This is a genomic window from Streptomyces sp. NPDC016309, from assembly GCF_043077235.1.
GTDB lineage: Bacteria > Actinomycetota > Actinomycetes > Streptomycetales > Streptomycetaceae > Streptomyces.
In genome coordinates this window covers 415,503-472,517 of the sequence record NZ_JBIBSG010000003.1, presented here as the reverse complement: position 1 = coordinate 472,517, position 57,015 = coordinate 415,503, and the positions used below count along the sequence as shown (strand labels likewise).

Genomic DNA, 57,015 nt, shown 5'->3' with positions numbered 1-57,015 from the left:
ATGCGGTTCGTCCCGCGCAGCGTGATGGTCGGCTTCGTCAACGCGCTCGCGATCCTCGTCTTCATGGCCCAGGTTCCCGAGATGCGCGATGTCCCGTGGGCCGTGTATCCGCTGATCATCGGCGGGCTGGCGCTGATGGTGTTCCTCCCGAAGATCACCACCGTGATCCCCGCCCCGCTGGTGTCGATCGCCATCCTGACCGCCATCACCGTGGCGGCCGGGATCGCCGTGCCCACCGTGGGCGACAAGGGCGCGCTGCCGTCCTCCCTTCCCGTGCCGGGCCTGCCGGATGTGCCGTTCACCCTCGACACGCTGACGACGATCGCTCCGTACGCCTTCGCCATGGCGCTGGTCGGCCTGATGGAGTCGCTGATGACCGCCAAGCTGGTCGACGACATCACCGACACCCCCTCGAACAAGACCCGTGAGTCCATCGGCCAGGGCGTCGCCAACATCGTCACCGGATTCTTCGGCGGCATGGGCGGCTGCGCCATGATCGGCCAGACGATGATCAACGTGAAGGTCTCCGGCGCCCGCACCCGCCTGTCCACCTTCCTCGCCGGCGCGTTCCTGATGGTGCTGTGCATCGCCTTCGGCCCGGTCGTCTCCGACATCCCCATGGCCGCCCTGGTCGCGGTGATGGTCATGGTGTCGTTCGCGACCTTCGACTGGCACTCCATCGCGCCCAGGACGCTCCAGCGGATGCCCGCGGGCGAGATCGGCGTCATGGTGATCACCGTCGCCGCGGTCGTCGCCACCCACAACCTCGCCATCGGCGTCGTCGTCGGCTCCGTCACCGCCATGGTCATCTTCGCCAAGCGCGTCGCCCACCTCGCGGAGGTCACCCGGCTCGTCGCCCCGAACGGCACGAGCGTCCTGTACACGGTGACCGGCGAGCTGTTCTTCGCCTCCTCCAACGACCTCGTCGGCCGGTTCCACTACGCCGCCGACCCCGACAAGGTCATCGTCGACCTCTCCGCCGCCCACATCTGGGACGCCTCCTCCGTCGCCGCCCTGGACGCGATCGAGACCAAGTACGAGCAGCGCGGCAAGACCGTCGAGATCACCGGCCTCAACGACACCAGCGCCGGCCTTCACCGCAAGCTCTCCGGCGAACTCGCCGGCAGCCACTGACACAGTCCCGAACGGCGAGAGGACCCCGGCACCCGGCCGGGGTCCTCTCGCCGTTCGCACTGCATGCCCGTACGCCGTAGCTGCTCCCGGAACGAGCTGCGACGGTCATCTCGCGGCTCCATGGGTTCCGCGGTGATCCGGTGCGTTCGCCGGGCATCGACGAGGGACGAGCACAGCACACTCAGTCCGAACATCAGCACACCCAGGGGCAGATGCAGGGACGGAACGTGAGCGACACCGAGCACGACCTGAGCCGAGGCGAGGGCCAGGAAGCCCGAAGCGTGCCAGACGGACCGCAACGAGCCGCCGCCCGGCTTCCACGCGAGCACCGCCGCGAGCACAGCTGGCCGGACTCCACCGAGCGCCCGGATGCACGGTTGACCCAGAAGGGATCCTGAAGCGATCGATAAGCGTGAGTTATCGAATCCTGCTGATCTTCGATGTTGATGGGCACGGCCGGGAGCTGGAAGATCGAAAGCGCGCCGGGACCGCTGCTCGGTGACCCGTGAGCGGTGCGGTGCCCGTATCGCTGACAACGTTCCGCGTGGCGGGCCGCCTGCGGCCGCCGGAGCGTGCCGACGGCAGACAAGCCGTTCTCCCGAAGCGTCAGCACGCCCACATACCCACGAAGAAGACCGAGTCGACCGGCGGGCCCGGCATGCCCACGCAACCGTCCCCGGGCGCCTCGTTCTCGGACAGGAGTACCGCCCATGCACGTCTCAACCGACACCACGAGCCGCGTCTGGTTCATCACCGGCGCCAGCCGGGGCCTCGGCCGTGCCTTCACCGAAGCGGCACTGACGGCCGGCGACCGCGTCGCGGTCGCCGCGCGCACCATGGCCCCGCTGGAGGAGCTCGCGGCCGCCCACCCCGGGCGGGTGCTGCCCCTCGGGGTGGACGTGACCGACCGCGCCGCGGTGTTCGCGGCCGTCGCCGAGGCGGTCGGCCACTTCGGCCGGCTCGACATCGTCGTCAACAACGCCGGCATGCTGTCGATCGGCATGGTCGAGGAGTTCACCGAGGCCGAGGCCCGGGCCCAGATGGACATCAACTTCTTCGGCACGCTCTGGGTCAGCCAGGCCGTGATGCCCGCCCTGCGCAAGCAGGGCTCCGGGCACCTGGTGCAGGTCTCCAGCATCGCCGCCCTGGGCGGCTTTCCCAGCACCGGCCTCTACAGCGCCAGCAAGTTCGCCCTGGAAGGGCTCAGCGAAGCCCTCGCCGCGGAGGCAGCCGGCTTCGGGGTCAAGATGAGCATCGTCCAGCCGGGCGGCTATTGGACGGACCTTTACACCGCCATGCGCAGCACGAGCCCCTTGGAGGCATACGCGCCGCTGCGGGAGGAGTTGGCCAAGCAGTTCGCCGAAGGCTCGGTCGACAGCGACCCGAAGCTCGCCGCAACCGCGCTGCTCAAGCTGGTCGACAGTGACGAGCCACCACTGCGTCTCCTCCTGGGGGGCATGATCTACGACCTCGCGTTCGACATCACCCGCACCCGCATGGACACCTGGGCGGCGTGGGAGCACGTCAGTCGCGCGGCGGAACACGCGATCCCCGCTCCCGCCATCGCGGTCGAGGAAGAGGGGACTGGCGCTCCACAGGAAACACGGTGACCCGACGGCCCTGAGGCCCCGGCCGGGCCAAGCCCAGCGGGCCACCGAGGGCGTCACTCGCCGGCCTGATCGCCGACGGCCGCGTGAGGCAAGCGAAAGCGCCGGCCCCGAAGGGCCCGCCATGATGCCGCCCCGACGCCTGGAGTGGCCGGAATTCACGGAAACACATCGACTTGAGGAGAGGGTATGAAGGCGAACGACCGCCGAGTGCCCGGCGAGCGGAACCTGATCGCCGGGATGCTGGTGGACGCGGTGGGTACCGGCATGTACGTGCCATTCAGCCTGGTGTTCTTCCAGCGCATCACCGGGCTGCCACTGCCGACGATCGGCACCGTCCTGACCGTAGCGGGGCTGCTGGCGATGGGCGCCATGCCGGTCGGCGGCTGGGCCGTCGACCGGTTCGGTGCCCGACGGGTGCGACTGGCTCTCTACCTGATCCGCGGCCTCGGCTTCCTGGCCTTCCCGCTCGGCACCACCCTGCCGGTCTTCGCCCTGGTCGCCACCCTCGCCGCGGCCGGCGCCCAAGCGTTCCCCGCGACCCAGCAGGCCCTGATCGGCGAGCTCGCCCAGGGGGAACACCGGGACCGGCTGATGGCGCTCGGACGGAGTGTGAACAACGCCGGCCTCGGCGCCGGCGGCCTGCTCGCCGCCGGACTGGTCCAACTGGGCGGTGACCGTGGCTTCCTGGCGGTCGCCTGGCTGAATGCGGCCACCTTCTTCGTCGCGGCACTGTTCGCACTGTGGATCAGAACACCCCGACCGGTCCGCGCCGCGACCGGCCGGCAGCGGTCCGGCTACCGCGCAGTGCTGCGCGACCGCCCGTACGCCGGCCTCACCCTGGCCAACTTCCTCATCGCCTTGGGGTATTCGGCGCTCAGCGTGCTGCTGCCGGTGTACGCCGTGAGCCAGTTCGACCTGCCCGCCTCGGTGGCGGGACCGTTGTTCGCGGTGAACACCGCGCTCTGCGCCTTCGCCGGCGTGCCGGTCGGCACGCTCGGCCGGCGCTTCGCCCGACGCACCCGGGTGGCCGCGGTCGGCGCCCTGATCTTCGCCGCCGCGTTCCTCGGCTACGCCCTGCTGGTCGGCGCGCCCCGCCAGGGCGTGATGGCGGGCATGGTCGGGCTTCTGGTCCTGTACACGATCGGCGAACTGGTACACAGCCCGAGCGCGGGCGCACTCTCCGTGAGCGCCGCTCCCGCTGAGGCACGCGGCCGCTACCTGGCCACCTACCAACTGTCCTGGGCGTTGTCCCAGACCCTGGCGCCGTCACTGTTCACCGGGCTGCTGACGGTCGACGGCAGGCTGCCCTGGCTCGTGCTGGCGGCGAGTTCGACGGCGGGGGCCATCATGCTGATCGCCCTGGAGCGGCGTCTGCCGGCCGAGGCGGTGTACACCACGACGGTCGCAGCCGTGCCGCCCACGCGCGGTGAGGCCGCCGAGCCGGAGAGACTCGGATCGATAACTCGATGACCACGTCCTGCGCTCCGTGCGGGGTCCGGTAGCGCCCCCATCACTGCTCCTGTGCGCGGAAGTTCGGTGATCGTATACTTCTGCGGTTCGACGGCCTCGGGTTGTCGGCGAAGAAGGACACGGGGGCGTCATGGAGCTGCGGGACATCGAGATTTTCCTGGTGCTGGCCGAGGAGTTGCACTTCGGCCGGAGCGCCGAGCGGCTCCTGGTCTCCCAGGCACGGGTCAGCCAGGCCATCAGAAAACAGGAACGGCGCATCGGCGCCGCGCTGTTCGAGCGCACCAGCCGTACCGTGCGCCTGACCAGCGTCGGACGCCAACTGCGCGACGACCTGCAGCCGGTCTATGCGGGCCTGCACGAGTCCCTGGAACGCGCCCGGCTGGCGGCCCGCGGTGTCACCGGCCGGATCCGCGTCGGCATGCTGCCGTTCAACATCGTCGACATGCACCACTACTGGAAGACCTTCCGCTCGCGGTATCCCCAATGGGAGCTGGAGATTCGCCAACTGCCGTACGTGGATCCGTTCGGCCGGCTCCGTGACGACGACATGGACGTCCTCGTCACCTGGCTGCCCGTGGAGGAGCCGGACCTCACCGTCGGACCGGTCCTGTGTGAGAACTCCCGGATCCTCGCCGTGGCCGCCGACCATGAGCTCGCACAGCGAACGTCGGTGCGGCTGGAGATGTTCGCCGACTTCCAGCACGCCGTCGCCCCCGTCATGCCGGACTACTGGGAGGACAGCTACCTGCCCTTCCACACGTTCCAGGGCCGGCCGATCGAGCGTGGGCGCCCGGTGACCAACGCGGAGGAGCTGATCAACCAGGTCGGCATGGGCGAGATCATCCACTGCTTTCCCAGTCATGTCACGCGGCACTGGGGCATGCCGAACGTCCGCTGGATACCCGTCACGGACCTGTCGGCCTTGTCCTACGCCCTGGTCTGGCGGACCGAGGCGGAGAACGAGCTGATCAGCGCTCTCGCCGACACGGTTCGCGAACTCGGCGCCGTGAAGTGCTGACGCGCCGCCACGTCGCGGAGTCAACTGATCGCCGCATGCAGGGCGAAGCGGCCACGGTACCGCGTCTCCGCCAGGACCGAGGACATCCGCCCGTCGCGTCGTGCCACGAGCGCTCCTCCAAGGCGATAACCGTCAAGTTATCGATCGGCCCACGAAACCTGCGTTGATCCGGACAGGGCTCTCACGGGAGGCTTGTGACATCCGGGCACGCGTCGAGGGCCCAGGTCCCCCGGCCATCGCTCGCAGAACCGCCCTTTCCCTGATGCCCCGCTCCGTCAGGCGTGGCTTTCGCTGCTTTGTTCCTGGAGGAACCAGTCATGGCACCACTGCCTGACACGGGCTCACCCGGCCACCGGTCCCAGGAGTCAGACAGACGTGCAAGACAGGTTCGACATGACCGTGACGTACGCGATGCACAACGCATTACGCAGGGAGTTGCACTGCCTTGCCCGAGCCACCATCCGCACCCGTCCCGATCCCCGGAACGTCCTGCGCACCACCGCGGGCTGGGAGCTGTTCCGGCGGGCATTGCATGCCCACCACGGCGCCGAGAACGACGCGCTGTGGCCCTCTCTGCGCCAGGCCCTGAACGGCCACCCCTTCTCCCTGGCGCGGCTGGAGGTCATCGAGGCCGAGCGCGCCGCGCTCGCTCTGCTCCTCGAGGCGATCGACCGGACGCTGGCCGGCCCCGATACGGGGCTCGGCCTCTTCCTCGACCTCACCGGCTCGCTGGTCACCGGTCTGCGCGGACACCTCCGCCACGAGGAGGAATCCATGCTCCCGCTGGTGCAGACCACCCTGAGCAGGGAGCAGTGGGAGCACTTCGGGCGCGTTCACGCCCAGCGGATCGGATCCGACGCGGCACGGCTCCTGCCATGGCTCCTGGACGGCGTCGCCGAGCGGACCGCGGCCGCCATTCTGATGCGGCTCCTGCCCGAGTCCGCGCACCACACGTACGCCCACCGGTGGCGGCCCGCCTACGCCGTGCTCGACCGGTGGGGTACCCGGGACGCTCTGCACATCACCCGGTCCTGAAGCCCGTACATCGTCAGCCGCGCTCACCTTGAGGGTGCGGCGCCTGAAAGAGAGGGAGAGTCACCGATGACCGACGCGGTCCTGGCAGGTGCCTCCGACCGGGGGCCCGTCGGTCTCAGCGGCCGGGACCACGAACGAGAAGTCCTCGACAGGCTCGTGACGGGAGCCCGGGAGAGCCGGGGCGGGGCCGTGGTGCTCCTCGGTGAGGCGGGGTCGGGCAAGACAGCGCTGCTCGACTGGTGTGCCTCGGCGGCGGCAGGGGGAGCCCGCCTGCTGCGGTGCACCGGTGTCCAGTCGGAGGCGGCGCTGCCGTACGCCGGTCTGCAGGTGCTCCTCCGGGGAGACCTGGACCGGGTCAGGAGCCTGCCGGAGCGTCAGTCGCGGGCGCTGCGCGGGGCGATCGCGCTGGACGACGCGCCCGCCGGGGACCGCTTCCTGATCGGAGCCGCGACGCTGGGCCTGCTCGACGAACTGGCCGAGGAACGGCCGATCGTGGTCCTGGTCGACGACGCGCATTGGCTGGACCTGGAGACCATGGACGCGCTGCTGTTCGCGGCCCGCCGGCTCGGCATGGGGCGGGTGGCCATGGTGTTCGCCGCGCGTGATGATTCGGCGGCCTTCGACGGTGCGCCGGGCTTGCCGATGCTGCACCTCGGGCCGCTGACCGACGAGGAGGGGTCGGCGCTGCTGGCCGGCCGGGCGCCCGATCTGCATGCTGCCGTGAGCAGCCGGATCCTCGGGCTCGGGCAGGGTAATCCGCTCGCCCTGGTCGAGCTCGTGGGGGCTCTGACGGCGGCCCAGCGGGACGGGAGCGAGCCGCTGGACGCGCGGGAAATCGCCGTGTTGCCCGTGTCGTGGCGAGTGCGGCGGATCTTCGACGAGCGGATCCGGGCGCTGCCCGAGCCGACCCGTCTGCTGCTGACGGTCGCCGCGGCGGACGACACCGGTGACGTGGCGTTGGTGGTGGCGGCGGGAGAACTGGTGGGCGTGACCGCCGGGGACCTCGGGCCGGCGGAGGCGGCGGACCTGGTGAGGGTGTCCGGGCGTCGGCTGGTGTTCCGGCATCCGCTGGTGCGGGCCGCCGCGTACCAGGGGGCCGTGCTGGTCGAGCGGACGGCCGCGCACCGAGCGCTCGCCGAAGCGGCGCCGGCCACCGGGGACGTGGGCCGCCGGGCCTGGCACCTGGCCGCGGCAACCGTCGGCTACGACGAGGTGGTCGCCGCCGAACTGGAGCGCAGCGCCGAGCTGTTCCGCTCGCGTGGTGGCCGGGCCGCGGTCGCCGCTGCCTATCGGCGCGCCGCTCGGTTGACCGAGGACAAGGAGTCCCGGTCGCTGCGGCTGGCCGCCGCGTCGGCCGCCGCTGCCGAGGCCGGACAGGTGGAGCTCGCCAGGGCGCTCGCCGACGAGGCGGAGCCGGTGAGCAGTCTGCCGGCGGTCGCCCGGCTGGCCAGTGTCCGGGCGGCGCTCGAACACGGGCAGGGCCGCGCGGAGTCGGCGCGGCTGCTGCTCGTCGAAGCGACGGCCGAGGTGACGGCGCACCATCCGGCGATGGGGGCGTGGCTGCTGTTCGAGTCGGCCGCGATGGCCTGGGACGCACCGGACCCGGTGGCGGCGGCCCGGGACACCCGGGCTCGGGTAGCCGGTCTGGACTTCGGCGAGCATCCCGTGCACCGGGGCGCGGCTGGGGTGCTCGACACGATGGCGGGTGATCCGGCGGGCGGAGCGGGGGCGATACGGGAGTTCGCCGCATACGTCACGCGGACCCGGCAGGAGCGCAGCCTGACCGACCAGGTGCGACTCCACGGCTGGGACATGCTCCTCGGCGACTACCCCAAGGTGCACGACGAGGCCGTGGCCCTGGAGTGGGAGTGCCGTGCGGAGGGTGCCGTCGGTGTGCTGGCGCGGGTGCTGCTGCGGCTGGCGCGGCTGCGGCTGTTCCTGGGCCGGCACCGGGACGCGTACGCGACGGCGGTCGAGGGCCTGGAGATCGCTTGCGACACCGGTCAGCGTCATCTCGCCACGATGCTCAGCGGCGTCCTGGCGGTGTTGGCCGCGCTCGACGGGGAGGAGCCGGGCGGCACGGAGGGAGCAGGAGGGACCGACGGTCCGGGCGGCGGGGACCGGCAGGGTTCCGCCCGGCGGGCGGGGCGTGACCTGTGCCCCGGGGTCGCGCCGATCCCGACCTGGCTGACCAGGGCGCAGGGCATGCTCGACCTCGGGCTCGGCCGCTACGACCGGGCGCTGCAACGCTTCGCCGCCCTGACCGTGGGCCCGCACCGGAACCTCATGGTCTCCGTGCACAGCCTGCCCGACCAGGTGGAGGCCGCCGTGCGGATCGAGCGGGCCGCCATCGCGGTGCCGGCCGCCGAGCGTTTCGCGCGCTGGGCCGGGGCCACCGGAACCGCGTGGGCGGGGGCGGTGGAGCTGCGCTGCCGTGCCCTGCTCACCGCCGACGACGCTGGGGCGGAGGAGTTCTACCAGCGGGCGCTCGCCGCCCACGAGGGGGACGGCCGCCCGTTCGAGGAGGCGCGCACTCGGCTGCTGTACGGGGAGTGGCTGCGCCGGGCGAAACGCCGGGCCGACGCCCGGGAGGCGCTGACCGTGGCGCTGGAGTCGTTCGAGCGGATGCCGGCGGGCGCGTGGGCGGACCGGGCCCGCACGGAGCTGCGGGCCGCCGGTGCCGCTCCGGCCGCACCGGCGGCGGGCGCGGATGTCGTGGGCCGGCTGACCGAGCAGGAACTGCGGGTCGCCCGGCTCGCGGCGACGGGCCTGAGCAACCGGGACATCGGCGCCCGCCTGTTCCTCAGCCCCCGCACGGTCGGCTACCACCTGTCCAACGCCTACCCGAAGCTCGGTGTGACATCGCGGTCCGCCCTGGGAGCGCTCGACCTGGGCTGAGGTCCCGCAGCCCGCCGCCCCCGTCGACCCGGTCACCCCGTCCACCCGCACAAACGAACGCTGGTACGACACCCGGTCGTTCGACGGATCCGGGCGTCGGGCGCGGTTCCTACGGTTCTCCTGTTCGAGAAACGTCCCCATGGGAGGGTTCATGAAGGTTCTGGTACTCGGTGCCACCGGTTACATCGGCTCCGCCGTGGTGTCGCGCCTGACACGGGAGGGCCACGACGTAGTGCCCCTGGTCAAGGACGCGGCCGCGCTGGAGCCGGACATGCCGGTGCGGGTCGGCGATCTGGCCGACCCGGCGTCGCTGCGCGCGGCTGTGACGGACGACCTGGACGCGGTGGTGAACCTGGCCACGCCGACCGGTGATGAGGCGGTGGACACCGCCGCCCTGGAGGCGCTGCTCGCGCCGCTGCGCGGCACGGGCCGGGCATTCGTCTACACCAGCGGCGTATGGGTGCTCGGCTCCACCGGGGACGCCCCGCTGACCGAGGACGCCGAAACCGACCCGATCGCGATCGTCGGCTACCGGCCGCGGATCGAGCAGCGGGTGCTGGCCGCCGCCGGGGACGACGTCCGGGCCCTGGTGATACGGCCGGGCATCGTGTACGGCAGGGACGGTGGCATCCCCGCCCTGATGACCGGCTGGGCCCGGGAGCACGGCACGGGTCGCTACGTGGGTCCGGTCGCGACCCGCTGGCCGATGGTGCACGTCGATGACCTCGCCGAGCTGTACGTCCTCGCACTGACCAAGGGCCAGTCGGGTGACCTCCTGCACGGCGTGGCGTGGGAGTCCGTCCCGGCGGCCGCGATCGCGGCGGCCGCCGACATCGCCGCGGGCGGCGCCGGCCGGGCCGAGTCGTGGCCGCTCGCGGAGGCCACCGAGACGCTCGGGGCGCCGTTCGCCGAGGCACTCGCGCTCGACCAGGTGGTGTCGGGACGGCGCGCCGTCGAGGAGCTGGGCTGGCGGCCGAGCCGCCCGTACGTCCTCACCGAGCTCGCCGGAGGCGGCCGTGGCTGACACCGCCATCCCGGCCCCTCCGATCTGCCGCACCTGCGGCACCCAGTACGCCGCCCCGCGCCCGGACTGCCCGGTCTGCCTGGACGAGCGGCAGTACGTGAACACGGCCGGCCAACGGTGGACGACCCTGGCCGAGTTGCGCGAAGAGGGCCACACCGGCCTCTTCGAGGAGCAGGGCCCCGGCGTGCTGGGCGTCGGCGTCACCCCCCAGTTCGCCATCGGCCAGCGAGCACTGCTCCTTCGCACCGCCGCCGGCAACGTCCTCTGGGACTGCACTCCCTACCTCGACGACACCATGGTCCGGGCCGTCGAGGAACTCGGCGGCATCGACCACATCGCCATCAGCCACCCCCATTTCTACTCCTCGATGGTGGAGTGGGCCCACGCCTTCGACGCCCCGGTCCACCTCCACGAAGCCGACCGCCAGTGGGTAGGCCGCCCGGACCCGGCGGTGCGCTTCTGGAAGGGCCGCACACTCCAACTCACCGACGAGCTCACTCTGATCAACCCGGGCGTGCACTTCCCCGGCAGCGCGGTCCTGCACTGGAGCGCGGGCGACGGGGCCCTGTTCACCGGCGACGTGGTCAACGTCTGTCCGGACAACCGCTGGGTCACCCTCATGTACAGCTACGCCAACCACATTCCGGAGCGCCCCCACGCGGTCCGCGCTGCCGCGGACCTGCTCGCCGGCTACCGCTTCGAGCGCATCTACGGCGCCTGGTGGCACCGGGTCGTCACCTCTCACGGCAACGAGGTGCTGGCCCGATCCGTCGAACGCTACCTCCGCTTCGAACAGGGCACGGCCCTGGGCGGCTGACACGGGTGCCGGCCCACGGCGCGGCGTAGGTGGCACTGACCGCCGGCCGCCGGGTCCGAACGGGTGCGGAGGGCCGGGCGCCCGGCTCGGCAGCCGGGGCCGGACGGGTGCGGGGTGCCGGGGGCCGGGTCAGCGCCGGGGCCGGGGCCGGGCGGGTGCGGGCGCCGGGGCGGACGGGTGCGGGTGCCGGGTCAACGCCGGGGCCGGGGCCGGGCGGGTAGGGGCGCCGGGGCGGACGGGGCCACGGGGTGGTCCGGAGGGGGCGTGGATCGGTCACGAATCGAGAAGCGCGGGCCGCCGGGTCGTGCCTAGCATGATCGTCATGAACATCACCATCCACACCAGCGTCCTCCCGCACGACGACCCGGACGCCTCCCTCGCCTTCTACCGCGACACCCTCGGTTTCGAGGTCCGCAGCGACGTCGGGCAGGGCACGATGCGCTGGATCACCGTCGGCCCCGTCGGCCAGCCCGGCACGTCCATCCTGCTGGCGCCGCCGGCCGCGGACCCGGGGATCACCGAGGACGAGCGGCGCACCATCACCGAGATGATGGCCAAGGGCACCTACGGCTGGATCCTGCTGGCCACCCCGGACCTCGACGGCACCTTCGAGAAGCTCCAGGCGGGCGACGCCGAGGTGGTCCAGGAGCCGACCGACCAGCCGTACGGCGTCCGCGACTGCGCCTTCCGCGATCCCGCGGGCAACCTGGTCCGCATCCAGGAGGTCCGCTGAGCCATCCGGTCACCCGCCTCCGGGCGGGCCACCGGATGCTCGCGGACACCGACGGAAGGGAGTCCTCCATGTGTCACCCCTCGTGGGGCCCCGCCCTCACGGCGGCACGGCGCCGCAGCGACCTCGCCCGGCTGCGCCGTGTGCGGGACCGGATCGACCGGGAGTACGCGCGGCCGCTGGATCTGTTGGCGCTCGCCCGTGGTGAGAACCTGCCAGCCGGGCTGTTGAGCCGTCAGTTCCGGCTGGCCTACGGGATGTCGCCGTACGCGTACCTGACGGCCCGTCGTATGGACCGGGCGGCGGCGCTGCCGCGGCGTGGCGGCCTCACGGTCGCCGAGGTCCGGCCGGCGGTCGGCTGCGCGTCCCCAGGCACGTTCGGCGCCCGTTTCACCGAGCGGGTCGGCGTGCCGCCCGGTGCCTGCCTCCGCGCCACGGCCACCGCCACGGTGTAGCCAGGGCAAAAAAAATGGGCCCCACCTCCGGCCACTCTCAACTTATAGCGCACCGGGGGGCTTGCGGCAAGGCCCCCGTCGTACCGCAGAATCGCCCGCCGAGGCCAGAAACTGCGGAAACGGGAGATCCACGACGTGCGTGCGCTGTTGGTTGTTCATGAGTGGTGCGATGAGGTCGATCCGGTGGGACCCGGTCGAGCCGCGGATCGGGGCTGAGGACATGAACCCCGTGACCACCCGTGCGTTCGGCCTTCCCGACCGCCTGGCCGCCAAGGCCGATCCGGCGCTGATCGCCGGTGACGAGCGGCACTTCGCGGCGATCGCGGAGAGCCTGGAGCAGGCGATCGCCGAGCTCTCCGACCGCCTCACCGCCGCGCGGCGGGCGCCGGGGGGCGTCGGCCGTGAGGCCATGGAGCGGGACCTGGAGGTGCACCGGCTCACCGCTCGGCTGCGTACTCTGCGGCGCTACGGCCTGGACCTGTGCCTCGGCCGCATGGCCGGCGCGGACGACCCGGAACCCGTGTACGTCGGGCGGCTCGGCCTCACCGACGGGGACGGGCGCCGACTGCTGGTCGACTGGCGCTCCCCCGCTGCCGAGCCGTTCTTCGGGGCGACCCACGCCAACCCGATGGGTCTGGCCGGCCGCCGCCGCTACCGCTGGACCGACGGGCGGATCAGTGACTACTGGGACGAGGTGTTCACCGCCGACGGGCTGGAGGGGCACGCCGCGCTCGACGACCAGTCCGCCTTCATCGCCGGCCTGGCCGGCCACCGGTCGCCCCGGATGCGGGACGTCCTCGCCACCATCCAGGCCGACCAGGACGCCGTCATCCGGGCGGGGTCGCGCGGCGCCCTCGTCGTCGACGGCGGTCCGGGAACGGGGAAGACCGTGGTCGCCCTGCACCGCTCCGCCTACCTGCTGTACGCGGACCCGCGCCTCGGCCACCGGCGCGGCGGCGTGCTGTTCGTCGGCCCGCACCGCCCGTACCTGGCCTACGTCTCGGACGTCCTGCCGAGTCTGGGCGAGGAGGGCGTCCGGACCTGCACGTTGCGGGACCTGGTCGCCGAGGGGGCGGCCGCGGTGCCCGAGACCGACCCGGAGGTGGCCCGGCTGAAGTCGTCCGCGGACATGGTGCGGGCGATCGAGAAGGCCGTCCGGTTCTACGAGGCGCCGCCCACCGAGTCGATGACCGTGACCACGCCCTGGTCCGAGGTCCGGCTGACCGCCGACGACTGGGCCGAGGCGTTCGCCGCGCCGGCACCCGGCACCCCGCACAACGAGGCGCGCGACCAGATCCGGGACGAGCTGGTGACGATCCTGCTGGACAAGCACGACGCCGACGTGCCGCACGACCTGGTCCGGAGGGCGCTGCTGAACGACGGGGAGCTGGTCGGGACGCTCAACCGTGCCTGGCCGCTGATCGAGGCGGCCGACCTCGTCGGGGACCTGTGGTCGGTACCCGCCTATCTGCGGATGTGCGCTCCCTGGCTCACGCCCGACGAGGTGCGCGCGTTGCGGCGGGCGGACCCCCAGGCCTGGACGGTGTCCGACCTGCCGCTGCTGGACGCGGCCCGGCAGCGGCTCGGCGACCCGGAGGCGTCCGTGCGCAAGCGCCGGCACGAGGCCTCCGTCGCCGCGGAGCGGGAGCGGATGGCCGGCGTCATCGACAACGTGCTGGCGGCCGACGACGACGGCGAGGGCGCGGTGACGATGCTGCGCGGCCAGGACCTGCGGGACACCCTGGTCGACGGGAGCGCGCCGCCCGCCGGGGATCCGGATCCGTACGCGGGCCCCTTCGCGCACGTCGTGGTGGACGAGGCGCAGGAGCTGACCGACGCGGAGTGGCAGATGCTGCTGCTGCGCTGCCCGTCCCGGAGCTTCACCGTCGTCGGGGACCGGGCCCAGGCCCGGCACGGCTTCACCGAGTCGTGGGAGGAGCGGCTGGAGCGGGTCGGGCTCGACCGGATCACCGTGGCCTCGCTGGGCGTGAACTACCGGACGCCGGAGGAGGTCATGGCGGAGGCGGAGCCGGTCATCCGGTCGGTGCTGCCCGACGCCAACGTGCCCGTCTCGGTCCGCAGCAGTGGCGTCCCCGTGGTCCACGGGTCCGTGGAGGAGCGGGACGCGGTCCTCGACGGCTGGCTCGCCGCGCACCCCGACGGGATCGCCTGCGTGATCGGCGACCCCACCTTCCCGGACACGCCGCGGGTCCGGTCGCTGACCCCCGAGCTGTCCAAGGGCCTGGAGTTCGATCTGGTCGTTCTCGTCGACCCGGAGGCGTTCGGCACGGGCGTGGAGGGGGCGGTCGACCGCTACGTCGCGATGACCCGGGCCACCCAGCGGCTCGTCGTCCTCACCGGCTCCTGACATCCTCACCGATGCCCGGCACCGGCCCGGTGCCGGGCACCGGGCCGGCCGGGGACGGACCGGGCCGGTGCCGGGGCCGCTCGGATCCGGCCACCGCCGGGTGCCGTACCCGCGCGTCCGGCCCCGAGGTCACCGACAATGGAGCAGTGCGGGCTTCTGCCCGTGGCTCCGGCCCGCGGGCTTGTCTCCTCCGGCGCGGAAAGAGATGTGGACTTTGGCCAGAAAGGGCGGCGGGCGTTCCCGCTCGGACCGGTGGTCGCCGGACCGCGACGACCGGCGCCGGTCCGGCGGCGGGCGCCCGGGACCGGGTGCGCGGGGGCGCTCCCTGCCGGTGCCGCGCACCGCCGCCGGCCAGGTGTTCCTCTTGCAGGTCGTGATCGTGCTGCTGCTGGTCGCGGCGGCGATGACGGCCGTGGTCGTCCAGGCGAACCGGGCGGGCGAGCGGGAGGCCGAGCGGCTGTCGGTGACGGCGGCGCAGACGTTCGCGAACGCCCCCGGCACGGCCGCCGCGCTGGTCTCGCGGAACCCGACGCTCCTGCTCCAGCCGCGGGCCGAGGCGGCCCGCGTGGCGGCGGGCGTGGACTTCATCGTCGTCCTGAACACCGCCGGCACCCGCCTCACGTACCCGGACCCGAACCAGATCGGCAAGAAGTTCGTCGGCACGATCCAGCCGGCGCTGGAGGGCCGCACCGTCGTCGAGCAGGCCGGCGGGCCGCCGCTGCCCAGCGGGACGGGAACGGCGGTGCAGGCCGTGGTGCCGGTGTTCGGCCCGGGCGGCGCGGTCGTCGGGCTGGTCTCCGCCGGGATCACCGTGGAGAACGTCGGCGATCCGGTGCAGCGGCAGCTCCCGCTCATCCTCGGTGCCGGTGCGGCGGCGCTCGCCCTGTCCATCGTCGGGGCGGCGCTGGTGTCCCGGCGGCTGCGGCGGCAGACGCACGGCATGGGCCCGGCGGAGATGACCCGGATGTACGAGCACCACGACGCCGTCCTGCACGCGGTGCGGGAAGGCGTGCTGATCGTCGGGGCGGACGGCACGGTGCTGCTGGCCAACGACGAGGCGCGGCGGCTGCTGGACCTGCCGGCGGACGCCGAGCGGCGCCGGGTGGCGGACCTGGGGCTGGACGGGGAGGCGGCGCGGCTGCTGGGGTCCGCCGAGCCGGTCACGGACGCGGTGTGCCTGGCCGGCGACCGGTTGCTGGCGGTGAACAAGCGGCCCACCGCTCCGTACGGGGGCCAGGCGGGCTCCGTGGTGACCCTGCGGGACACCACGGAGCTGGCGACGGTCACCGGACGGGCGGAGGTCGCCCGGGAGCGGCTGCGGCTGCTGTACGACGCCGGTGCCCGGACGGGCACCACGCTGGACGTGACCCGCACCGCCGAGGAGCTCGCGGAGGTGTCCGTGCCCCGGTTCGCGGACGCCGTGACCGTGGAGCTGCTGGACCCGGTCCTCCGGGGCGAGGAGCCGCCGCCCGGGCGGGACACCGAGCTGCGCCGGGCCGCCGCGTGCGGCCGGGCGGACGGTCTCGCCCTCCTCCCCGTCGGCGCGCCGGTGCGTCCCGAGCCCGACGAGCCGGTCGCCCGCGCGGTGGCGACCGGGCGCGCGGTGCTGGCGGCCGGTCCGGCCCCCGCCGGAGACGTCGCCGCGGGACCGGACCCGGACCCGGAGCGGGAGCCGGACCCGGGCCCGGAGCGGGAGCGGGACGGCTCCGAACCGGGCGGCTCCGAACCGGCGGACGGTGCGGACACGGGCGCCGGGCCGGATGGCGCGGGCGCGGGTCCGCGGTCCCTGATCGCGGTGCCGATCCGGGCGCGGGGGGTGCTCCTGGGAGTGGCGAACTTCTGGCGGGCGGGCACCTCCGCGCCCTTCGACGAGGACGACACGTCCTTCGCCGAGGAACTGGCCGCCCGGGCGGCGGTCGCGATCGACAACGCCCGCCGCTACACACGCGAGCACGCCATGGCCGTGGCCCTCCAGCGCAGCCTCCTGCCCCGCGGCACGCCCGACCAGGACGCCCTGGAGGCGGCCTACCGCTACCTGCCCGCCCGGGCCGGTGTCGGGGGCGACTGGTTCGACGTGATCCCGCTGTCCGGCGCCCGGGTGGCGCTGGTGGTCGGCGACGTCGTCGGCCACGGCCTGCACGCCGCCGCCACCATGGGCCGGCTGCGTACCGCCGTGCACAACTTCTCCACCCTCGACCAACCGCCCGACGAACTGCTGGGGCACCTGGACGAGCTGGTCACCCACATCGACGCGAACGAGGCCGTCGAGGAGGAGCGGGACGGCCAGGGCATCACCGGCGCCACCTGCCTGTACGCGATCTACGACCCGGTGTCCGGGCGGGTCACCGCCGCCACCGCCGGCCATCCGCTGCCCGCGGTGGTCCTGCCGGACGGGAACGTGTCCTTCCTGCCCGTCCCGGTCTCACCGCCGCTGGGCCTGGGTGCCGGACTGCCGTTCGAGACCGCCGAGGCGTCCCTCCCCGAGGGGTCGACGCTGGTGCTCTACACCGACGGGCTGATCGAGGAGCGGGGCCGCGACCTGGACGCCGGTCTGGAGGCGCTGCGCGGCGCGCTGGCGGCGACCGGCCGTACCCCGGAGGACACCTGCGCCGCGGTCGTGGAGGCCATGCTGCCCGCCCAGCCCGGCGACGACATCGCGCTGCTGGTGGCCCGTACCCACCGCCTCGACCCGTCGGACTTCGCCCGGTGGGACGTCCCCCGGGACCCGGCCGCGGTGGCACCGGTGCGCGCCGCGTGCGCCCGCCGCCTGGCGGACTGGGGCCTGGGCGACATCAGCTTCAACACCGAACTGATCCTCAGCGAGCTGATCACCAATGCCATCCGCTACGGCGGCGACCCGATCAGCGTGCGGCTGCTCCGCGGCCGCAGCCTGATCTGCGAGGTCTTCGACGGCAGCAGCACCTCGCCCCACCTGCGCCGTGCGAAGACCACCGACGAGGGCGGCCGCGGCCTGTTCCTGGTCGCCCGGTACGCCGAGCGCTGGGGTACCCGGTACACCCCGGAGGGCAAGGTCATCTGGACGGAGCAGTCCCTCCAGGCGACGGCCGCGGACCCGGCGGCGACCGGCGACGAGCTGCTCGACCAGTGGAGCGACGACACGTGGTGAAAGGCGGTGCGCACGATGAACGGCGCGGGTGTGCTGGTGGACGGATTCGGGCGGGTGCGGGAGGCCGTGCACGACGCGGTCGGGGGGCTCTCGCCGGAGCTGCTGCACGCGCGGCTGGACCCGGGGGCCAACACCATCGCCTGGCTCGTCTGGCACCTCACCCGCATCCAGGACGATCACGTGGCCGGCGTCGCCGGCGAGGAGCAGCTCTGGCTGTCGGAGGGATGGGCGGACCGGTTCGGCCTGCCGTTCCCGGCGACGGCGACGGGCTACGGGCACACCGCCGAGGAGGTCGGGTCGGTACGGGTGCGGACGCCGGCGCTCCTGCCGGATTACTACGACGCCGTCCACGAACGGACCGTCGGATTCGTCCGGACCCTCCGTGACGCCGACCTGGACCGCGTCGTGGACACCTCCTGGTCGCCCCCGGTCACCCTGGGCGTGCGCCTGGTCAGTGTCGTGGCGGAGGACCTCCAGCACGCGGGACAGGCCGCGTTCCTCCGGGGCTGCCTGGAGCGCCGTTGACGCCGCGCGCACGCTCCGGCGCCGGAGCGACGCCTACGGGGACGCGTCGGGGGCCGTGCCCGGGGACGCGGCGGGGGACGCCTCGGGGGCCGTGTCCGGCGCGATCCGGTCCGATGCCCGTCACCGCCCCGATACTGGGCCGGACGGCCCGTCACCGGGGTGCCGGGAGGGCGGCCGGCAGCCAGGACCACCTGCTCGCACCAAGCTGGGAGGCACCGTTGAGAATGCTGATCAACGTACCCGAGACCGTGGTCGCCGACGCGTTGCGCGGGATCGCGGCCGCACATCCGGAGCTCACCGTGGACGTGGAGCACCGGGTCGTCGTCCGGCGGGACGCGCCGGTCGCCGGGCAGGTGGCGCTGGTGTCCGGGGGCGGGTCCGGTCACGAGCCGCTGCACGCCGGGTTCGTGGGGCCGGGGATGCTGTCGGCCGCCTGCCCCGGTGAGGTGTTCACCAGCCCCGTGCCGGACCAGGTGGTACGGGCGGCGGCGGCCGTGGACAGTGGGCGCGGGGTGCTCTTCGTCGTCAAGAACTACACCGGTGACGTGCTGAACTTCGAGATGGCCGCCGAGCTCGCCGAGGACGAGGGCGTCCAGGTGGCGAAGGTCGTCGTGGACGACGACGTGGCCGTCGCCGACAGCACGTTCACCGCCGGACGGCGCGGGACGGGGGCCACGCTGTTCGTGGAGAAGATCGCCGGAGCGGCGGCCGAGGAGGGTGCGCCGCTGGAGCGGGTGGAGGCGATCGCCCGCCGGGTGAACGCGAGCGCGCGCAGTTTCGGGGTGGCGCTCAGCGCCTGCACCACCCCCGCGAAGGGCAGCCCCACGTTCGACCTGCCGCCGGGCGAACTGGAGCTGGGCATCGGCATCCACGGCGAGCCGGGCCGGGAGCGGCGGCCCATGATGACCTCCCGCGAGATCGCCGACTTCGCGGTCGACGCCGTCCTGGAGGACCTGCGGCCCGGCGGTCCGGTGCTGGTGCTGGTCAACGGCATGGGGGCGACACCGCTGCTGGAGCTGTACGGGTTCAACGCCGAGGTCCAGCGCGTGCTGGGCGAGCGGGGCGTTCCCGTGGCCCGTACGCTCGTCGGCAACTACGTGACCTCGCTCGACATGGCCGGGTGCTCCGTGACCCTGTGCCGGGCCGACGAGGAACTGCTGCGACTGTGGGACGCGCCGGTGCGGACCGCCGCGCTCCGCTGGGGACGGTGAGGGGCGTGCTCGACGCGGACTTCTTCCGGCGCTGGCTGACCGGGGCGGCGGCCGCCGTGGACCGGGAGGCCGGCCGGCTCACCGAGCTGGACGCGGCGATCGGCGACGCCGACCACGGCGCCAATCTGCGACGCGGTTTCGCCGCGGTGGTCACGGCCCTGGAGGACGAGCGGCCCGGGACACCGGGGGCCGTGCTCACCCTCGCCGGGCGGCAGCTCATCTCCACGGTCGGCGGCGCGTCGGGGCCGTTGTACGGGACGCTGCTGCGGCGCACGGGCAAGGCTCTGGGCGACGCCGCCGAGGTGGCGCCGGTGCAACTGGCCGAGGCGCTGCGGGTGGGCGTGGCGGCGGTGGCGCAGCTCGGCGGGGCGAAGGCCGGGGACAAGACGATGCTGGACGCGCTGGAGCCGGCCGTCGAGGCACTGGCCGAGTCGCTCGGCGAGTCGCTCCCGGCGGCGGCGGAGGCGGCGGACCGGGGCGCCCTGGGGACCGTGCCGATGCGGGCCCGCAAGGGCAGGGCCAGTTACCTGGGTGAGCGCAGCGAGGGGCACCAGGACCCGGGGGCGACGTCCTCCGCCCTGCTGTTCGCGGCGCTCGCCGAGGCGGGGGCGGAGCGGGGCGGCCGGTGAGCGGGCAGGTGGGTGTGGTCCTGGTCTCGCACAGCGCGGCGGTGGCGTCCTCCGTGGCCGAGCTGGCGCGGGGCCTGGCCGGCGGCGGCACCGCGCCGGTGGCGGCCGCGGGCGGCACCCCGGACGGGGGGCTCGGCACCAGCGCGGAGCTGATCACGCGGGCGGCGACGGCGGTCGACGGCGGTGCGGGGGTGGCCGTCCTGGTGGACCTGGGAAGCGCCGTCCTGACGGTGAAGGCCCTGCTCGCGGAGGGGGACGAGCTGCCCGAGGGCACCCGGCTGGTGGACGCGCCGTTCGTGGAGGGGGCCGTGGCGGCGGTGGTCACCGCGTCGGCGGGCGGTGACCTGGACGCGGTGGTGGCGGCGGCGTCCGAGGCGTACGGCTACCGCAAGGAATGAGGTGTGCCCCGCGGGTGGAGCCGGGCCGTGCGCCGACGCGCGGCTTGTGATGTACCTGGTCAACGCACTACTGTCGCAGGGCCTTGGTGTACGGGAAACCGGTGCGGTACCGGTGCGGCCCTCGCCACTGTGATCGGGAAGTCCGGCTCCACTCCCGGGGACCACCTCGGGAAGCCACTGGAACGTCGCGGGGAACCGCGTCGTCCGGGAAGGCGGAGCCGCGGCGGCATGACCCGTCAGCCAGGAGACCGGCCAGGGCGCGTTGTCCATCCACGAGGTGCTGGAGAGGGTCTCCTTCCATATGCATATCGCCGAGGGCTATCTGCCCCCCGTGCACGCGGCCGCCTGGAGCGTCGCGGCCGCCCCCTTCGTCGTCCACGGGGTCAGGGCCCTGACCCGTGAGGTCAAGGCCAATCCGGAATCGACCCTTCTGCTCGGTGCGTCCGGCGCCTTCACGTTTGTGCTGTCCGCCCTGAAACTGCCCTCCGTGACGGGCAGTTGCTCCCACCCGACCGGCACGGGGCTGGGCGCGATCCTGTTCCGGCCGCCGATCATGGCGGTGCTGGGCACCATCACGCTGCTGTTCCAGGCGCTGTTGCTGGCCCACGGCGGCCTGACGACCCTGGGCGCCAACGCGTTCTCCATGGCGATCGTCGGTCCGTGGGCCGGCTACGGGACGTACCGGCTGCTGCGCCGTTTCGAGGTGCCGCTGATGGTGAGCGTGTTCTTCGGGGCCTTCGTCGCCGACCTGTCCACGTACTGCGTCACCAGCGTGCAGCTCGCGCTGGCGTTCCCGGACCCCAGCAGCGGGGTGGCCGGCGCGCTGGCCAAGTTCGGCGGCATCTTCGCGATCACTCAGGTTCCGCTGGCGGTCAGCGAGGGGCTGCTCACCGTGCTGGTGATGCGGCTGCTGATGCAGTCCAGCAAGGGTGATCTGGCACGGCTCGGCGTCGTGTCCGCGAACAAGGAGGCCGTGGCCCGATGAGCCGTAACGCCAGGATCAACTCGCTGCTGCTGCTCGTCGTGGTCGCGCTGGCCGTCCTGCCGCTGGCCCTGGGCATGGGCGACCACAAGGAGGAGCCGTTCACGGGCGCCGACGGGCAGGCGGAGACGGCGATCACCGAGTCCCACCCGGACTACGAGCCGTGGTTCACCCCGCTGTACGAGCCGCCGTCCGGCGAGATCGAGTCGGCGCTGTTCTCGCTCCAGGCCGCCCTGGGCGCCGGTGTACTGGCCTACTACTTCGGTCTGCGGCGCGGCCGCCGGCAGGGCGAGGCCCGGGCACGGGCGGGGTCCCCCGGCGGGGACGCCCCGGCGGCGGACACCCCGGGTACCCCGGACACCCCGGGCACTCCCGGCACCCCGGACGCGGCACCGGCCGACGCGGTCGGCGCGGGTGGCTCCGGGGCCGACGCGCCGCGGACGCCGGCGTAACCGCCGGTGCTGCCGATCGACGCGGCGGCGCACAGCAGTCGCTGGCGCCGCCGCCATCCGTGCGAGAAGGCCGCGCTGGGCTTCGGCCTGACGCTGCTGGCCGTGTGCCTGCCGCCGTGGCCGGGGGCCGCGCTGGTCGCCGCCGCGACCCTCGTGGTGCTGCTCGGCCCGGCCGGGGTCCCGCCGCGCCGGCTGTGGCGGGCGTGGCGCGTCCCGCTCGGCTTCTGTGTGACGGGCGCGCTGCCCCTGCTGTTCCAGGTTGGCGGGGCGGAGGGGTTCGTCACGCTCGCGCCCGACGGGCCGGCGCACGCCGGGCGACTGCTGCTGCGCACGTCGGCGGCCTCGATGGGCGTGCTGCTGTTCGCGTTCACCACCCCGGTGTCCGACGTGCTGCCCCGGCTGGTCCGGGCGGGCGTCCCGGCGCCGGTCGTCGACGTGGCGCTGGTGATGTACCGGATCAGCTTCCTGCTGCTGGACGCGGTCCGGCGGATCCGGGAGGCGCAGGCGGCGCGGCTCGGGCTGACGAGCCGGGCGGCCACCTGGCGCTCCCTGGCGGGCCTGGGCGCGACCGCGTTCGTGCGCGCCTTCGACCGGGCGGCGCGGCTCCAGACGGGGCTGGCCGGGCGGGGCTACGACGGCACGCTGCGGGTGCTGGTGCCGCCCACGGCGGTGTCCGGGCGCTTCCTCGCCGCGACGGGCGTGCTGCTCGCCGGGCTCGTCGTCGCCACCTTCGTACTCGAGAGGTTCCTGCCATGAATGCTCCCGCCGTCGTGGAACTCGTCGGTGCGGGATACGCCTACGAGGACGGTCCCGCCGTGCTCGAGGGCGTCGACTTCGCCGTGCCGGAAAAGCGCTCCATCGCGTTGCTGGGCCGCAACGGGGGCGGCAAGACGACGATGCTGCGGCTGCTGAGCGGTGGCCTGCGGTGCGCGAGCGGCCGGTTGCGCCTGGAGGGGCGCGACGTGTCGTACGACAGGGCGGGGCTGACCCGGCTGCGGACGACGGTGCAGCTCGTGGTGCAGGACCCGGACGACCAGTTGTTCGCGGCGTCCGTGGGCCAGGACGTGTCGTTCGGGCCGCTGAACCTGGGCGTGCCGGAGGCGGAGGTGCGCGAGCGGGTGCGGGAGGCGCTGGAGGCGCTGGACATCGCGGCGCTGGAGGACCGGCCGACGCACCTGCTGTCGTACGGGCAGCGCAAGCGGGCCGCGATCGCGGGCGCGGTGGCCATGCGGCCCCGGGTGCTGGTCCTCGACGAGCCGACGGCCGGTCTGGACCCGCACGGCCAGGAGCGGCTGCTGGCCGTCCTGGACCGGTTGCGCGCCTCCGGGACCACGGTCGTGATGGCGACGCACGACGTGGACCTGGCGCTGCGCTGGGCCGACGACGCGGCGGTCCTCACCCCGGACGGGCTGCGCACCGGTCCGGCGGCGGAGCTGCTGGCCGACCAGGCCCTGCTGGACGCGGCCCGGCTGCGCCGCCCGTGGGGGATGGCGGTGGCGCGGGTGCTGCGGGAGCGGGGCCTGCTGGGGGCACAGGAGCCGGGCCCGCGCACCCCGGAGGAGCTGGAGGACTGGGCGGCGGCCGCGGTCCCGGGCGGCGCGTAGGCGGCGGTACGTAGCGGAGGTCACGCCCCGATCCTTATGCAACTTGTTGCACAAGGCCCCCGGGGTCGTCTACAACTGGGGCGACGACATCGCGCGAGGAGGCGCCCCCATGACTGCGACCCCGGCCCCGGCCCCGTACCCGCACCTGCTCAGCCCCCTGGACCTGGGGTTCACCACCCTGCCCAACCGGGTGCTCATGGGGTCCATGCACGTCGGGCTGGAGGAGGCGGAGAACGGCTTCGCCCGCATGGCCGCCTTCTACGCCGAGCGCGCCCGCGGCGGCGTCGGGCTGATCGTCACCGGTGGCATCGCGCCCAACGACGCGGGCCGGCCGTACGAGGGCGGGGCCAGGCTCACCACCGAGGAGGAGGCCGCGCAGCACCGGGTCGTGACGGACGCGGTGCACGCGGCCGGCGGGCGGATCGCGATGCAGATCCTGCACTTCGGGCGGTACGCCTACCACCGCGACCTGGTCGCGCCGAGCGCCCTCCAGGCGCCGATCAGCCCCTTCGTGCCGAACGAGCTCACCGACGCCGAGGTCGAGCGGACGATCGAGGACTACGTACGGGCCGCGGAGCTCGCCAGGTCGGCCGGGTACGACGGCGTCGAGATCATGGGCTCCGAGGGCTACCTGATCAACGAGTTCATCGCCGCCGCGACGAACCGGCGCGAGGACCGCTGGGGCGGGTCGTACGAGAACCGCGTCCGCTTCCCGCTGGAGATCGTCCGCCGCACGCGTGAGCGCCTCGGCGAGGACTTCATCCTGATCTACCGGCTCTCCATGCTGGACCTGGTGCCGGGCGGCTCGACCCTGGAGGAGGTCGTCGCGCTCGCCCGGGAGATCGAGGCCGCCGGTGCGACGATGATCAACACGGGCATCGGCTGGCACGAGGCCCGGATCCCCACCATCGCGACCTCGGTGCCGCGCGGCGCGTACACCTGGGTCACCAAGAAGCTGATGGGCTCGGTGTCCATCCCGCTGATCACCAGCAACCGCGTCAACACCCCGGAGGTCGCCGAGAGGATCCTGGCGGAGGGGCGCGCGGACATGGTCTCCATGGCCCGGCCCTTCCTCGCCGACCCGGAGTTCGTGGCCAAGGCCGCGGACGGGCGGCCGGAGACCATCAACACCTGCATCGGCTGCAACCAGGCCTGCCTGGACCACACCTTCAGCGGGAAGATCACCTCCTGCCTGGTCAACCCGCGCGCCTGCCACGAGACCGAGCTGGTCCTCTCCCCCACCCGGCTGCGCAAGCGGATCGCCGTCGTCGGCGCCGGGCCGGCCGGGCTCGCCTGCTCGGTGGCGGCCGCCGAACGCGGCCACGAGGTGACGCTGTTCGACGCCGCGGACGAGGTCGGCGGACAGCTCAACATCGCCAAGCGGGTGCCGGGCAAGGAGGAGTTCGACGAGACGCTGCGCTACTTCCGCACGCAGCTCGAACTGCGCGGCGTGGACGTGAAGCTGGGCACGTACGCCACCGCCGAACTGCTCGCCGGGTACGACGAGGTGGTCGTCGCGACCGGCGTCACCCCGCGCACGCCCGCCATCGAGGGCGTGGACCACCCGAGCGTGGTCAGCTACCTGGACGTCCTGCGGGACGGGGCGCCGGTCGGCGAGCACGTGGCGATCATCGGGGCGGGCGGCATCGGTTTCGACGTGGCCGAGTTCCTCACGGACGGCGGCGAGGGCGCGAGCCAGGACGCCGAGACCTACTTCCGCCAGTGGGGCGTCGACACCGCGTACGCGGGGCGCGGCGGGCTGCGCGCGCCGGAGCGGCCGAAGCCGCCGCGCACGGTGCACCTGCTCCAGCGCAAGACGTCCAAGGTCGGCGCGGGGCTGGGCAAGACGACCGGGTGGATCCACCGCACCGAGCTCAAGCACCGGGGCGTGACCATGGTCGCGGGCGCGTCGTACGACCGGATCGACGACGAGGGCCTGCACATCACCGTGGACGGTGAGTCCCGTACCGTGCCGGTCGACACGGTGGTGCTCTGCACGGGGCAGGAGCCGAGGCGCGAGCTGTTCGACGAACTGGCGGCGGCCGGGGTGCCGGTGCACCTGATCGGCGGCGCGGACGTGGCGGCGGAGCTCGACGCCAAGCGCGCCATCGACCAGGGGACGCGGCTGGCGGCGACCCTGTGACGGTGCCGCGTCCTTAGGATGCGGTCATGTCACTGCCGCACGCGATCCTCACCGCCCTGCTCGAGAAGCCGTCCTCGGGTCTGGAACTGACCCGCCGCTTCGACCGGTCGATCGGCTACTTCTGGTCGGCCACGCACCAGCAGATCTACCGCGAGCTGGGGAAGCTGGAGCAGGCGGGGCACATCCGGGCCCTGCCCGCCCCGGTGGTGTCCCGGGGGCAGAAGAAGGAGTACGAGGTGCTGCCCGCGGGCCGGGCGGAGTTGACGGACTGGGTACGGCGCACCGAGGACCCCAAGCCGATCCGGGACGCCCTGCTGCTGCGGCTGCGGGCCGCGGCGGTGGTGGGGACGGAGGGCCTCGCGGACGAGCTGCGCCGCCACCTGGCCCTGCACCGGGCCCAGTTGGAGGACTACCTGGGCATGGAGGAGCGGCAGTTCCCGCCGGAGCGCGACTCCGAGGCGGACCGGCTGCGGCACCTGGTGCTGCGCGGCGGGATCGAGCTGGAGCGGTTCTGGACGGCGTGGCTGACGGAGGCGCTGGCGGAGTTCGACCGCGACCGCTGACGGCCCCGGCCCGGGCCCGCCGCACACCCGTCCCCCGCCGCCCCGCCCCGGCCGGCCCCGCCCCGGCCGGGCGTCCGGGGCCGCGCGACCACCCGCTGCCCGATCGGCTTCGACCGCCGGCCCCTGCGCCAGGGCCTACGACAGGGCCTTCCGCCAGGCGGCTTCGCGCAGCAGGCGCAGGCCGTTGAGGCCGACCAGGACCGTGGAGCCCTCGTGGCCGGCCACGCCCAGCGGCAGCGGCAGGTGCCCGGCCAGGTCCCACACCACCAGGGCGCCGATGCACACCCCGGCGATCACCAGGTTCTGCACGACCAGTCCCCGGGCGCGCCGGGAGAGGGCCACCACGGCCGGGACGGTGGCCAGTTCGTCGCGGACGACGACGGCGTCGGCGGTCTCCAGGGCCAGGTCGGAACCGGCCCGGCCCATCGCGATGCCGCTGTGGGCGGCGGCGAGGGCGGGCGCGTCGTTGACGCCGTCGCCGACGACGAGGGTGCGCAGGCCGGCGTCCTCCCACTCCCGTACCGCCGCGACCTTGTCCTCGGGCAGCAGTCCGGCGCGGACATCCGTGATCCCGGTGTCGGCGGCGACCCGGCGCGCCGCCGGTTCGTTGTCGCCGGTCAGCAGGACCGGGGTGGTGCCGCTGAGGCGGGCGAGGGCGGCGACGGCGGCCGGGGCGCCCTCGCGCAGCCGGTCGGCGACCCCGAGCACGGCGACGGGCGAGCCGTCGACGGTCACCTCGACGGCGGTCCGGCCCGCGGCCTCCAGTTCCCGGGCGGCGGGCGACGGGCCGGCCGGGCGCCCCACGGTGACCTCCCGGCCGTCGACCAGGGCCCGTACGCCCCGGCCGGGGGCGGACGAGAACTCCGTGGCGCGGGGCACCGAGAGGCCGCGCTCCCGGGCGGCGGCCACCACCGCCCGGGCCAGGGGGTGTTCGCTCGGCAGCTCGGCACCGGCGGCCAGGGCGAGGACCTCCTCCTCGGTGAAGGCCGCGGACCCCATAGAGGCCGCGGACCCCGTGGACCCCGTGGACGCCGTGGCGGTTGTGGCGGTTGTGGCGGTTGTGGAGGCCGCGGAGGTCGTGGACTCCGCAGACGCCGTGGCGGTCAGCCGTACCTCGGCGATCGTCGGCGCGCCCTCGGTGAGGGTGCCCGTCTTGTCGAGCGCGACCCGGTCCACCCGGCCCAGCCGCTCCATCACCACGGCCGACTTGACGAGCACGCCGTGCCGGCCGGCGTTGGCGATCGCGGACAGCAGCGGCGGCATGGTCGCGAGCACCACCGCGCACGGCGACGCCACGATCATGAAGGTCATGGCCCGCAGCAGCGTCGCGGTGAGGTCCGCGCCGAGGGCGAGGGGCACGGCGAACAGCGCCAGGGTCGCGACGACGACGCCCACCGAGTAGCGCTGCTCGACCTTCTCGATGAAGAGCTGCGTGGGCGCCTTGGTGGCGCTGGCCTCCTCCACCATGGCCACGATCCGGGCGATGACGGACTCGGAGGCGTCCTTGCCGACCAGTACGCGCAGCGCTCCGGTGCCGTTGAGGGTGCCCGCGAAGACGTCGTCGCCGGGCCGCTTGGGCACGGGCAGCGGCTCGCCGGTGATGGTGGCCTGGTCGACGTCGCTCGCGCCGTCGAGCACCGTGCCGTCCGCCGGCAGCCGCTCCCCCGGGCGTACGAGGACGGTGTCGCCCACCCGGAGGTCCGCCACCTCCACCGGCTCCTCGCCCCCGTTCTTCAGCCGCACCGCCCGGGCGGGCGCCAGGTCCAGCAGGCCGCGCACCGAATCGGCGGTGCGCCGGGTGGCGACGGCCTCCAGGGCGCCCGAGACGGCGAAGATGACGATGAGCAGCCCGCCGTCCAGGTACTGCCCGATCGCGGCGGCGCCGAGGGCGGCGACCACCATCAGCAGGTCGACGTCGAGGGACCGGTCGCGCAGGGCCCGGAGACCGGCCCAGCCCGGCTCCCAGCCGCCGGCCGCGTAGCAGACGGCGTACAGCGGGCCCCACAGCCACGCCGGAGCCCCCGCGAGATCGAGCGGGAACGCGGCCAGGAACGCGACGGCCGACAGCGCGGCCCAGCGGACCTCGGGCAGCGCGGACAGCCTGGTCCGGCGGGACGGGGGGACGGCACGGACGGACGGGGCCGCGGGCCTGGCGTCGAGCACCGGGGAAGCCATGGGCGTGCACCTCTTCACGGGGGCGGCGGGAACGGCACCACCATAGCGGAATACATGAAGACCTCTTCATCCATACGTGGGACACGCGGCTACGATGATCCCCATGGGACACGGAGTGAACGGCGAGACGACCCCGGCGGCACGCCTGGACGCGGAGTCCGCGGCCACCATCGCCGCCACGCTCCAGGCCCTCGCCACGCCCTCCCGGCTGATGATCCTCACCCGCCTGCGCCAGGGGCCGTGCGGGGTGACGGAGCTGGCCGAGTCGGTCGCCATGGAGCAGTCCGCGGTCTCCCACCAACTGCGGCTGCTGCGCGCCCTGAGCCTGGTCACCGGGGTGCGACAGGGCCGCCGCATCGAGTACAGCCTGTACGACAACCACGTGGCCCAGCTCCTCGACGAAGCCGTCTACCACATCGAGCATCTCCGGCTCGGCGCACGGGACCTGCCCCAACGCCCCGTGGATACTGGTCAGTCGTAGACCGACGACGCGAAGGGGCGCGCATGGGCGACCGGTTGGGCACCAAGGACGCGACACGGCACGCGGTGGTCATCGGCGGGAGCATCGCGGGACTGCTCGCCGCCCGGGTGCTCGCCGAGCACGCGGAGCGGGTCACGATCGTCGAGCGCGACCACTTCCCCGATGAACCGGAACCGCGGGCCGGCGTACCGCAGGGACACCATCTGCACGTGCTCCTGGAAGGCGGCCAACTGGCCCTGGAGCGGCTGCTGCCGGGCGTGGTGGACGAGCTGCGGGAGCAGGGCTCGCCCCGGGTGGGCCTGCCGGAGGACATCGTCTCCTGGCAGGCGGGCCGGTGGTTCCGGCGTACCGCCACCACGGCGTCCCTGCTCACCGGGGCCCGGCCGCGCCTGGAGCACCTCGTCCGGCGCCGGGTGCTGGCCGATCCGCGCATCGGCGTGGCGCAGGGCGCCGAGGTGGTGGGCCTGCTCGGGGACGCCACCCGCGTCCGCGGGGTGCGCCTCCGCGAGCGGGACGCCGGGCAGGAGACCCACGAGGTCGGTGCCGACCTGGTGGTGGACGCGTCTGGGCGCGGCACCCAGGCGCCGCGCTGGCTCTCCGCGATCGGCGCCGAGCCGCCGCACGAGGAGACCATCGACACCGGGCTCGCCTACGCGACGCGGCTGTACCGGGACGGGTCCGGGGGCGCGCTGGCGGACTGCCTCGGCTACTTCGTCGTGCCCAGCCCCGGACAGACCCGGGGCGGTGTGGTGATGCCCGTGGAGGACGGCTGCCACCTCGTCACTCTGTCGGGGCTGCGCGGGGACGAACCGCCCACGGACCCCGAGGCGTTCGAGGACTTCGCCAAGCGGCTCCCCCACCCGATCGTGCACGAGTGGATGACGCGGGCGCGTGGCGAGTCCGCCGTGCGCGCCTTCCGCCGGACGGCCAACGTACGGCGCCGGTACGACCGTCCGGGCCGCCGCCCGGCCGGGTTCCTGGCGACCGGCGACGCGCTGTGCACGTTCAACCCGGTGTACGGCCAGGGGATGGCGGTGGCGGCGATCGGCGCGGTGGCGCTGCGCGACGCGCTGGCGGACCCCCGCCGGACGCCCACGACACGGCGGGTGCAGCGCGCCCTGTTCGAGGCCTCCCGGCAGGCGTGGGACATCTCCGCCGGGGCGGACAAGGGCATGCCCGGTGCGGTGGGCAGCGCGGTGGCGTCACGTGCCGTGGACCGGCCGGTCACCTGGTACCTGGACCGCGTCCAGGCCCGGTACACCGGCAACCCGGTGGTGGGGCGGACCTTCCGCTCCGTGCTGTCCCTGGTGGACCCGGTCACGGCGCTGTTCGCGCCGCGGGTGGCCCGCGAGGTGCTCTTCCGGCCGGTGCCGCCGACGCCGGCGGAACCGCCCCGGTCGCCCGAGGGCGCGGACGGTTGCGCCGGCTGACCGCCGACCGGGTGCCCCTGCCCCGGGAACCTAAGGGTGCATGACGACCTTGACGGCCCCGTCCTGCTTCTGCTGGAACATCTTGTACGCGTGCGGGGCGTCGGCGAGCGGGAGGTGGTGGGTGGCGAACCCGTCCACGCCCAGCGGGTCGGCGTCCGTCAGCAGCGGCAGGATGTCGTCGACCCAGCGGCGGACGTTGGCCTGGCCCATGCGCAGCTGGACCTGCTTGTCGAACAGCGTCAGCATCGGCAGCGGGTCCGCCGCGCCGCCGTAGACGCCGCTCAGCGAGATGGTCCCGCCGCGGCGCACCAGGGCGATCGCCAGGTACAGGGCGGCCAGCCGGTCGGCGCCCATCTTCTGGTGGAGGCGGGCCGCCCACGCCTTGGGCAGCAGCCCGGCCGCGTTCTGCTGGGTGCGGGCGACCGGGCTGCCGTGGGCCTCGGTGCCGACGGCGTCGATGACGGCGTCGGGGCCCCGGCCGGCCGTGCGGTCCTTGATGGCCTCGACGAGTTCGTCCTGGTCGTCGAACCCGCTCAGGTCGTACACCTCGACGCCCTGCTCCCGGGCGCGCTGGAGCCGTTCGGGCACCAGGTCCACGCCGATGACCTGGGCGGCGCCCTGGTGCAGGGCGATGCGGCAGCACATGTCGCCGATCGGGCCGAGTCCGAGGACCGCGACCGAGCCGCCGGGCGGGACGTCGGCGTACCGGACGGCCTGCCAGGCGGTCGGCAGGACGTCGGAAAGGTACAGGAAGCGGTCGTCCGCCGGGCCCTCGGGGACCTTGATGGGTCCGTAGTGGGCCTGCGGGACGCGGAGGTACTCGGCCTGGCCGCCGGGGACCGCGCCGTAGAGCTTGGTGTAGCCGAAGAGGGCGGCGCCCATGCCCTCCTCGGTGACCTGGGTGGTCTCGCACTGGGTGGGCAGGCCCGAGGTGCACATCCAGCAGCGCCCGCAGGCTATCTGGAAGGGCACGACCACGCGGTCCCCCGGCTTGAGGTCCGGGACGCCGGGGCCGACCTCCTCGACGATGCCCATGGGCTCGTGGCCCAGGATGTCGCCCGGAGTCATGAACGGCGTGAGGACCTCGTAGAGGTGCAGGTCCGAGCCGCACAGGCCGGTGGAGGTGACCTTGATGACCGCGTCGGTCGGCTCCTCGATCTTCGGGTCCGGCACCGTCTCGACCCGGACGTCGCGCTTTCCCTGCCATGTGACGGCCCTCATCGTCGCTTCCCTTCACCGGATTCTCCTGCGGGGGCGCGGGCCGGGTACCCGGGGGCCGCGCCGGTGAATCCGATCCGGCCAGAGTGCGGACGAATGCGGGCGACCCCCTTCCCTAGAGGTTTAGACCAATGATAGTGATTGATCACCCATACGGCACGCTCGACTACTGTGAGCGAAGGAAATTGAGGGTTGAACATGGCTGAGCCCCAGACCCCCGCGGGACTCCGGACCCCCGCGGGACTTCCGCTCTACCTCCGGGTCGCCGCCGCGCTGCGCGACGACCTCACCCAGCGGCGCATCGCCCCCGGCGCCCGGCTGCCGTCCGAGCGCTCACTGGTCCATCGTTTCCGGGTCAACCGGCACACCGTGCGCAACGCGCTCCAACTGCTGCGCGAGGAGCGGCTGGTGGTGACCGAGCGGCGCGGTACGTTCGCCGCGAGCGCGGCCCCCGAGGAGGCGGGCCCGGTGCTCGCGCCCGGGCTGCTGCGGTTCCCGTGCGGCAGCGGGACGCCGGACGCGTCCGCGGTGACCCGGCTCGCCTGGGAGCCCGCCCCGACGGTGCTCGCCGGGCAACTGGGCCTGCCGCCCGGCGAACCGTCGCTGGTGCACCGCCACCAGGTGCCCGGCACCGGCGAGGCGCCCGTGCAGGAGGCGCTGTCCCGGTTCTCCCGGCACGCGCTCGACGAGGTGCCCGAACTCGCCCGCTACCGGCGGCCCGAGGACTGGCCGGTGCGGCCCGACCTGCGCCTGCTGTACCACTGGATGCACCGCGCGGGGCTGCGGCTGACGCGCCGGGAGTCGATCGGCGTGGGGCACGGCCCGGTCGCCACGACGTGCCTGACCGTGCACCGCGTGGTGAGCGACCAGCACGGCCACGTGCTGGAGGTCACCGACATCCGGTTCGCGCCGGAAGCGGCCTCCTGGACGTACGAGTTCACCGGCTGAGCGGGCACCCGTCAGACGATGCCCTCGGCGATCTCCGCCTGTTCCTTGGCGTTGCCGTACGCCGCCGGGGTGCCGTACGAGCGGCGTGCCACGTACCACCAGGCGGTGGCCAGCACGAGCACCACCACGAGCGCGATCACGGCGTAGTTCATCGAGTCGACGGTGACCGGTGACTTCTGCGGCAGGCAGAACAGGACCGTCACCAGCCCCACCCAGACGACGGCCGTCCAGCCGATCGGCTTGCTCCAGCGGCCCAGCGACCACGGGCCGGGCCGGAACCGGTTGCCGGCGCGCAGCCGCAGCAGGACGGGGATCGCGTACGCGGGCGTGATGCCGATGACGTTGATGGCGGTGACCGCCCCGTAGGCGGTGGCCGAGTACAGCGAGGGCAGGGCGAGCGCGGCCGCCACGCCGACCGACAGCCACACGGCGGGGACGGGCGTCTGGGTGCGGGCGCTGACCTTGCGCCAGAGCGCCGAGCCGGGCAGCGCGTTGTCGCGGCTGAACGCGAACACCATGCGGCTCGCGGCGGCCACCTCGGCGTTGCCGCAGAAGAGCTGCGCCACGATCACCACCAGGAGCAGGGCGGAGGCGCCGCCGGAGCCCAGCGCGTCGAGGAAGATCTGCGCGGGCGGCACGCCGGTGGCGCTGTTCTGCGTGGCGGCGTAGTCCTGGATGGCGAAGGTCAGCCCGGCGAGCAGCGCGAAGCCGGCGAGCCAGGAGACCCAGATGGCGCGGACGATGCCCTTGGCCGCCGAGACGGACGCGTTGGCCGTCTCCTCGGAGAGGTGGGCGGAGGCGTCGTACCCGGAGAAGGTGTACTGGGCGAGCAGCAGGCCGACGGCCGCCACGTAGAAGGGGTTGGCCCAGCCGGTGTCGTTGACGAACTCGGTGAAGACGAACCCGGCGGAGCGGTGCTGGTCGGGGACGATGGCGAGCGCTCCGACGATGACCGCCACGCCGGCCAGGTGCCACCAGACGCTGACGGAGTTGAGGAGGCTGACGAGGCGGACGCCGAAGAGGTTCAGCACGGCGTGCAGCAGCAGGATGCACAGGAAGATCACGAAGGTGGAGCCGGGGGTGGGCTCGAAGCCCCACTGGAGGTTGAGGAAGGCGCCGGTGAACAGCGCGGCGCCGTAGTCGATCCCGGCGATGGCCCCGAGCAGACCGAGCAGGTTCAGCCAGCCCGTGTACCAGCCCCAGCGGCGCCCGCCGAGCCGGTCGGCCATGTAGTAGAGGGCCCCGGAGGTCGGGTACGCGCTGGTCACCTCGGCCAGCGCCAGGCCGACGCACAGCACGAACAGGCCGACGCCGACCCAGCCCCACATCATCACGGCCGGGCCGCCGGTGCCGAGGCCGAAGCCGTAGAGGGTCATGCAGCCGGACAGCACGGAGATGACGGAGAAGCTGATGGCGAAGTTGCCGAAGCCTCCCATCCGGCGGGCCAGGACCGGCTGGTAACCGAGTTCCCTCAGCCGCTGCTCCTCGTCCGTGGCGTCCGTGGCGGGGGCCGGCCGCTCCTGGCCGGCCCACAGGGTGCGGGACATGGCGCTACCTCCGGGTGGTGGGGTGGGGTGGGTTCAGCGGGGGGCGTGCAGGCAGCGGGAGCGGGCGCGGGTGAACAGCTCCTCGGCCAGGGCCCGGTCCGCCGGGTCGCGGGTGCGGTACGCCCAGGGCTGGGGCGTCCAGTACGGGCCGAGCGCGGTGAAGACCCGGGCGGCGGCGTCGAACCGGAGGGCCCCCCACAGGGCGTGCGCCAGGTGGCAGAGGTCGAGGAGCGACTCGTGCGCGGGGTCGGTGCGGTCGAACCAGGCGTCCAGGCCCCGGTCGGCGTCGCGGATCGCGTCCTCGGCGACCCAGTGCAGGTCCAGGGCCCGCTCCTGGCCCCGGTCGCGGCGGTAGCGCTCGACCCTGGCGTACAGGGGCAGGGCGTGCAGCGGGGAGCCGGGGGGCGCCGAGGCCGCCGCCCACTGCACGAAGTTGACGGCTTCCGACAGGGACGCGCTGCCCGGCTGGCGGGCGTACAGGAACTGGAGCATCCGGTGGTACGCCTCGCGGTTGTGCGGGTCGCGCTTGTCGGCCTCCGCGAGCAGGCCCCAGGGCCCGGGCGGGAGCATCGGCCCGGGCGGGCCCACCCGGTGCTCCCGCATGCGCTGTTCGTCGTCCAGTACGGCGAGGGCCAGCAGGCACACCCAGGGCACCGGGTCGGCGGGGGCCACCCGGGCGGCATCCCCGCACGCCTCGCGCGCCAGCCGCCACAGTTCGGCGGTGCGGGCGTGTCCGTCGCGGTGGGCGCGCAGGGCGCGCTCCACGGCGACCCTGGCGCGCATGACGGCCGCCGCGATGCTGTGCGGCTGCTCGGTGAGCCAGGCCTGGACGACGTCGGAGCCGGCGGCGACGGTGGCCAGCACCTGGGTACGCCGGGTCCACAGGGACCGGTCGGCGCTCCTGGCGGTGTCCGCCAAGAGCTCGGCCATCGACAGCCAGCGCCCGGTGCGCAGGTCCTGGAGCACCCCGCGCAGGGCGTTGTCGTGGCCCGCCGGGTGGTACACCGGCCGGAAGTCCTGGCCGGGCATCACCCCGTCCCCGTCGGTGGGCAGGCCGGTATCGGTGTGACGGTCATGGGTCCTCTGGGCGCGGTGGGGGGTCGGGCGGGCACGCCGAGGAGAGCGGTCGGACTGCTCCTCGACTACCGGCCGTTGATCGGCGATCACTATAGGCCTCGATGGACGATCCTGGTCCACTTTTGCGCAGTCGGCGCAACATCCCGCTCATCAAAGGACATTGATGATCCATCAGTAACATCCGTACTCCCGGTCGATGCCACCTCGTGTCCGCGTGATCACGGACAGGTCTTGACGCCGGAGCCCGGCTGGACCACGCTTCGAGCGACGATCTTCAACGGTCCGCCACCGGTCTTCCACGATCCTCCGCGATCACGCTCCGACGATCACGGAACGACCCGCGCGGGCACGAGAGCGGAAACGGGAGGGGCGATGACGGGCCCCGTACTGGCCGTCGACCAGGGCACGTCGGGCACCAAGGCCCTGGTGCTCTGCCCCGACCGGGGCGTGATCGGCTCCGGCACCGCGCCGGTGCGCCCCCGCCACCTGCCGGGTGGCCGGGCGGAGACCGACCCGCACGAACTGCTCGCCTCGGTCGTCGACGCCGGGCGCCGGGCCCTGGCCGACGCCGGGGAACCGGTCGCCGCCGTGGGCCTGGCCAACCAGGGCGAGACGGTCCTCGCCTGGGACCCCGCCACCGGCACGCCCCTGACGGACGCGATCGTCTGGCACGACAAGCGCGCCGAGGACATCTGCGCCGAACTCGCCCCGCACGCCGACCGGTTGCGCGAGACGACCGGTCTCCCCCTCGACCCGTACTTCGCCGCCCCCAAGATGGCCTGGATACGCCGCCACCTGACCCGCGAGGGTGTGGTGACCACCAGCGACGCCTGGCTGGTGCGGCGGCTGACCGGCGCGTTCGTCACCGACGCGGCGACCGCCGGGCGCACCCAGCTCCTCGACCTGGACGAGGTCACCTGGTCACCGGAGGCGCTGGACGTCTTCGGACTGGCCGGCGAGCGGCTGCCGCGCGTCGTGGACGCCGCGGGGCCGGTGGGCGACACGGACGCGTTCGGTCCCCGGCTGCCGCTGACCGGGCTCCTCGTCGACCAGCAGGCCGCGCTGCTGGCGCAGGGCGCCACCGGGCCCGGCGACGCCAAGTGCACCTACGGGACGGGCGCGTTCCTGCTCGCGCAGACCGGCGACCGGCCCCGGCGCGGCGGCTCGGGGCTGGTGAGCTGCGTGGCGTGGCGGCTCGCCGGACGGACCGCCTACTGCCTGGACGGCCAGGTCTACACCGCCGCCTCCGCCGTGCGCTGGCTCACCGGCCTCGGGGTGATCGGCGGCGCCGCCGACCTCGACCGGGTGGGGGCCTCGGAGCCGGACGCGGGCGGCGTCACCTTCGTGCCCGCACTGGCCGGGCTCGCCGCCCCCTGGTGGCGCGGGGACGTCCGCGGATCGCTCACCGGACTGGGGCTGGACACCACCGCCGGCCACCTGGTGCGGGCGCTGTGCGAGGGCATCGCCGCCCAGGTGGTGGAGCTGGCCCGGGCGGCCGGGGACGACCTGGGAGCACCGCTCGGCCCGCTGCGCGTCGACGGCGGCCTGACCCGCTCGGCACTGCTCATGCAGACCCAGGCCGACCTGCTCCAGGCCCCCGTGGAGGTGTCGGCGCTGCCGGACGCCACCGCGCTGGGCGCCGGCGCCCTCGCCCGCCTCGGGCTCGACCCGCGCCTGTCCCTCGCGGAGGCGGTCCCCCGGTGGCGGCCCTCGGCCGTGTACGAACCACGGATCGGCGCCGGCGAGGCCGCCGAGCGGATGGAGGCCTTCCGGGGGGCCGTGGCCGCGCTGACGGCCCGCGCGCGATGACCGCCGCCGGTGAGGAGCCGTACGACGTCGTCGTGGTGGGCGCGGGGGTGGTCGGCTCGGCCGTCGCCCGCGAGCTGGCCCGCTTCCCGCTGCGCACGGCCCTGGTGGACGCGGCCGGCGACGTCGGTGAGGGCACGTCGAAGGCCAACACCGCGATCCTGCACACCGGTTTCGACGCCGTGCCCGGGACCCTGGAGGCCCGGCTCGTGCGGGAGGGGCACCGGCGGCTGACCGCCTACGCCGGTGAGGTGGGCATCCCGCTGGAGCGGACCGGCGCCCTGCTGGTCGCCTGGGACGAGGACCAGCTCGCCGCGCTCCCGCACCTGGCGCGCAAGGCGGAGCGCAACGGCTACCGGGAGGCGCGCCCCCTCGGCCCCGGCGAGCTGCGCGCCCGCGAACCGCACCTCGGCCCGGGCGCGCTCGGGGCCCTGCACGTACCGGGCGAGAGCGTCGTCTGCCCCTGGACGACCACCCTGGCCTACGCCACCCAGGCCGTGCTCGCCGGGGTGGACCTGCTGCTGGAGTGCCGGGTCGAGGAGGTCACCGAGCGGGACGGGGCGCACGAGCTGCTGACCGGCCGGGGCGTCCTGCGCACCCGGTACCTGGTCAACGCGGCCGGGCTGCACGCCGACGCCTTCGACCGGCGGCTGGGTGTCCGGGACTTCACGGTGACGCCCCGGCGCGGCCAGCTCTTGGTGTTCGACTCCTTCGCCCGGCGGCTGGTCCGGCACGTGCTGCTGCCGGTGCCGACCGCGCTCGGCAAGGGCGTCCTGGTCTCCCCCACGGTGCACGGCAAGGTACTGCTGGGCCCGACCGCCGAGGACCTCGACGACAAGACGGCCACCGGGTCCACCGCCGAGGGGCTGGCGTACCTGCGGGAGCAGGGCCGGCGGATCCTGCCCGCCCTGCTGGACGAGGAGGTCACCGCCGTGTACGCGGGGCTGCGGGCGGCGACCGGGGAGGTCGACTACCGGATCGCCTGCCACCCCGAGCGGCGGTACGTCACGGTCGGCGGCATCCGCTCCACGGGGCTGACGGCGTCGATGGCGATCGCCGCGCACGTGGTCGGGCTGCTCGCGGACGCCGGGCTGGAGCCGGGCACCGCACGGGAGCTGCCGGCCGTGCGGATGCCGAACCTGGGCGAGGCCTTCCCCCGGCCGTACGCGGACGCCCGGCGCATCGCCGCCGACCCCGCGTACGGCGACATCGTCTGCGCCTGCGAGCGGGTGACGCGCGGGGAGATCCGCGACGCGCTCGCCTCGGTGGTGCCGCCCGCGTCGACGGCCGGGGTGCGGCGCCGGACACGGGCGGGCGCCGGGCGCTGCCAGGGCTCGTACTGCGGGGCGGCGGTACGGGCCCTGTTCGAGGAGGCACGGTGACGCTTCCGGTGACGGTGGCGATGCCGGTGACGCGCACGGTCGACGTGCTGGTCGTCGGGGCCGGCCCGGCCGGGCTCGCCGCCGCGACCCGGCTGGCCGCCACCGGCGCGGGCACGGTCGAGGTGCTGGAGCGGGAGCCGGGCGCCGGTCCCGGCCGGGCCCGGGGCACGGCGGCCCAGGAGGCGGTGCGGGCCGGGGCGGTCCGGGTGGCGGTACGGGCCGGGGCGGCGCTCCGCACGGGTGTCATGGTCACCGGCTGGTCCGGCCCCCTGGTGCTCGACGCGACGGGCCCGGCCGGCCGCGAGCGGATCGCCGCCCGGGCGGTCGTGCTGGCCACCGGCGCCCGGGAACGCTCCCGCGCCGCCCGGCTGGTGCCGGGGACCCGGCCCGCCGGGGTGCTGACGTCGGCCGGGCTGCGGCGGTCCGTCGCCGCCGGGCTGGACATCGGCACCCGGGCGGTGGTCGTCGGGGACGGGCCGGACGCCGCCGGCGCGGTCCGGGCGCTGCGCGGTGCGGGCGTGGCGGTGGCCGCGGTCGTCACGGAGCGGCGGTGGCACCGGCCGGGGGCCGTGCCCGGGCGGACCGCGCGACCGGCCGGGACGGAGGTCGCCGGGCTCCTGGGCCGGGGGCGGCTGTCGGGCGTGCGGGTGCGGTACCGGGACGGGCGGGAGGCGACCGTGGCGTGCGACACGGTGGTCTTCGCCGGCGACTGGGTGCCGGAGCACGAGCTCGCGCGGGCGGGTGGCGCGGCCCTGGACCCGGCGACGCGCGGGCCGGCGGTGGACGGGGCGTTCCGTACGTCGATGGCGGGCGTGTTCGCGGTGGGCGGGCTGCTCCATGGGGGCGAGCCGGCCGGTACGGCGGCCGTGGAGGGGCGGGCGGTGGCGGAGCCGGTACGGGAGTTCCTGGCGGGTGCGGCGCCGTGGCCGGGGCGGGGCGTCGCGGTGGTGGCGGAGGCGCCGCTGCGGTGGGTGACGCCGAACCGGCTGGGGGCGGCCGGTGACCGCTTCCTGGTGCGTGCGGAGCGGCCGCTGGCGCGGCCGGTGCTGGAGGTGGGCCAGGACGGCGTCACGCTGCACCGGCAGCGGGTGCGCGGCACGCTCGTGCCCCACCGGTCGGCACCCCTGCCGGCGGCCTGGGCGGCACGGGTCGATCCGGCCGGCGGGCCGGTCCGGATCAGGGTGGTGTGAGTCCGGCCGCGTCCGCCGCGCGGCCGAGCACGTCGATGAGCATGGCCGGGGTGAGGCGGCCGGTGAAGGTGTTGCGCTGGCTGACGTGGTAGCAGCCGAAGAGTTCCAGATCCGGGCCGCCGTCGGTGGCGGCCAGGGTGACCCGCGTACCGTGCGCGAAGGCGGGCCGGGGCCGGGGCACCGACCAGCCGCCCGCGGCGAGGGCGGGCAGCGCGGCCTGCCAGCCGAAGGCGCCGAGGACGACGACGGCCCGCACGGTGGGGCGCAGCAGCCGCAGTTCACCGGCCAGCCAGGGACGGCAGGTGTCGCGCTCCAGCGGTGTGGGCTTGTTGGCGGGCGGGGCGCAGTGGACGGGGGCGGTGACCCGTACCCCGTACAGGCGCAGCCCGTCGCCGGCGTGAGTGGCGTCCGGCCGGTTGGTGAGCCCGATCTCGTGCAGGGCGGCGTAGAGGACGTCGCCGGAGCGGTCGCCGGTGAACATGCGCCCGGTGCGGTTGCCGCCGTGGGCGGCCGGGGCGAGGCCGATGACCAGGAGCCTCGCGTCGTCGGGGCCGAAGCCGGGTACGGGCCTGGCCCAGTAGTCCCAGCCCGCGTAGGCGCGGCGGCCCTCTCGGCCGACCCGTTCCCGCCAGGCGACCAGGCGCGGGCAGGCCCGGCAGTGGGTGACGCGCTCGTCGAGCGCGGGGACGGAGGGGGCGCCGGCGGCCTGGCGTTCGGGGAAGTCCGGCTCTTCGGCGTGGCCGCCGGACCCTTCGGAGACGGACATGTGCGCTCTCGCTCCCTCGCTCGGGGTGATCGTTCCGACTGCCGACGCTAACCCGGCGGGTGGCGGGCAGACTTTCCGGCATGACGGTGAAGCGAAGCGCGGGCCTGCTGCTGTTCCGTACCTCGGGCGGTGTCCTGGAGGTGCTCATCGCCCATATGGGCGGTCCCCTGTGGGCGTCGCGGCACACCGGCGCGTGGTCGCTGCCCAAGGGCGAGTACACGGCGGACGAGACGCCCGAGGCGGCCGCGCGGCGCGAGTTCGTGGAGGAACTGGGTCTCCCGGTGCCGGACGGGGAGCCGGTGCCGCTCGGCGAGACGCGGCAGGCGAGCGGAAAGGTCGTCACCGCCTGGGCGCTGGAGGCCGATCTGGACCCGGCCGCGGTGGTGCCGGGCACGTTCACCATGGAGTGGCCGCGCGGCTCGGGGCGGACGCGGGAGTTCCCGGAGGTCGACCGGGTGGCGTGGATGACCCCGGAGGAGGCGGCGCCGCTGCTCGTGTCGGGGCAGCAGGTGTTCCTGGAGCGGCTGGCGGCGTACGTGCGCGAGCGCGACGGAAGCTGATTGTCAGTGCCGTACGACAGAGTGGACGGCATGGACGGCACCAACCGGTCGACGGGGAGCGAGAGATGACCACCACCCTGACCCTGCGCGAGCGCGCCGCGGCCCAGGCGTACCTGCGGCTGATGGAGACGGCGCGGGCCGTCCTCGGGGACCCCGAGCTGGCTCCGATGGCCGGGGTGTACCTGTCGTCGCCGATGGCGGAGGCGGACGAGGCGCTGCGGCGCGCCGGCCTGACGGGCAACGAGGCGCGGCTGCTGCGGCTGGTGTCCGCGCTCCGGTCAGCGGGTGACGGCGCCGCCCCGTAGGCGTACGGGCAGGGTCCGCACGCTGTTGCCGACGAAGCTGGGGACGCGGGGCAGCCGGGACTCGGGGACGGCGAGGTCCAGTCCGGGGAAGCGGGTGAAGAGCCGTTCCAGGGCGACGGTGGCCTCCAGCCGGGCGAGGGGGGCGCCCAGGCAGTAGTGCGGGCCATGGCCGAGGGACAGGTGGCGGCTCGCGGTGCCGCGTGCGGCGCGGGTGATGTCGAACCGGCCCGCGTCGGGGCCATGGGCGGCGGTGTCCCGGCCGGCGGCCGAGTAGCCGGCCAGGACCGGGGTGCCCCGGGGGATGGGGGTGCCGCCGAGGGTGAGGTCGCGGACGGGGTAGCGGAAGGGGAACTGGCTGACGGGGCTGTCCCAGCGCAGGGTCTCCTCGACGACGTCGGCCCAGGCGGCCCGGCCGTCGAGGACCAGGCGCAGTTGGTCGCGGTGGGCGCACAGGGCGCGGACGGCGTTGGTGATGAGGTTCAGCGTGGTCTCGTGCCCGGCGACGACCATGAGGAGCAGGGTGCCGATCAGTTCCGGTTCGGTGAGCCGGTCGCCGTCCTCGTCGCGGGCGGCGATCAGGGCGCTGGTGAGGTCGTCGCCGGGTGCGGCGCGGCGGGCGGCCACGACGGCCTGGAGGGTCCGGAGCATCTCCCGGTTGGCGGCCACCGCGCGCTCGGGCCCGATGTCGGTGGAGACCACCTGGCTGGAGAGGTGGTGGAGCCGGTCGTGGTGTTCGGCGTCCACGCCGAGCAGTTCGCAGATGACGCCCATGGGCAGGGGCAGCGCGAAGTGGCGGCGCAGGTCGGCGACACCGCCCCCGGAGGCGGCCGCCTCCTCGGTCGCGTCGAGGAGCCGGGCGGTGAGGGCGTCGACGCGGGGCCGGAGCGCCTCCACCCGCCGGGCGGTGAACGCCTGGCCGGCGAGCGCGCGCAGCCGCCGGTGGTCGGCGCCGTCGGCGGTGGTCATGCCGGGGACGGTGGCGAAGGTGCGCAGCGGCCAGCCGGCGGGTATCCGACCGTCCCGGAGGGCCGGGAAGTGCTGGGGGCCCTTGGCGACGTCGGGATGGGTGAGGAACTCCCTGAGCGCCTCGTGGCCGAGGACGGCCATTCCCGGTACGCCGTCGGGGAGGACGACGGGCGTGACGGCGCCCCGGGCGAGGAGACGTGCGTTGTCCGCGTGCGGACAGCCACCCGCGGGGTCCATGCGGTGCGGTTCGCCGGCCGTCATGATCGGGCTCCTCCTGGTCGCGCCGTCGTCTGCCGTGTGCCGTGTGCCGGTGCCGTACGGGTGTGTGCCGGCGCCGCGCGCCGGCGCCCCGTCCGGTGCGCGGGCGGGGCGTCAGCCTTCCACCCAGCCGTGCGAGCGTGCCAGTTCGACCACCCGGGTGCGAACCCGCTTGAGCTGGGCGGTGGTCAGGGTGCCGTCCGCCTCGACGAGGAGTTCGGTCAGCTCGGCCTGGAACTCGGCCGCGGACAGCACGTCGAGGGTGTCGTCGTCCGGGTCGTCCCTCGGCACCGGTACGGGCTCGGGCAGCGTGCGGCGGGCGGGCTGGTGGACCAGCCGGATCTCCGACGCCTTGGGGCCCTTGTCGCCCATCTCCAGGTAGAACTCGACCTCGCGGCCCGCCTGGTACAGGTATTTGTCGTCGACGAGGTCGTTCGCGTGCATGAAGACGTCCTCGCCCCCTTCCCTGGGGACGATGAAGCCGTACCCCCGGACCTCGTCGAACCGAAGGATCTTGCCCACCATCAGCACAGCCGTACCTCCACGCCCACACCACTGCTGTTCCGCCCGGGCCCGCCGCCCTGGGCCGCCCGGCCCGGCGGTGAATCTACAGGCGTTCGCCCGCGCCCCGCAGCGGACCGGCGGGGACCGCCGGGTGCGTCCGGGTGTACCAGAGGAGCATCAGGGGCGGCAGCAGGAGCTCGACGCCGATGAACGCGGCGTGCACCGGGTGCGGCGCGCCCGCGTCGATGTACGAGACGCCCCGCGCCAGGCCGCCGAGGAACACCGCGCCGAAGACGGCCCGCAGCGTGGCGGCGTGGTCCCCGGGGCGCCGGGCGGTGCGCAGCATGACGATCCCGAGGGCGCACCAGACCCCGGCGAAGAAGCGGTAGTTGCTGTCGACCGTGGGCGGCACCTCGGGGCTGCCCGGCAGCAGCGCGGGCCCGACGGCGATCTCCAGCAGGCCGGTGGCCGTCACGAAGGACGCGAGCAGGACGAGCACCCACCGGAAACCCTGATGTGCCGACATGAACCGTTCCCCGCTTCCCGACGTGGCCGGCGCCACTGACCGCTCCGGCCGTTCCGTTGCCGCCCGGGGACGCCCCGGGTGGCCCGTCCTCATCCTCGGCCCGGGCCGCGGCCGGCGGGAAGCGTCCGGTGATGCGTCCCGGACCCGGATTGATACCGTCCAGGGTATGGATGGTGGGGCGGGCGGAACCGATCCGAGCGTGCGTCAGTCGCGGTGCCTGCTGGTCCTCGCCGAGGAGCTGCACTTCGGCCGGGCGGCCGCGCGGCTCCACATCAGCCAGCCGGCGCTGAGCCGCGCGATCCGCCGGCTGGAGGACGACCTGGGCGTGGTGCTGCTGGAGCGCTCCACCCGGCGCGTGCGGCTGACCGGGGCCGGGGAGGCGCTGCTCCCCCGGGTCCGGTCCCTGGTGACGGCCGCCGACGAACTGCGCGCGGAGGCACGGGTGCGGGCGCGGACGCTCGGGGGCCGGGTGGTCCTCGGGTGCTACGTCACCGCCCTGCCCGTGGTCACCGCCCTGGCGGAACGGGTGCGGGCGGCGCGCCCCGGCCTGGAGGTCGTGCTGCGGGAGGTCGACCTGGTGGAGCAGACCGCCGCGCTGCTGGACGGCCGGGTGGACGCCGTCCTGGCGTACGCCCCGGTGCCGGCCGGCGTCCAGGCGCTCACCCTGGCGACGGAGCGGCAGGTGGTGTGCCTGTGGGAGGGACATCCGCTGGCGGGGCGGCCGTCCGTGTCGCTGGCGGAGCTGGCGGGCCTGCCCGTCGTCGGTTCGTCGCCCCTGGTGGCGCCGGTGTGGCGGGACTTCTGGGCGGCCGATCCCCGCCCGGACGGCACGCCGGTCGCGTACACCGGGCACGGGACGAGGACGTTCGAGGCGGGGATCTCGGCGGTCGCCCAGCGGTGCGGCATCCGTTTCGTGTCGGCCGCCTGCCGTGAGCTGTTCCCCCGTCCGGGCGTCCGGTACGTCGACGTCGCGGACGCGCCCCTGTGCACGGCGGTGCTCGCCTGGTCCTCCGCACGCCGCGACACACCGGAGGTCGCCGCGCTGCGCCGCGCGGCGGGCGGCATGGTGGGGAGGGGAGGGACCGACCCGAACCCTCGCTGGTGGCAGACCGGGCACACCGAGTCCGAAGGGGATTGACATGCCGATGATGCGCCGGGCGCGCCTGTCCGACCACCGCACGCTGGTGGAGTGCGTGCACCGGTGGTGCGGCGGGCCGGACGCGCCCGCCGGAGGCCGGGAGCCGTCGCTGCTGCTGCCGAGGCTGTTCCTCCAGCACTTCGCGGGGACGAGCCTGGTCGCCGAGGACAGTACGGGGGTGAAGGCGTTCCTGATCGGCTTCCATTCCGCCGACGACGAGGAGGGCGCCTACGTCCACTTCGTGGGCGTGGAACCCGCGCTGCGGGGGCGGGGACTGGCCCGGGGCCTGTACACGGCGTTCTTCGAGCGTGCCGCCGAGGCGGGGCGGCGGGAGGTGCGGGCGGTGACGGCCCCGGCGGAGGCGGGGGCGATCGCGTTCCACCGGGCCCTGGGATTCGCGGTGGTACCGGGGGACCACGAGGTGGCGGGGGTGGCGGTGCACCGCGACCACGACGGGCCGGGCCAGCACCGGGTGTGCCTCCGCCGGAGGATCGGTCCGGGCCGGGAGTGAGGCGGGGCGGCGTCCCGGGGACCGCCGGGCCCGCGCGCCTGGGCACGCGGGCCGGGGCACGCGGGCGTCCCGGGGGCCGGCCGACCCCCCGGGCGGCCGGGGGCGCGTGTGCGACGGTCCGCTCCGGCGCGCGGGGAGCGGGCGCCCGGCGTCCGCATGGCGGATCTCCGCGACGGCGCGCCCCTGGTGTCATACGATCACGCCCGGCGGCTGCGTCACCCGGCGTCACCCCCGGCGCCGTCCGAGGCCGCCCACGCGCCCATGGAGGTCAACCGTGACGAGGACTGCCGGCGGCAAGCGACGCGCCCACCGCACCCGTACCGTCTTCACCGCCGGCGCCTCGGCGGCCGTGCTGCTGTTCGCCGCCGCCGGATGCGGGAACGGCGACGAGGGGCCCGGTGAGGCGGCGGGCGGGGTGCCCGTGGTCGAGAAGGGCAAGCTGACGACCTGCACCCATCTGCCGTACCCACCCTTCCAGTTCGAGCAGGACGGCGAGATCGTCGGCTTCGACGTGGCGCTGGTCGACCTGGTGGCCGAGGACCTGAAGGTCGAACAGAAGATCCTCGACACGCCGTTCGAGAACTTCAAGACCGGTGCGTTCCTCAACTCCGGGGAATGCGACCTGGCCGCCGCCGGCATGACCATCACCCCCGACCGCAAGAAGAACGTCGACTTCTCCGTCCCCTACTTCGACGCCACCCAGGCGCTGCTGGCGAGCAAGAAGAGCGGCGTCACCACCCTCGCCGAGGTCAAGGAGAAGAAGCTGAAGCTCGGCGCCCAGGCCGAGACCACCGGCGAGAGCTACGCCAAGAGCCAGGGCTTCGACCCGGTGGCCTTCGAGAGCTCCGACGCGGTGCTGAACGGCCTGCGCACCGGGCAGGTCGACGCCGTGGTCATCGACTACCCGGTGGTTCAGGGCTGGCTCAAGGACAAGGCGAACGCCGACGCCTTCGCCCTGGGACAGAACATCGAGACCGGTGAGCAGTACGGGTTCTCGGTGAAGAAGGGCAACGACAAGCTGCGCGCCGCGATCGACAAGGCGATCAAGGACGCCAGGGCGGACGGCACGTACGACAAGCTCTACCAGCAGTGGATCGGCCCGCTGCCCAAGGGCCAGTCGTGACCTCTCGGCTGACGCGGCGCCAGCGGCGGCGGATCTCGCAGGGCATCCAGTACGCGGTCTTTGTCGCCGTGGTCGTCCTGATCGCCGTCCTGGCCGACTGGGACCGGCTCCAGAACCAGTTCGCGCAGGCGGACCTGGCGGAGCGGCTCTTCCCCGACATCATCACCACCGCGCTGCGCAACACGGTGGTCTACACCGTGTCCGGGTTCGTGTTCGGGCTCGTCCTGGGCCTGGTCATCGCGCTGATGCGGCTGTCGTCGGTGGCGCCCTACCGGTGGGCGGCGAGCGTCTACATCGAGATCTTCCGGGGCCTGCCCGCCCTGCTGATCTTCATCTTCGTCGGGGTGGCCGTGCCCCTGGCCTTCCCCGGTACGGAGATCCCCGGCGGTACGTACGGCAAGGTCGCCCTGGGCCTGGGGCTGGTGGCCGCGGCGTACATGGCGGAGACGATCCGCGCGGGCATCCAGGCCGTGCCCAAGGGGCAGATGGAGGCGGCACGCTCGCTGGGCTTCTCGCACGCGCGGGCCATGGTGTCGGTGATCCTCCCCCAGGCCTACCGGATCATCATCCCGCCGCTCACCAACGAACTGGTGCTGCTGTTCAAGGACTCCTCGCTGGTGCTGTTCCTCGGCGTGACGCTGGAGGAACGGGAACTCACCAAGTTCGGCCGGGACCTCGCCAGCCAGACCGCCAACTCCACGCCCATCCTCGTCGCCGGCCTGTGCTACCTGCTGGTGACGATTCCGCTGAGCTTCGTGGTGCGCCGCCTGGAGGCCCGTGCCGCCAGGGCCAGGTGAGGAAGCCGATGTCACGCGACGAGATCGAGATCCGCGGCCTGTACAAGTCGTTCGGCGACAACGAGGTGCTGCGCGGCATCGACCTGGACGTCGCCGCCGGGGAGGTGGTGTGCGTCATCGGGCCGTCCGGCTCCGGCAAGTCGACGCTGCTGCGCTGCGTCAACCTGCTGGAGGAGCCGACCAAAGGCCAGGTGTTCGTGGGCGGTACGGAGGTGACGGACCCGGACGTCGACATCGACGCCGTACGCCGCCGGATCGGCATGGTGTTCCAGCAGTTCAACCTCTTCCCGCACGTCACGGTCACGGAGAACCTCACCCTGCCGCAGCGGCGGGTGCTGGGCCGGGGCAAGGAGCACGCGGCGGAGGTCGCCCGGCAGAACCTGGACCGGGTCGGGCTGGCCGACAAGGCGGACGCCTATCCGGCGCAGTTGTCGGGCGGGCAGCAGCAGCGGGTGGCCATCGCGCGGGCCCTGGCGATGGGCCCGGAGGTGATGCTGTTCGACGAGCCGACGTCGGCGCTCGACCCGGAGCTGGTGGGCGACGTGCTGGCCGTGATGCGGATGCTGGCGGCCGAGGGCATGACCATGATGGTCGTGACGCACGAGATGAGCTTCGCCCGGGAGGTCGCCGACCGGGTGGTGTTCATGGACGACGGCCGGATCGTCGAGCAGGGTCCGGCCGCCCGGGTGGTGGGCGATCCGCAGCACGAGCGCACCCGTCACTTCCTGACCCGCATCCTCGACCCGGCCGCCGCCGAACAGCCCGGCCCGGAGGACACGCGTTAGGTCGTGTCCGGCCGGCGGGTCCGTGCGAGGAGGACGAGCGAGCCGACGGCGGCGAAGGCGCACCAGGTGGAGAGGAACTCGGTGCGCCACAGCACCACGCAGAGCGCCGCCCCGGCGGCGACCACGGCGCCGAGCAGCCTCAGCAGCGGGTCGGCCGCCAGGAGCAGGGCCCCGACGGTGGCCAGGAGGTAGCCGGCCAGCAGGGGCGGGGCGTACGGCAGGTCGAGCACGTAGCCGATGGTGCGGCCCCGGACGTGTGCCGTGACGGGCCGGGTCGCCAGGGCGTGGGCGAGCGCGGCGGCCGTGACGAGCCCGGCGGCGGCCGGTACGGCGAGCCGGGCCCGGGCCGGGGCGGAGGTGACGAGCAGGACGCCGAGCGGCACCCAGAGCGGCAGCAGCGGCAGTGCGATGACGGCCCAGGCCAGGGTCGCGGGGCCGCTGCCGCCGCCGGTGTCCCAGACGGCCGACTCCACGATCTGGTGCGCCCCGAGCAGCAACGGCAGTGCGGCGAGCGGCAGTTCCCGGACGTCGCGGGTGCGGGCCACGCAGACGGCGCCGACGGCGGCGATGACGGTGCCGGCCGCGAGATCGGCCGTCGCGTTCCAGCACATGGTGGGTAGCGTACGGGGGCAACCGCAGGACGGCCGGGAGGAGATCCCTTGTCAGCGCTTCAGGTGTCGCGGGCGACGCTTCAGGACTGGTCCCTGGTATGGGAGTGGGCCGTGGCGGAGGGCTGGAACCCCGGCCTCGGGGACGCGGCGAGCTTCTTCGCGCAGGATCCGGACGGGTTCTTCCTGGGCCGGCTCGACGGCGAGCGGGAGCCGGTGTCGGCCGTCTCCGTGGTGAGGTACGACGACACGTACGCCTTCCTGGGCTTCTATCTGGTGCGCCCCGACCGGCGCGGCCTCGGGTACGGCCTGGCCACCTGGCGGGCGGCGCTGGAGCACGCGGGCGACCGCACGGTGGGCCTGGACGGGGTGCCCGCCCAGCAGGACAACTACCGCAGGTCGGGCTTCGTCCTGGAGCACCGCTCGGCGCGCTACGCGGGGCCGGTGACGGGGGGCGCTCCGGGGCCGGGGCGGGACGTGGTACCGGCCGCCGAGGTGGGGGCGGCCGCGATCGCCGCGTACGACGGCGGCTGCCACCCGGCGGCGCGGCCCAGGTTCCTGGAGCGGTGGCTCGACGCGCCCGGGCACCGTGCGCTGGCGCGGGTCGTGGACGGCCGGGTGACGGGGTACGGGGTGATCCGCCCGGCGCACGCGGAGGCCAGGGTGGGGCCGCTGTTCGCGGACTCGGCGCAGGACGCCGAGGTGCTGCTGGACGCGCTCGTGGCGGCCGCCGGGGCGGACCGGATCGCCGTCGACGTACCGGAGTCGAACGCGGCCGCGGTGCGGCTGGCCCAGGCGCGGGGCCTGGTGCCGACGTTCGCGACGGCGCGCATGTACACCGGGCCGGTGCGCCCGTTCGCCCGGGAGCGGGTGTTCGGCATCACCACCCTGGAACTGGGGTGACTCAGGCGCCCGGGCCGTACTGGTCGGCCTGGAGCAGGTACATGCGGCGGTAGCGGGAACCGGGCCGGTCCATCAGTTCCCGGTGGGAGCCCGACTCCACCAGCCTGCCCTCGTGCAGGACGTGGATGACGTCGGCGGACTGGATGCCGGCCATGCGGTGGCTGACCAGGACGACGGTCCTGCCCTCGTCGGTGAGGGCACGGATGCGGCGGAAGGACTCGATCTCCGCCTCCGGGTCCAGGGCGGAGGTCGGCTCGTCGGCGATGACCAGGTTCGCCTCGCGGTAGCGGAAGCGGGCCTGGCCCACCGTCTGCCACTGGCCTCCCGAGAGCTCGGAGCCGTGCCGGAACTGGCGGGCGAGGAGGGTGTCGTAGCCGCGCGGCAGGCCCGCGGCGAGCTTGTCGGCGCCGGAGTGGGCGGCGGCGCTCTCGACGAGGCCGTCGTGGGGCGCCCGGTCGGGCTGGCCGATGCGGATGTTGGTGCCCAGCGTGAAGGGCCAGCGCTGGAAGTCCTGGTCGAGTACGGCGACATGGCCGAAGACGTCGAGCCGGTCGGCGTCGGCGAGGTCGGTGTCGCCCCACAGCACCCGGCCGTCGGCGGGCTGGTAGAGGCCGGAGAGGAGCTTGACGAGGGTGGACTTGCCGGACCCGTTGGCGCCGACGAGGGCGACGACCGATCCGGCGGCGATGGTCAGCGACACCCCGCGCAGGGCGGGTTCGTCCCGGTCGGGGTAGCGGAAGCCGACGTTCTCGAAGGTGATCTTCTCGGGGAAGTCGGGGACGGGCGTGCCGCCGGCGGGGATGGCCCGGGCCTCCGCCGCGGCCGTGAAGCGGTCCAGGTCCCGTACGTACAGGGACTCCTCGTGCAGCCCGTTGATGTGGGTGACCAGGGCGCCGAGGCTGGCGGAGCCGGTGCGGACGGCGAGGGCGGCGGTGCCCGCCATGGCGATGTCCATGCGGCCGGTGAGCAGCAGGACGCCGAGGGCGGCGTACGTGAGGAGGGCGGCGGCGCCGGAGAACGCGGCGGCGAGCAGCTCGGTGGCAGCGCGCCCGTCGGCCAGCCGGGTCTGTTCGGCCTCGGACGTCTCGGCCATGTCGTGGAACTTGTCCAGGAGGTAGCGGCCCACCTGGTGGACCCGGACCTCCTGGGCCGACTCCCGGCTGGTGATGAGGTTGTTGACCAGACGGGCGGCGCGTTCATGCTCGATCCAGTTCATACGGGATGCGTAGCGGCGCTGCGCCACGTGCATGGCCCCCCAGCCGCGCGGCACGGTGATGAGCACCAGCAGGGGCAGGAGCGCGGGGTGCAGCACGGTGAGGACGCCGGCGGCGGCGACGATGGTGAAGACGCCGTTGAGGGCGCCGACGCAGGCGCCGATCATGTTCCGCGCGGCCAGGGCGCCGAACTGGGCGGAGTCCAGCAGTTTGCGGAAGGCCCCGTCCTCGATGGCCTCCAGCTCCACGGCCGCCGCGCGGTGCAGGTACTTCTCGGTGGCGAGCCGTTCGACCTTGGGTTCCAGCCGGCCGGTGGCGGCGGTGGACAGGCTGGCGAACACCGCGTTCAGGACGGCGAGGACGGCGGCGGCGACCAGTGCGGGCAGGGCGGCCCGGAGGCGCTCGGGGGTGGTGCCGGTGGCGAACAGGGCGTGGAGCACCTGGTTGGTCAGGAGCAGGCCCCCCGCCTGGGCGAGGCCCTGGCCGGTCTCGGTGAGGCCGACGGTGAGCAGGGCACGGCGGTCGGACTCCCGGGCGAGGCGCAGGGTGCCGCCGATGAGACGGGGCAGGGCGCGGACGGCGGCGAGGGCCTTGAGGTCGAGCAGGGCGTACTCGTGGGTCACCCAGCCGAAGTCGTAGCGCAGGGCGCCGCCGAAGAGTTCGCGCTCGCTGCGGGACACCCGGGGCTCGGCCTCACCGGTTCGTCGGAACAGCTTCTTCGGACGCACGATCCCCACCCCCGGCCGCCGTGGCGCCATTGCCGTCGCTGCAACCGCTCCCCCACCGCCGACCGGGTGAAACGTCGCCGTGAGGGGTGGGCGCGTCGCGACCGGCGGGGATCGGATGATCCTATTTTCGACCTTATGCGAATGACTGGACTGGCCGTGATCCCGGCGGTGGTGTGCGGGCTCTGCGCGATGGCCCCGCCCGCCGCCGTGCCGACGGCGCGTGCCGGAGCGACGGCCGCCCTGGAGGCCCGGGGCGCCCGGCACGCCCCGGACGCCCGGCAGGTCCCACCACCGGCCGCCGAACCCCCGGCCCGGACCGGTGGTCCGTCCGCCGGGGCCGGTGGTTCGGGCGCCCCGGCCGGGAGTCCCCCGGCAGGGGCCGGCAGCCCCGCAGCGTCGGCCGGCGGTTCGCCGGACGGGGCCGGGGGTTCCGCCGCGCTCGCCGGGAGCCCGTCGGGCGGGGCCGGTGGGCCTGCGGCCGACGGGGTGGGCAACCCCATGGCCGGGAACCTCGGGTTCGGGGTGGTGACGCGGCGCGACGCGCTGCTGGCCGGCACCAAGGCCGAGACCGCCGTCGCGGTGGGCGGCGACCTGGCGTTCGGGTCGCGGTACTCCATCGTCCCCGGCCGCGCGGGCGGCTTCACCGCACCCGGCGACGCCCGGCCCACCGCGCTCCTGGTCGGCGCTGCCGTCGACTTCGCCGACAGCGCGGCGGACGGGGTCCTGCGGGTCACGGGCGACGCCTTTGTCAAGATCGGCGACCTGTCCGGCAGCGCCACCCGGGCCACCGGCATGGACGGCGCGCCGGTCAAGACCCGGCTGGTCGGGTCCGGCGCGGGGTACGGCACGACCCCGCGCGTGGAGCTGACCACCGCCCAGCCCGAGGCGTCGGTGGGGCCCGCGCGGGGCCTGGTCGACTTCGACGCGCTCTTCGCGGACCACCGGCGGCGCGCCGACAGCCTGGCCCGCTGCCCGGGCACGGTGGCGCTCCCCGCCCGGCTCACCCCCGGCGCCACGGTGCGGGTCCGGCTCGCCGCCGACCGCACGAACGTGCTCCGGCTGACCGGCGCGCAGCTCACCGCCGTACGGACCCTCGCGTTCGAGAACCGCCCCACGGCGGCGGCGCCACTGGTGATCGCCGTCGACACGACGGCCGACGGCGGCGAGCTGTCCTGGCGTACGCCACGGATGACCGGTGTCGGCACCGGGGACTCCCCGTACATCATGTGGGCCTTCGCCGACACGGCGGAACTGGCCCTTACGGCGGGCGACACCTTGCGGGGGTCGGTCTTCGCGCCCCGCGCGAAGCTGACGGACCGGAGCGCGGCCGACATCGAGGGCGACGTCGTCGTCCGGTCCCTGGAGGCCGGCCCCCGCGCGGGCGCGATCCGCGGTGCCCCGTTCGCGGCGGCTCCGTCGTGCGCCCACGCCCCGGCGGCTCCCGCCCGTGCTTCGTCCCTGCCGTCCACGTCGTCCCCGCCGTCCCCGGCCGCCGGTGCCGGGGGCGAGGCCGCGGTGACGGCTGCGGTCGACGCGCCCGAGGGCAGGGCCGCCACCGCGGCCGAAGAGGAAGCCGTCTCCGACGCGGAGCCGGGACCGGCCCCGGGGCGCGAGCCCGACCCCTCGCCCGGGACCGGGCCCGCGCCCGAGCCGGAGGCCCACCCGGAGACGGAAGCCGGACCGGAGGCGGAAGCCGACCCGGAGACGGAAGCCGACCCGGAGACGGAAGCCGACCCGGAGACGGAAGCCGGACCGGAGGACGCGGAGGAACCCGTCGTGGAGGACGGCGAGCCGGCCGCCGGCATGGCCGAGACCGGCGCCGGACCGCGGCTGTGGCCGCTCGGTACCTGCGCCGCCCTGCTCGTCGTGGTCGGCACCGCCCTGACCAGGGCGTCCCGCCGCGGCCGCCGGGACGCCGGGGAGTGAACGCGCCCGGCGGACCCAGCCATAAAGGGAACGGCCCCGGGTACCCGAACCGCCTCCCGCAGGCCGACGAGGAGGGCTGAGCACCCGTGAGGAACCACTCGCAAGACGCCACCCAGCCCGGCGGGCCGCTTGGCCCCGCCGAACCGACCGAGCCGACGCCGACCGTGCCGGCCGGCTTGCGGCTGGCCGGGGGCAGAGCCGTGGAGGGCGACCCGAAGGGACCGCTCCCCGGCGCGCCCACCGACGGCGGGGCGCCGGCCGGTGCTCACGGCGGCCACGACGACTCCGGTACGCCCGGCGCCCCCGGCCCGCACGGCGGCACCGCGGACGGCCCGGGCGGCACCGGCGGCCCGGCGGGTCACCCCGAGGGACGCGGCCCGGCGGGTCACCCCGAGGGACCCGGGGGGCCCGGCGGGCCGGGCGGGCCCGGCGGCACGCATCCCCCGGACCGTACGCAGGCCATCCTGGAGGCGACCAAGCAGGTGGCCGCGCTGCTGAAGGGCGCCGGTCACCCGTTCGCGCTGGCCGGGAGCGTGGCGGCGTACGCGCACGGGGTGCCGCAGAGCCTCCAGCACGACACGGACTTCGCCATCCTCCGCGAGGACGCCGAGGCGATCACCCGGGACCTGGAGGCCGCCGGCATCCCGGTGCGGGTGCCGCCGGAGGACTGGCTGATCAAGGCGCGGAGCCATGGCGAGGAGATCGACCTGATCTTCGAGCTGGCCCGGCATCCGGTGACCCATGACCTGCTGGACCGGGCCCACATCCTGCCGGTGGACTCGGTGCGGATGCCGGTGCTGGCGCCGACCGATCTGGTGGGCAGCCTGCTGGCGGCCTTCTCGGAGCACCACTGCGACTTCGGCGCGGTCCTGCCGATCGCCCGCACCCTGCGGGAGAAGATCGACTGGGACCTGCTGCGCCGGGAGAACGAAGGCTCACCGATGCCCGAGGCGTTCCTGTACCTGCTGGAGCGCCTGAACGTGATCGAACCACGGGAGGCAACGCCATGAGCGCCGCCGACACCGCCGAGTACCGCATCGCCCACCTGCGCGACCGGCTGGCGAGCGAGGACATCGCCGAACTGGGCATCCGGATCGAGCAGCGCGGGACCGGCGTGATGCTGTACGGCACCGTCGCCAGCGCCGACTGCCGGGCCGAGATCCTGCGCATCGCCCAGGAGGAACTGGCGGGGCTCCCGCTGCGCGAGGACCTGGTCGTCGTCTGCGCGGACGCCCCCGACCACCCCGAGGAGCTGACGTGATCCGAGTAGCAGCGGTCGGTGACATCCATCTGGGCCCGGGCAGCGCGGGCACCTTGCGGCCCGCCTTCGAGACCCTCCACGAGCAGGCGGACCTGCTGCTGCTCGCCGGTGACCTGACCCGGCACGGCACGGCCGAGGAGGGCGAGATCGTGGCCGGTGAGGTGGCCGGCCTCGGCGTGCCCGTGGTGGCCGTCCTGGGCAACCACGACTACCAGAGCGACCAGGAGGCCGAGGTGTCGGCCGCGCTCGACCGGGCCGGAGTGACCGTGCTGGAGGGCGAGGGCACGGTGCTGAACATCGGCGGCGTCCGGGTGGGCGTCGCCGGCACGAAGGGGTTCGGCGGCGGTTTCGCGGGGCGCAGCGGGGGTGAGTTCGGCGAGCCGGAGATGAAGGACTTCATCCGCTACACCCGCCGCTGCGCGGAGGGGCTGCGCGGGTCGCTGTCCATGCTGGGCGACGCGGACTGCGCCGTACGGATCGCGCTGACGCACTACGCGCCCGTGCCGGACACGCTGGCGGGCGAGCCCCTGGAGATCTATCCGTTCCTGGGCAGCTACCTGCTGGCGGAGGCGGTCGACGAGGGCGGTGCCGATCTCGCGGTGCACGGCCACGCGCACATGGGCACCGAGCACGGGATGACCAGCGGGGGCGTACGGGTGCGCAATGTCGCCCAGCCGGTGATCGGCCGGGCCTTCGCCGTCTACCACCTGGCCGTGCACGCCGGCGGCGCGGCGGTGGGCGACGGCGGGGTGGCCGCCGGGGCCGGCAGGGTGGCGGCCCACTAGGGAGTGTCCGGACAGTCACGCCCCGGCGGTCCGGTGGACGGCCGGGGCGCTTGGGCATCCCCGCGAGGCGCGTAACGGGGCATACTGCGACACATAGGGACGAAGTAGGACATACACCAGCAAGACACAGCAGAGGAGCCGAGGATCGTGACGGACGTTTCGAGCCAGGGTCCCGCACCCGGCGACGACCGGAAGGTACTCACCAACCGGCAGGGCCACCCTGTCTACGACAACCAGAACCAGCGCACGGTCGGGGCCCGGGGCCCGGCGACGCTGGAGAACTACCAGTTCCTGGAGAAGATCAGCCACTTCGACCGGGAGCGCATCCCCGAGCGGGTCGTCCACGCCCGCGGGGTGACGGCCTACGGCTACTTCGAGGCGTACGGGGCGTGGGGCGACGAACCGATCAGCCGCTACACCCGTGCCAAGCTCTTCCAGGAGCGCGGCAAGCGCACCGACCTGGCCGTGCGGTTCTCCACGGTGATCGGCGGGCGTGACTCCTCCGAGGCGGCGCGCGACCCGCGCGGGTTCGCGGTGAAGTTCTACACCGAGGACGGCAACTGGGACCTCGTCGGGAACAACCTGGGCGTGTTCTTCATCCGGGACGCGATCAAGTTCCCCGACGTGATCCACGCGCTCAAGCCGAACCCGGTCACCTTCGAGCAGCAGCCGCGCCGGATCTTCGACTTCATGTCGCAGACCCCCGAGGCGATGCACATGCTGGTCAACCTGTTCAGCCCGCGCGGCATCCCGGCCGACTACCGCCACATGCAGGGCTTCGGCGTCAACACGTACAAGTGGGTGAACGCCCAGGGCGAGACCAAGCTGGTCAAGTACCACTGGATGCCCAAGCAGGGCGTGCGGAGCATGACCGAGGAGGACGCGGCGAACGTGCAGGCCCAGGGTCTGGGCCACGCCACCAAGGATCTGTACGAGGCGGTCGCGCGCGGCGACCACCCCGAGTGGGAACTGCTGGTCCAGATGATGGACGACCACGACCACCCGGAGCTGGACTTCGATCCGCTGGACGACACCAAGACCTGGCCGGAGCAGGACTTCCCGCCCAAGCCGGTCGGCAGGATGGTGCTCGACCGGATGCCGGAGAACTTCTTCGCCGAGAACGAGCAGATCTCCTTCGGCACCGGCGTGCTGGTGGACGGCCTGGACTTCTCGGACGACAAGATGCTGGTGGGCCGGACCTTCTCGTACAGCGACACCCAGCGCTACCGGGTCGGGCCGAACTATCTCCAGCTCCCGGTCAACCAGGCGAAGAACGCGGACGTGCGGACCAACCAGCGCGACGGGTTCATGACGTACCACCAGGACGGCCACGGCGAGAACCCGGACGTCAACTACGAGCCGTCGATCCGGGGCGGGCTGCGCGAGGGCGAGTACCCCACGCACGACGAGCAGGGCCCGGAGATCCGGGGCAGGCTCACCCGCAAGCGGATCCCCCGCACCAACGACTACCTCCAGGCCGGCCAGCGCTACCTCCTGATGGAGCAGTGGGAGCGGGACGACCTGGTGCACAACTTCGTCCACCTGCTCGGGCAGTGCGACCGGCCGGTGCAGGAGCGCATGGTCTGGCACTTCCTGCTGGTCGAGAACGACCTGGGCCTGCGCGTCGGCGAGGGTCTGGGCATCAGCCCGCGGGACGTGGCCCACCTCGAACCCCTGGCGAGCCAGGACCTCACCGAGGAGGACCGCAAGCGGCTGGCCAACCTCGGGGAGAACCCGCCCCGGGACGTCGAGGGGCTGACGATGACGCACTGCGTGCCCGACGAGCGGCACGTCGTGACGCGCTGAGGCCGTCGCGCGAGGACGCGGGAAGGCCCCCGCCCGGCCGGGCGGGGGCCTTCCCGCGTCTCTTCTTGGGGCTCGGTTCGCCTCCGGGGCGCTTCAGC

The 57,015-nt window shown here is 74.2% G+C and carries 50 protein-coding genes, 1 pseudogene and 1 riboswitch (1 of these 52 cut by a window edge); of the genes and pseudogenes, 41 read left to right on the top strand and 10 right to left on the bottom strand.

The window, feature by feature from the left end:
- From ACF068_RS09930 to ACF068_RS09825, 22 genes are all read left to right on the top strand, one after another.
- A protein-coding gene (locus tag ACF068_RS09930) for a SulP family inorganic anion transporter (protein ID WP_392273676.1) crosses the window boundary here: on the top strand, positions 1-1,134 show its 3' portion. Its footprint begins 357 nt before the window's first position; only the last 1,134 of its 1,491 coding nucleotides appear in the window; the start codon falls outside the window, past its left edge; it ends in the stop codon at positions 1,132-1,134.
- Positions 1,135-1,844: 710 nt separating this feature from the next.
- Complete coding sequence (locus tag ACF068_RS09925; RefSeq protein ID WP_392273675.1) at positions 1,845-2,744, top strand: SDR family NAD(P)-dependent oxidoreductase; 900 nt, start codon at positions 1,845-1,847, stop codon at positions 2,742-2,744.
- A gap of 186 nt (positions 2,745-2,930) precedes the next feature.
- Positions 2,931-4,214, top strand: a complete 1,284-nt coding sequence (locus tag ACF068_RS09920; RefSeq protein WP_392273674.1) for an MFS transporter — start codon at positions 2,931-2,933, stop codon at positions 4,212-4,214.
- Between the two features lie 130 nt (positions 4,215-4,344).
- Entirely contained in the window at positions 4,345-5,232 is an 888-nt protein-coding gene (locus ACF068_RS09915) for a LysR family transcriptional regulator (RefSeq protein ID WP_392273673.1), read from the top strand.
- 375 nt (positions 5,233-5,607) lie between these two features.
- Positions 5,608-6,267, top strand: coding sequence for a hemerythrin domain-containing protein (locus ACF068_RS09910; RefSeq protein WP_392273672.1), 660 nt, complete (start codon positions 5,608-5,610; stop codon positions 6,265-6,267).
- A 66-nt stretch (positions 6,268-6,333) separates the two neighbouring features.
- The gene (locus ACF068_RS09905) at positions 6,334-9,165 is read left to right on the top strand and encodes an ATP-binding protein (protein ID WP_392273671.1); all 2,832 of its coding nucleotides are present in this window, start codon (positions 6,334-6,336) and stop codon (positions 9,163-9,165) included.
- Between the two features lie 151 nt (positions 9,166-9,316).
- A complete protein-coding gene (locus ACF068_RS09900; RefSeq protein WP_392273670.1) occupies positions 9,317-10,189 on the top strand; it encodes an NAD-dependent epimerase/dehydratase family protein in 873 nt (290 codons plus the stop codon).
- Positions 10,182-11,006, top strand: a complete 825-nt coding sequence (locus ACF068_RS09895) for an MBL fold metallo-hydrolase (protein ID WP_392273669.1) — start codon at positions 10,182-10,184, stop codon at positions 11,004-11,006. The genes ACF068_RS09900 and ACF068_RS09895 overlap by 8 nt, the downstream gene beginning before the upstream one ends.
- Before the next feature lie 322 nt (positions 11,007-11,328).
- The gene (locus ACF068_RS09890) at positions 11,329-11,739 is read left to right on the top strand and encodes a VOC family protein (RefSeq protein ID WP_392273668.1); all 411 of its coding nucleotides are present in this window, start codon (positions 11,329-11,331) and stop codon (positions 11,737-11,739) included.
- A 68-nt stretch (positions 11,740-11,807) separates the two neighbouring features.
- Positions 11,808-12,191 (top strand): helix-turn-helix transcriptional regulator, encoded by a 384-nt coding sequence (locus ACF068_RS09885; protein WP_392273667.1) that lies wholly within the window; start codon positions 11,808-11,810, stop codon positions 12,189-12,191.
- Positions 12,192-12,411: 220 nt separating this feature from the next.
- Complete coding sequence (gene helR / locus ACF068_RS09880; RefSeq protein WP_392273864.1) at positions 12,412-14,559, top strand: RNA polymerase recycling motor ATPase HelR; 2,148 nt, start codon at positions 12,412-12,414, stop codon at positions 14,557-14,559.
- Positions 14,560-14,914: 355 nt separating this feature from the next.
- Positions 14,915-17,686 (top strand): SpoIIE family protein phosphatase, encoded by a 2,772-nt coding sequence (locus ACF068_RS09875; RefSeq protein WP_392273863.1) that lies wholly within the window; start codon positions 14,915-14,917, stop codon positions 17,684-17,686.
- Positions 17,687-17,701: 15 nt separating this feature from the next.
- Positions 17,702-18,211 (top strand): DinB family protein, encoded by a 510-nt coding sequence (locus tag ACF068_RS09870; protein ID WP_392273862.1) that lies wholly within the window; start codon positions 17,702-17,704, stop codon positions 18,209-18,211.
- A gap of 224 nt (positions 18,212-18,435) precedes the next feature.
- Positions 18,436-19,422 (top strand): dihydroxyacetone kinase subunit DhaK, encoded by a 987-nt coding sequence (gene dhaK / locus ACF068_RS09865; RefSeq protein ID WP_392273666.1) that lies wholly within the window; start codon positions 18,436-18,438, stop codon positions 19,420-19,422.
- A 5-nt stretch (positions 19,423-19,427) separates the two neighbouring features.
- Positions 19,428-20,051 carry a dihydroxyacetone kinase subunit DhaL gene (gene dhaL, locus ACF068_RS09860; RefSeq protein WP_392273665.1) on the top strand — a complete coding sequence of 208 codons (624 nt, stop codon included), beginning with the start codon at positions 19,428-19,430 and terminating at the stop codon, positions 20,049-20,051.
- A complete protein-coding gene (dhaM, locus tag ACF068_RS09855; protein WP_392273664.1) occupies positions 20,048-20,449 on the top strand; it encodes a dihydroxyacetone kinase phosphoryl donor subunit DhaM in 402 nt (133 codons plus the stop codon). Before dhaL ends, dhaM begins: the two co-directional genes overlap by 4 nt.
- A 39-nt stretch (positions 20,450-20,488) precedes the next feature.
- Positions 20,489-20,721, top strand: a riboswitch (cobalamin riboswitch).
- 29 nt (positions 20,722-20,750) lie between these two features.
- Positions 20,751-21,434, top strand: a complete 684-nt coding sequence (locus ACF068_RS09850; RefSeq protein ID WP_392273861.1) for an energy-coupling factor ABC transporter permease — start codon at positions 20,751-20,753, stop codon at positions 21,432-21,434.
- Complete coding sequence (locus ACF068_RS09845; RefSeq protein ID WP_392273663.1) at positions 21,431-21,883, top strand: energy-coupling factor ABC transporter substrate-binding protein; 453 nt, start codon at positions 21,431-21,433, stop codon at positions 21,881-21,883. Before ACF068_RS09850 ends, ACF068_RS09845 begins: the two co-directional genes overlap by 4 nt.
- Positions 21,884-21,889: 6 nt before the next feature.
- Positions 21,890-22,639 (top strand): cobalt ECF transporter T component CbiQ, encoded by a 750-nt coding sequence (gene cbiQ, locus ACF068_RS09840; RefSeq protein ID WP_392273662.1) that lies wholly within the window; start codon positions 21,890-21,892, stop codon positions 22,637-22,639.
- The gene (locus ACF068_RS09835) at positions 22,636-23,487 is read left to right on the top strand and encodes an energy-coupling factor ABC transporter ATP-binding protein (protein WP_392273661.1); all 852 of its coding nucleotides are present in this window, start codon (positions 22,636-22,638) and stop codon (positions 23,485-23,487) included. The genes cbiQ and ACF068_RS09835 overlap by 4 nt, the downstream gene beginning before the upstream one ends.
- Positions 23,488-23,596: 109 nt before the next feature.
- Positions 23,597-25,630, top strand: a complete 2,034-nt coding sequence (locus tag ACF068_RS09830; protein WP_392273660.1) for an FAD-dependent oxidoreductase — start codon at positions 23,597-23,599, stop codon at positions 25,628-25,630.
- 26 nt (positions 25,631-25,656) lie between these two features.
- Complete coding sequence (locus ACF068_RS09825) at positions 25,657-26,193, top strand: PadR family transcriptional regulator (protein ID WP_392273659.1); 537 nt, start codon at positions 25,657-25,659, stop codon at positions 26,191-26,193.
- 135 nt (positions 26,194-26,328) lie between these two features.
- Here ACF068_RS09825 and ACF068_RS09820 read toward each other — a convergent pair whose 3' ends face one another.
- Positions 26,329-28,368, bottom strand: coding sequence for an HAD-IC family P-type ATPase (locus ACF068_RS09820; protein WP_392273658.1), 2,040 nt, complete (start codon positions 28,366-28,368; stop codon positions 26,329-26,331).
- 103 nt (positions 28,369-28,471) lie between these two features.
- On the opposite strand from ACF068_RS09820, the gene ACF068_RS09815 reads away from it, so the two are divergent.
- Together ACF068_RS09815 and ACF068_RS09810 are read left to right on the top strand one after the other, a co-directional pair.
- A complete protein-coding gene (locus ACF068_RS09815) occupies positions 28,472-28,849 on the top strand; it encodes an ArsR/SmtB family transcription factor (RefSeq protein ID WP_392273657.1) in 378 nt (125 codons plus the stop codon).
- Positions 28,850-28,872: 23 nt separating this feature from the next.
- On the top strand, positions 28,873-30,279 hold the full coding sequence (locus tag ACF068_RS09810; protein ID WP_392273656.1) for an FAD-dependent oxidoreductase: 1,407 nt from the start codon (positions 28,873-28,875) through the stop codon (positions 30,277-30,279).
- Positions 30,280-30,309: 30 nt separating this feature from the next.
- Here ACF068_RS09810 and ACF068_RS09805 read toward each other — a convergent pair whose 3' ends face one another.
- Positions 30,310-31,500, bottom strand: a complete 1,191-nt coding sequence (locus ACF068_RS09805) for a zinc-dependent alcohol dehydrogenase (protein ID WP_392273655.1) — start codon at positions 31,498-31,500, stop codon at positions 30,310-30,312.
- A gap of 195 nt (positions 31,501-31,695) precedes the next feature.
- On the opposite strand from ACF068_RS09805, the gene ACF068_RS09800 reads away from it, so the two are divergent.
- On the top strand, positions 31,696-32,445 hold the full coding sequence (locus tag ACF068_RS09800; RefSeq protein ID WP_392273654.1) for a GntR family transcriptional regulator: 750 nt from the start codon (positions 31,696-31,698) through the stop codon (positions 32,443-32,445).
- An 11-nt stretch (positions 32,446-32,456) separates the two neighbouring features.
- Here the strand turns inward: ACF068_RS09800 and ACF068_RS09795 are convergent, their stop codons facing one another.
- Both ACF068_RS09795 and ACF068_RS09790 read right to left on the bottom strand, forming a co-directional pair.
- Positions 32,457-33,992 (bottom strand): amino acid permease, encoded by a 1,536-nt coding sequence (locus ACF068_RS09795; protein WP_392273653.1) that lies wholly within the window; start codon positions 33,990-33,992, stop codon positions 32,457-32,459.
- Positions 33,993-34,025: 33 nt separating this feature from the next.
- Entirely contained in the window at positions 34,026-35,021 is a 996-nt protein-coding gene (locus tag ACF068_RS09790; protein WP_392273652.1) for a hypothetical protein, read from the bottom strand.
- 420 nt (positions 35,022-35,441) lie between these two features.
- Between ACF068_RS09790 and ACF068_RS09785 the strand changes: the two genes are divergently transcribed.
- The 3 genes from ACF068_RS09785 to ACF068_RS09775 are packed head-to-tail and all read left to right on the top strand — an operon-like array spanning position 35,442 to position 39,447.
- Complete coding sequence (locus ACF068_RS09785) at positions 35,442-36,878, top strand: FGGY family carbohydrate kinase (RefSeq protein WP_392273651.1); 1,437 nt, start codon at positions 35,442-35,444, stop codon at positions 36,876-36,878.
- On the top strand, positions 36,875-38,257 hold the full coding sequence (locus tag ACF068_RS09780) for an FAD-dependent oxidoreductase (RefSeq protein WP_392273650.1): 1,383 nt from the start codon (positions 36,875-36,877) through the stop codon (positions 38,255-38,257). Before ACF068_RS09785 ends, ACF068_RS09780 begins: the two co-directional genes overlap by 4 nt.
- Before the next feature lie 20 nt (positions 38,258-38,277).
- On the top strand, positions 38,278-39,447 hold the full coding sequence (locus ACF068_RS09775) for an FAD-dependent oxidoreductase (RefSeq protein ID WP_392273860.1): 1,170 nt from the start codon (positions 38,278-38,280) through the stop codon (positions 39,445-39,447).
- On the opposite strand, the gene ACF068_RS09770 is transcribed toward ACF068_RS09775, so the two are convergent.
- Complete coding sequence (locus ACF068_RS09770; RefSeq protein ID WP_392273649.1) at positions 39,434-40,213, bottom strand: uracil-DNA glycosylase; 780 nt, start codon at positions 40,211-40,213, stop codon at positions 39,434-39,436. The genes ACF068_RS09775 and ACF068_RS09770 overlap by 14 nt on opposite strands.
- Before the next feature lie 80 nt (positions 40,214-40,293).
- Here ACF068_RS09770 and ACF068_RS09765 point away from each other — a divergent pair, with 80 nt between their 5' ends.
- Positions 40,294-40,773: an NUDIX domain-containing protein gene (locus tag ACF068_RS09765; RefSeq protein ID WP_392273648.1), complete on the top strand. Its 480-nt coding sequence runs from the start codon at positions 40,294-40,296 to the stop codon at positions 40,771-40,773.
- A 65-nt stretch (positions 40,774-40,838) separates the two neighbouring features.
- Entirely contained in the window at positions 40,839-41,078 is a 240-nt protein-coding gene (locus ACF068_RS09760) for a hypothetical protein (protein WP_392273647.1), read from the top strand.
- Here the strand turns inward: ACF068_RS09760 and ACF068_RS09755 are convergent.
- The 3 genes from ACF068_RS09755 to ACF068_RS09745 all read right to left on the bottom strand — a co-directional run bounded on the left by ACF068_RS09755 (position 41,052) and on the right by ACF068_RS09745 (position 43,332).
- On the bottom strand, positions 41,052-42,305 hold the full coding sequence (locus ACF068_RS09755; protein WP_392273646.1) for a cytochrome P450: 1,254 nt from the start codon (positions 42,303-42,305) through the stop codon (positions 41,052-41,054). The two genes, ACF068_RS09760 and ACF068_RS09755, sit on opposite strands and share 27 nt — an antisense overlap.
- Positions 42,306-42,416: 111 nt before the next feature.
- The gene (locus tag ACF068_RS09750; RefSeq protein ID WP_392273645.1) at positions 42,417-42,833 is read right to left on the bottom strand and encodes a cold-shock protein; all 417 of its coding nucleotides are present in this window, start codon (positions 42,831-42,833) and stop codon (positions 42,417-42,419) included.
- A 76-nt stretch (positions 42,834-42,909) separates the two neighbouring features.
- Positions 42,910-43,332, bottom strand: coding sequence for a DUF4345 domain-containing protein (locus ACF068_RS09745; protein ID WP_392273644.1), 423 nt, complete (start codon positions 43,330-43,332; stop codon positions 42,910-42,912).
- 199 nt (positions 43,333-43,531) lie between these two features.
- Between ACF068_RS09745 and ACF068_RS09740 the strand changes: the two genes are divergently transcribed.
- The 5 genes from ACF068_RS09740 to ACF068_RS09720 all read left to right on the top strand — a co-directional run bounded on the left by ACF068_RS09740 (position 43,532) and on the right by ACF068_RS09720 (position 47,686).
- Positions 43,532-44,470, top strand: a complete 939-nt coding sequence (locus ACF068_RS09740; RefSeq protein ID WP_392273643.1) for a LysR family transcriptional regulator — start codon at positions 43,532-43,534, stop codon at positions 44,468-44,470.
- Between the two features lies 1 nt (position 44,471).
- Entirely contained in the window at positions 44,472-44,981 is a 510-nt protein-coding gene (locus tag ACF068_RS09735; RefSeq protein WP_392273642.1) for a GNAT family N-acetyltransferase, read from the top strand.
- A 274-nt stretch (positions 44,982-45,255) separates the two neighbouring features.
- Positions 45,256-46,104: an ABC transporter substrate-binding protein gene (locus tag ACF068_RS09730; protein WP_392273641.1), complete on the top strand. Its 849-nt coding sequence runs from the start codon at positions 45,256-45,258 to the stop codon at positions 46,102-46,104.
- The gene (locus tag ACF068_RS09725; protein ID WP_392273640.1) at positions 46,101-46,901 is read left to right on the top strand and encodes an amino acid ABC transporter permease; all 801 of its coding nucleotides are present in this window, start codon (positions 46,101-46,103) and stop codon (positions 46,899-46,901) included. Before ACF068_RS09730 ends, ACF068_RS09725 begins: the two co-directional genes overlap by 4 nt.
- Positions 46,902-46,909: 8 nt before the next feature.
- Entirely contained in the window at positions 46,910-47,686 is a 777-nt protein-coding gene (locus tag ACF068_RS09720; RefSeq protein WP_392273639.1) for an amino acid ABC transporter ATP-binding protein, read from the top strand.
- On the opposite strand, the gene ACF068_RS09715 is transcribed toward ACF068_RS09720, so the two are convergent.
- Positions 47,683-48,297, bottom strand: a complete 615-nt coding sequence (locus ACF068_RS09715) for a DUF6629 family protein (protein WP_392273638.1) — start codon at positions 48,295-48,297, stop codon at positions 47,683-47,685. The genes ACF068_RS09720 and ACF068_RS09715 overlap by 4 nt on opposite strands.
- Positions 48,298-48,345: 48 nt before the next feature.
- Between ACF068_RS09715 and ACF068_RS09710 the strand changes: the two genes are divergently transcribed.
- Positions 48,346-49,197 carry a GNAT family N-acetyltransferase gene (locus tag ACF068_RS09710; protein WP_392273637.1) on the top strand — a complete coding sequence of 284 codons (852 nt, stop codon included), beginning with the start codon at positions 48,346-48,348 and terminating at the stop codon, positions 49,195-49,197.
- Between the two features lies 1 nt (position 49,198).
- Here ACF068_RS09710 and ACF068_RS09705 read toward each other — a convergent pair whose 3' ends face one another.
- Entirely contained in the window at positions 49,199-51,139 is a 1,941-nt protein-coding gene (locus ACF068_RS09705; protein WP_392273636.1) for an ABC transporter ATP-binding protein, read from the bottom strand.
- A gap of 141 nt (positions 51,140-51,280) precedes the next feature.
- On the opposite strand from ACF068_RS09705, the gene ACF068_RS09700 reads away from it, so the two are divergent.
- The 5 genes and pseudogenes from ACF068_RS09700 to ACF068_RS09680 all read left to right on the top strand — a co-directional run bounded on the left by ACF068_RS09700 (position 51,281) and on the right by ACF068_RS09680 (position 56,917).
- The gene (locus ACF068_RS09700; protein WP_392273635.1) at positions 51,281-53,065 is read left to right on the top strand and encodes a collagen-binding domain-containing protein; all 1,785 of its coding nucleotides are present in this window, start codon (positions 51,281-51,283) and stop codon (positions 53,063-53,065) included.
- Between the two features lie 440 nt (positions 53,066-53,505).
- Positions 53,506-54,075, top strand: a pseudogene (locus ACF068_RS09695) (hypothetical protein); the annotation flags it as partial.
- Positions 54,072-54,326: a hypothetical protein gene (locus tag ACF068_RS09690; protein WP_392273634.1), complete on the top strand. Its 255-nt coding sequence runs from the start codon at positions 54,072-54,074 to the stop codon at positions 54,324-54,326. The pseudogene ACF068_RS09695 and the gene ACF068_RS09690, both read left to right, overlap by 4 nt.
- Complete coding sequence (locus ACF068_RS09685; RefSeq protein ID WP_392273633.1) at positions 54,323-55,111, top strand: metallophosphoesterase; 789 nt, start codon at positions 54,323-54,325, stop codon at positions 55,109-55,111. The genes ACF068_RS09690 and ACF068_RS09685 overlap by 4 nt, the downstream gene beginning before the upstream one ends.
- Before the next feature lie 147 nt (positions 55,112-55,258).
- The gene (locus ACF068_RS09680) at positions 55,259-56,917 is read left to right on the top strand and encodes a catalase (RefSeq protein WP_392273632.1); all 1,659 of its coding nucleotides are present in this window, start codon (positions 55,259-55,261) and stop codon (positions 56,915-56,917) included.
- Positions 56,918-57,015: the final 98 nt, after the last annotated feature.

Excerpts from the sequence above, each read along its gene's own strand:
- ACF068_RS09765 (WP_392273648.1), top strand. The coding sequence starts at position 40,294 with ATGACGGTGAAGCGAAGCGCGGGCCTGCTGCTGTTCCGTACCTCGGGC.
- ACF068_RS09915 (WP_392273673.1), top strand. The coding sequence starts at position 4,345 with ATGGAGCTGCGGGACATCGAGATTTTCCTGGTGCTGGCCGAGGAGTTG.
- ACF068_RS09900 (WP_392273670.1), top strand. The coding sequence starts at position 9,317 with ATGAAGGTTCTGGTACTCGGTGCCACCGGTTACATCGGCTCCGCCGTG.
- ACF068_RS09735 (WP_392273642.1), top strand. The coding sequence starts at position 44,472 with ATGCCGATGATGCGCCGGGCGCGCCTGTCCGACCACCGCACGCTGGTG.
- ACF068_RS09720 (WP_392273639.1), top strand. The coding sequence starts at position 46,910 with ATGTCACGCGACGAGATCGAGATCCGCGGCCTGTACAAGTCGTTCGGC.
- ACF068_RS09770 (WP_392273649.1), bottom strand. The coding sequence starts at position 40,213 with ATGTCCGTCTCCGAAGGGTCCGGCGGCCACGCCGAAGAGCCGGACTTC.
- ACF068_RS09800 (WP_392273654.1), top strand. The coding sequence starts at position 31,696 with ATGGCTGAGCCCCAGACCCCCGCGGGACTCCGGACCCCCGCGGGACTT.
- ACF068_RS09850 (WP_392273861.1), top strand. The coding sequence starts at position 20,751 with ATGCATATCGCCGAGGGCTATCTGCCCCCCGTGCACGCGGCCGCCTGG.
- ACF068_RS09690 (WP_392273634.1), top strand. The coding sequence starts at position 54,072 with ATGAGCGCCGCCGACACCGCCGAGTACCGCATCGCCCACCTGCGCGAC.
- ACF068_RS09775 (WP_392273860.1), top strand. The coding sequence starts at position 38,278 with ATGCCGGTGACGCGCACGGTCGACGTGCTGGTCGTCGGGGCCGGCCCG.
- ACF068_RS09715 (WP_392273638.1), bottom strand. The coding sequence starts at position 48,297 with ATGTGCTGGAACGCGACGGCCGATCTCGCGGCCGGCACCGTCATCGCC.
- ACF068_RS09700 (WP_392273635.1), top strand. The coding sequence starts at position 51,281 with ATGACTGGACTGGCCGTGATCCCGGCGGTGGTGTGCGGGCTCTGCGCG.
- ACF068_RS09870 (WP_392273862.1), top strand. The coding sequence starts at position 17,702 with ATGAACGGCGCGGGTGTGCTGGTGGACGGATTCGGGCGGGTGCGGGAG.
- ACF068_RS09780 (WP_392273650.1), top strand. The coding sequence starts at position 36,875 with ATGACCGCCGCCGGTGAGGAGCCGTACGACGTCGTCGTGGTGGGCGCG.
- ACF068_RS09830 (WP_392273660.1), top strand. The coding sequence starts at position 23,597 with ATGACTGCGACCCCGGCCCCGGCCCCGTACCCGCACCTGCTCAGCCCC.
- ACF068_RS09745 (WP_392273644.1), bottom strand. The coding sequence starts at position 43,332 with ATGTCGGCACATCAGGGTTTCCGGTGGGTGCTCGTCCTGCTCGCGTCC.
- dhaK (WP_392273666.1), top strand. The coding sequence starts at position 18,436 with ATGCTGATCAACGTACCCGAGACCGTGGTCGCCGACGCGTTGCGCGGG.
- ACF068_RS09785 (WP_392273651.1), top strand. The coding sequence starts at position 35,442 with ATGACGGGCCCCGTACTGGCCGTCGACCAGGGCACGTCGGGCACCAAG.
- ACF068_RS09795 (WP_392273653.1), bottom strand. The coding sequence starts at position 33,992 with ATGTCCCGCACCCTGTGGGCCGGCCAGGAGCGGCCGGCCCCCGCCACG.
- ACF068_RS09920 (WP_392273674.1), top strand. The coding sequence starts at position 2,931 with ATGAAGGCGAACGACCGCCGAGTGCCCGGCGAGCGGAACCTGATCGCC.
- ACF068_RS09790 (WP_392273652.1), bottom strand. The coding sequence starts at position 35,021 with ATGCCCGGCCAGGACTTCCGGCCGGTGTACCACCCGGCGGGCCACGAC.
- ACF068_RS09810 (WP_392273656.1), top strand. The coding sequence starts at position 28,873 with ATGGGCGACCGGTTGGGCACCAAGGACGCGACACGGCACGCGGTGGTC.
- ACF068_RS09925 (WP_392273675.1), top strand. The coding sequence starts at position 1,845 with ATGCACGTCTCAACCGACACCACGAGCCGCGTCTGGTTCATCACCGGC.
- ACF068_RS09825 (WP_392273659.1), top strand. The coding sequence starts at position 25,657 with ATGTCACTGCCGCACGCGATCCTCACCGCCCTGCTCGAGAAGCCGTCC.
- ACF068_RS09760 (WP_392273647.1), top strand. The coding sequence starts at position 40,839 with ATGACCACCACCCTGACCCTGCGCGAGCGCGCCGCGGCCCAGGCGTAC.
- ACF068_RS09815 (WP_392273657.1), top strand. The coding sequence starts at position 28,472 with ATGGGACACGGAGTGAACGGCGAGACGACCCCGGCGGCACGCCTGGAC.
- helR (WP_392273864.1), top strand. The coding sequence starts at position 12,412 with ATGAACCCCGTGACCACCCGTGCGTTCGGCCTTCCCGACCGCCTGGCC.
- ACF068_RS09755 (WP_392273646.1), bottom strand. The coding sequence starts at position 42,305 with ATGACGGCCGGCGAACCGCACCGCATGGACCCCGCGGGTGGCTGTCCG.
- ACF068_RS09845 (WP_392273663.1), top strand. The coding sequence starts at position 21,431 with ATGAGCCGTAACGCCAGGATCAACTCGCTGCTGCTGCTCGTCGTGGTC.
- ACF068_RS09905 (WP_392273671.1), top strand. The coding sequence starts at position 6,334 with ATGACCGACGCGGTCCTGGCAGGTGCCTCCGACCGGGGGCCCGTCGGT.
- ACF068_RS09820 (WP_392273658.1), bottom strand. The coding sequence starts at position 28,368 with ATGGCTTCCCCGGTGCTCGACGCCAGGCCCGCGGCCCCGTCCGTCCGT.
- ACF068_RS09885 (WP_392273667.1), top strand. The coding sequence starts at position 11,808 with ATGTGTCACCCCTCGTGGGGCCCCGCCCTCACGGCGGCACGGCGCCGC.
- ACF068_RS09835 (WP_392273661.1), top strand. The coding sequence starts at position 22,636 with ATGAATGCTCCCGCCGTCGTGGAACTCGTCGGTGCGGGATACGCCTAC.
- ACF068_RS09890 (WP_392273668.1), top strand. The coding sequence starts at position 11,329 with ATGAACATCACCATCCACACCAGCGTCCTCCCGCACGACGACCCGGAC.
- ACF068_RS09805 (WP_392273655.1), bottom strand. The coding sequence starts at position 31,500 with ATGAGGGCCGTCACATGGCAGGGAAAGCGCGACGTCCGGGTCGAGACG.